This window comes from Flavobacterium ardleyense, from assembly GCF_042686085.1.
In the GTDB taxonomy this organism is placed as follows: Bacteria; Bacteroidota; Bacteroidia; order Flavobacteriales; family Flavobacteriaceae; genus Flavobacterium; species Flavobacterium ardleyense.
Map to the genome: position 1 here is coordinate 115343 of NZ_JBHUOL010000012.1, position 57671 is coordinate 173013.

Genomic DNA, 57671 nt, shown 5'->3' on the forward strand with positions numbered 1-57671 from the left:
CTTCTAAATTGCCAATTGGCGTAGGAACAATATATAATTTACCCATTTACTACATTAATTTAGGAACGAATTTTTAAAACATATAAGTCAGATAAGTTGTTTCTGAGGGAAATACTAAAATTTAAAGTACATAAAAAACAACTAAGTTTTGTATGAATTTTATTAAAATTATTTACCTCAAAACAGTCTAAACATCCAGCTTATGAAAATTTCTTCTCTACAATTTCCATGAAACGCGTTTCGTATTCTTCTTTTCCTTCCCAATTGTTATAATCGGGTTTAACGAAATCTTGCACAAATGACTGCGCTTCTTCAAAACTATCAAACGTATTTAATTGCGAAATAACACGATTAAAATCATCCGAACTTCCACCAAATAATTTCTTCTCGAAACCGATTCGGTCATTTAAACCAAAAGAAATAGATTTATTCAAGCGATCATTCAGCGAACTAACTTTTGATTCTTGCACTTTTTCGAAGGTTTTCTTCACTTCTTGCTCCAATACTTGTGGTGATTCATAAACCACCGGTGCTTCTGTTACAATTTCGGGCGCTGACACTACTTCTTCTTGAACAACAGGTTCAAAAACAGCTTCATTCGCTAATTCAACTTTAACAGGAATATCTTCTACTTTCACAAAATCCATATCAGCATAATCATGCATTAATAAATCTTCAAAAGAAATTTGTTTCGCTTGTGTTCCTACTACTGAAGATACTGGTTCTGCCGGAGCTTCAACAATTTCTTCGACAGTGATTTCTTCTACTATAATTTCATCCGCAACGATTTCTGTTGCAACAATCTCCTCTTTAACAGATTCAATTGGCGCTAATTCTGCTACATATTCTGGTTCAATTGCGCTCTGAAATTCTTCTTCTTTCTCCTCTTCTTCATCGTCATCTTCCACAATCAATTCGCCAACAACGACTTTTTCTTCCGCAACCGATGTGTCAAAAACAGGAGTTGGCATAAACTCCACTTCATCTTCTTTTCTATCTTCGATTACCTCCGTTGCAGCTTGCGCGATGGCAATTGGTTTTGATTCTAATTTTTCTTCTAAAACAACCTGTGGAATTTCATTTTTTACCAACTCAAAATTCTCTTCATAAAAGCGTAAAATCGTTAATTGATCGTACAAATTCTTAGCTTCTAATTGCAATTGAATCGTATCTGCATGATTTTTTAACTTTAAAATTCGGTGTGCAATGCTAATTAATTCAGCTGAGACTCTTTTCTTCATAACTTTGGTGCGTATCTTTAAATATATCGTTGGTTTTTTACTATTTTTGTTTTGCCTACAAATGTAGCAGAAAATAATTTTTTAACGTACGAAAGATACAAAATGTTTCTCGAAAATACCGTAAATCATCAAGAACAGTTTGGTTGGATTGAAGTAATATGTGGTTCGATGTTTTCGGGTAAAACCGAAGAACTGATTCGCCGCTTAAAAAGATCTCAATTTGCCAAACAGAAAGTCGAAATTTTCAAACCCGCTGTAGACACGCGCTACGACGAGGAAATGGTGGTTTCTCACAATCAAAATGCAATTCGTTCTACTCCTGTTCCTGCAGCAGAAAATATCCGAATTTTAGCACAAGGTTGTGATGTGGTCGGCATTGACGAAGCGCAGTTTTTCGACGATGAAATTGTAGCTGTTTGTAACGATTTAGCCAATTCAGGAATCCGAGTAATTGTGGCCGGATTGGATATGGATTTTAAAGGAAACCCTTTTGGTCCGATGCCTGCTTTGATGGCAACAGCGGAATATGTAACGAAAGTGCATGCGGTTTGCACCCGAACTGGAAATTTAGCTCATTATAGTTTCAGAAAATCAGACGATAAAAAAATTGTAATGTTAGGCGAAACCGAAGAATACGAACCTTTAAGTCGTGCTGCGTATTACAATGCAATTCGTGCACCAAAAGAAGAAAAAGAATAAATTGAATTTCAATATCACCCATATTATTTCAAACTGCAAAGGCGTTTTCCACGGAAATTCGACGGATTTCGACGCAAGTCACATTTCAATCGACAGCCGTTCGTTGCAAAACGGAAATAACACTTTGTTTTTTGCCATAAAAGGGCAAAATCACGATGCTCATTTATATCTAGAAGAGTTGATTGCAAAAGGCGTTCGCTATTTTGTAGTCGAATATATTCCGGAACATTTATACGATAAAGCGAATTTCATTATTGTTGAAAATACGCTGGTTGCTTTACATAAAGTGGCGATTGCTTATCGAAACAAATTTGATTTTCCATTTGTGGGAATTACCGGAAGCAACGGAAAAACAATCGTAAAAGAATGGTTGAATTTCCTACTAAGTCCAAATCATTTGATTGTTAGAAATCCGAAAAGTTATAATTCACAAGTTGGTGTGCCACTTTCTATTTTAGGAATTGAAGGCAATTACGATTTAGGAATTTTCGAAGCCGGAATTTCGCTTCCAAACGAGATGCTTCAACTGGAACAAATAATTCAACCCACATACGGGATTTTAACCAATATCGGTTTATCACACGACGAAGGTTTTGCTAATCGCGAAGCCAAAATCAAAGAAAAAATAAGATTGTTCGAGAATTGTTCGGATGTGTTTTTAGAGCAAAATCAAGCCATTGAAAATTTACTTCCCAAAGAAATTAAAAAACATACTTGGAGTTTTACCGATGAGAATGCGATGTTATTCGTCACTCAAAAATACACCAACGGAAGTACCGAATTATCATTTAAAACGAAAGAAACTATATTTAGTATTTTGAGTCCGTTTTCGGAGACAAACGCTATTGAAAACATAATCACTTGTGTAAATTTTATGCTGTTTTTGGGCGAAGATATTTCGTTTATTCAAAAACGTGTCACGGAATTATATCCCGTAGAATTAAGACTTCAGGCTAAAAAAGGAATTAATAATTGTTTGATTGTGGATGATAGTTATTCGTTGGATTATCAATCCTTAAAAATTGCCTTAGATTTCTTAGAACAACAGAAATTACACGATAAAAAAACGATTATTCTATCCGATATTTTTTCAGGAGGCATTCCAACGGCACAATTATATAGCGACATCAAATCGATTTTATCGAAACATAAAATCAACCGAATTATAACAATTGGCGAAACCATCGGAAAGCAATTAACCGATTTACCAAATGTAATTCCGTTTGCTACAACACAAGAATTTCTACAACAATTCAACACACAATCGTTTCAAAACGAGACAATTTTAGTAAAAGGTGCGAGAGGTTTCAATTTTCACGAAATCGTAGTGGTTTTGGAAGAAAAAAATCACGAAACCATCTTGGAAATTAATCTCGATGCGATTAGTCACAACTTACATTTCTACAAATCGAAACTAAAACCAGAAACCAAAATGATGGTAATGGTAAAAGCATTTGGCTACGGAAATGGCGGTTATGAAATTGCAAAAGTCTTAGAACATCAAAAAGTAGCGTATTTAGGAGTAGCTTTTGCCGATGAAGGAATCGAATTGCGAAAAGCGGGAATTACCACACCAATTATGGTTTTAAATCCTGAAAACAGTAGTTTTAGAGCGATGATTGCTTACAATTTAGAACCCGAAATTTATTCGATTACTGGTTTACAAGCTTTTTTAAAAATCACGCAGCAACAAAATATTTCAAACTATCCTATTCATCTTAAATTAGATACCGGAATGCATCGTTTGGGATTTGAACCGCATCAGATTTCGGAATTATGTGTTTTATTGAAAAATAATAATTTCGTCAAGGTAAAAAGTGTTTTTTCGCATTTAGCGGGAAGTGACGACAAGAATTTAGATGCTTTTACCCAATTGCAATTTCAGCGTTATGACGCGATGCTTCTCGAATTAGAAAAAGTGATTTCGCCAAAACCAATTCGCCATATTTTGAATACTTCGGGAATTTTCAATTATCCTGAAAAACAGATGGAAATGGTTCGTTTGGGAATTGGATTATATGGTATTGGCAATTCCGAACAAGAATTACAAGCTTTAGAAAATGTAAGCACTTTAAAAACGATAATTTCCCAAATTAGAACCGTTGCACCAGAAGAAAGCATTGGCTACAGCCGAAAATTCAAAGTGACACACAAAATGCAAGTCGCGACAATTCCGATAGGTTATGCCGATGGAATTCGAAGAGCTTGGGGCAATGAAAAAGGATATGTTTTAATTCAAAATCAGAAAGCAACTATATTAGGTTCGGTTTGTATGGACATGATGATGGTTGATGTTACTGAAATAAATTGCCATCCGGGAGATGAAGTTATCGTCTTTGGTAAAAACCTAAAAGTAACCGAAATAGCAACTGCTATTGACACCATTCCTTATGAGATTCTAACCGGAATTTCGCAACGCGTAAAAAGAATTTTTTATAAAAATTAACATTTTATTGAATTTTTTGTAAATTCGTGATAATAGAACTAAAACTAACTCTTTAAAATTAAAAATTATGGGATTCTTTTCAGACTTTAAAGCCTCTTTATTAAAAGGCGATGTACTAAGTTTAGCAACTGCTGTTGTGATTGGTGCTGCTTTTGGTAAAATAGTAGGTTCAGCCGTAGACGATATAATTATGCCAATAGTTAGTTTATTAACTGGAGGACTAGACTTTACGCAAAAATTTATTGCTTTAAACGGAGAGAGCTACGCCACGCTTGAGGCAGCAAAAGTAGCAGAAGCAGCTGTTATAACTTATGGTAACTTTTTACAAGCAATTATTAATTTTGTAATTATTGCATTCTTTATTTTTGTGGTTTTAAGAGCGGCTGAAAAAGCTAAGAAAAAAGAAGTTGTTGTTGCTGCAGCACCAGCTGGACCATCTCAAGAAGAGTTACTTACTCAAATTAGAGATTTATTAAAAAACAAATAGTTTACCGCTACATTATGTATTCTTAACTAAACCCTGAACATGCCTCAGGGTTTTTCTTTTTTATAAAACTAGACAGAAATAACTCTTTTGTTATAATTTTAATAATGTTTGCGAAGTCATTTGTATATTCAATACTTTTGTACAACTAAATAAAAAACACATAATGAGAGTAGCTGTAGTTGGCGCTACCGGAATGGTAGGCGAAATAATGCTTCAAGTATTAGCAGAACGTAATTTTCCTATAACCGAATTAATTCCTGTTGCATCTGAAAGATCAGTAGGAAAAGAAATTGAATGGCAAGGAAAAACATATAAAGTAGTAAATTTAAAAACTGCGGTAGAAATGCAACCCGAAATTGCTTTTTTCTCAGCTGGTGGTGAAACTTCACTAGAATGGGCTCCAAAATTTGCTGCAGCCGGAACAACAGTAATCGATAATTCATCCGCTTGGCGCATGGACGAAACTAAAAAATTAATCGTTCCTGAAATTAATGCTTCAACTTTAACAAAAGAAGATAAAATCATAGCCAATCCAAATTGTTCTACAATTCAATTGGTATTGACTTTAGCACCATTACATGCTAAATATGACATCAAAAGAATCGTGGTTTCTACCTATCAATCCATTACTGGAACAGGTGTAAAAGCAATGCAACAGTTAGAAAACGAATACGCTGGTGAAAAAGGCGAAATGGCTTATAAATATCCAATTCACAGAAATGCAATTCCACAATGTGACGTTTTTGAAGACAACGATTACACCAAAGAGGAGATGAAACTAGTGCGTGAAACGCAGAAAATATTAGACGACAGAACAATTGCGGTTACTGCAACTGCTGTTAGAATTCCAGTCGTTGGTGGTCATAGCGAAGCCGTTAATGTTGAATTTGAAAATGATTTTGAAGTTACTGAAGTGCGTAAGATTTTGCACAACACGCCAGGCATTAAAGTGCAAGATAATACAGACACATTTACGTATCCAATGCCAATTTATGCACAAGGAAAAGACGAGGTTTTCGTAGGAAGAATCAGAAGAGACGAAAGTCAACCTAACACCATAAACATGTGGATTGTTGCTGATAACTTAAGAAAAGGAGCCGCCACCAATACGATCCAAATTGCTGAATATTTAATAGCAAACAATTTAATATAGTAGCATTTATTATAATTAAAAGCATCCCAAATTAACGAAATAGATTTACTTCATTAAATTTAAATATTCGCTAATTTGGGGTTTTTTTTATATGTACTACTAAAAACCATATCTTTGCTAAAGTGAAAAAGAAATTACTATATATGAATATTGGCTTAATGCTAACAGTTTTATTTGCTGTTAGCTACCAATCTATTCATACTTTTTCGCACAAACACCATCTTAAAACAGAACATTGCGATCATTCGCACAGTCTGAGTTTTAAGAGTGTTGAAAAAACTTTCTCCCAAAGCGAAGACTGTCCGATATGTGATTTCAAATTCGTGGCTTTCTTAGCTCCGGAAGTTTTTCATTTTGATTTTATTCCTTCATTTTACGAAATTCCGTACCAGTTTAACAGTAATGAATCTTCTATTACTTACAGCGGAACTTCAATTTATTTACGCGGACCACCAATATTTATAGTTTAATTAATCCGACTTTATTAATCGAAATAAGGTCAAACTTGTTGTACCTCATTTTGAAATACAGCAACAAACGTATTATTTAACTATAAAAAACTTACAATGAAATACTTATTAAGTGTAATGGCATTTTTATTTGCTGTTGCCGGATTTTCGCAATCCAAAATCAGTGGTTATATCACCAATTCTAACAACGAAAAATTAGCAGGCGTTCTAGTTCACATCGAAGAAAACAATGCTGAAACCACTACAGATGCCAATGGTTTTTACCAATTTACAACCTTGCCAAAAGGAACCAATAAACTAATATTCTTTTTATCAGGTTATGAAATTCTGAATAAAACGGTTACTCATTTGGAAGCTGATGCAGTTGTTAATGTGACTTTAAACGAAAAAGAACAGCATTTAGAAGAAGTGATCGTTTCTACTTTTTTCAACAAAATACAAGCTCAAAATGTAATGAAAGTCGAACACGCTAAAGTAAGTGAGCTGAAAGAAAACGGTGCGACTTCCTTAATCGATGGACTTACAACAATAGCAGGAGTTTCTCAAATTTCAACAGGAACTTCGATTGGAAAACCTGTAATCCGTGGTTTAAGTGGTAATCGTGTTTTGGTGTATTCGCAAGGAATTCGTGTGGAAAATCAGCAATTTGGCGAAGAACACGGTTTAGGTGTAAACAGTGCTGGAGTTGAAAGTGTCGAAGTTATAAAAGGTCCGGCTTCGTTACTTTATGGTTCGGATGCTTTGGGCGGTGTCATTTATTTGAATCCCGAAAAATATGCTTCGTACCAAGAAAAAGAAACTTCTTTTGAGCAACAATATTTCAGTAATACACAAGGAACGGCAACTACTTTCGGGTTTAAAGCTTCGCCTTCGAACTTCAAATTTTTAATTCGAGGCAATTATACTTCGCATGCGGATTACAAAGTGCCTTCTGGCGAAAGAATTATCAATACGCGTTTCATTGAGAACGATTTAAAGATGGGAATTGGTTATGCCAATACAAAAATGGCAACTGATTTTCGATACAATTTCAACCAATTAGATTTGGGTTTACCCGAAGAAGATTTAGAAAATTCAGGTTTTAGAAATCCGATGTTTCCGAAACAAGATGTTGCGAATCACGCTTTGAGTTTGAATCAAAAAGTATATTTTAAAAATTCAAAAATTGAAGGAGATTTTGGTTACACCTTGAACAATCGCAAAGAATTAGAAGAAGCGGATGAAATCGCGTTATCAATGAAATTGCAAACCGCTAGTTATAATGTAAAGTATTTTCTTCCGAAATTCATTCGTTTAGAAGCTATTGTTGGAATTCAAGGAATTGATCAAACCAACACTAATTTTGGCGAAGAATTATTAATTCCGGATGCGAATGTGAAAGATTTCGGAACTTTCTTAACTACAAATTACGCTTGGAATTCGAATGTTTTACAAGCGGGAATTCGTTACGATAATAGAAAAATCAGCACTCAAACGCACGGAATTGAAGGCGAAGAAGGTTATTTTGAAGCTATCGACAAACAATTCGATAGTTTTAATGCTTCGGTCGGATACAAAACAGATCTATCTGAATCTATCAATTCGCGTCTTAATATTGCTTCGGGTTTTAGAGCTCCAAATCTATCGGAACTGACTTCAAACGGTGTTCATGAAGGAAGTAATCGCTACGAAATTGGCGATTCGAGCTTAAAAAACGAGCAGAATTTTCAAGTCGATTTGAATTTGGAATATAAAAGCCAACATTTTGAAATCTTCGTGAACGGATTTTATAATCACATCAACAATTACATTTACATTACGCCAACGGGAGCTGAAATTGACGGCAATGACGTTTATAATTACATTCAAAATAATGCTTCTCTATTTGGTGGTGAAGCCGGAATTCACTTTCATCCGCATCCTTTTGACTGGTTGCATTTTACGAGTAGTTTTGAAAACGTAACTGGAAAACAAGGCGATAATAATTTACCGTTAATTCCTGCAAACCAATGGAAAAACAACATTAGAACTGAATTCACACTGAAAGATTGGCTTCAAAAAGGGTATGCTTCGGTTTTCTTTAATTACACTTTTGCCCAAAATAATTTCAGCACATTTGAAACAAAAACAAACGACTACTTATTAGTGAATTTAGCAATTGGCGGAAAAATTAAAATCGGTAAAAACTATTTAAATGCTTCTGTAAACGGAAATAACTTATTGAACAAAACCTATGTGAATCACTTGTCACGTTTAAAAACAGATGGCATTTATAACATCGGTAGAAATATTATTGGAACCATAAGTTTCGACTTATAATTAACATTTCTTTCACTTCTAAACAATATCTTTGTTGATTACACCTATTTAATTATGAAAAAAACAATAACACTTTCGGCTATTGTTTGTACTTTGTCTATGAATGCACAAACAAAAATCAATTATCCCCAAACTAAAAAAATCGATCACGTTGACACGTATTTTGGCGAACAAATTAACGATGTTTATCGTTGGTTAGAAGACGACAGAAGTGCGGCGACAGAAGCTTGGGTGAAAGCGCAAAATGTAGTTACTTATAACTATTTAGAGCAAATTCCGTACAGAGACCAGCTGAAAAAGAGAATGGAACAATTGTGGAATTACGAGAAAATTTCGGCTCCTTTTAAAGAAGGCGATTTCACGTATTACTTCAAAAATAACGGTCTTCAAAATCAATCGGTTTTATATAGAAAAGACAAAAACGGGAAAGAAGAAATCTTTTTAGACCCGAATACTTTTTCGAAAGATGGAACAACATCTTTAGGTGGACTAAATTTTAGTAAAGACGGAAGTTTGATCGCTTACTCCATTTCAGAAGGCGGTAGTGACTGGAGAAAAGTAATAATTTTAGACGCAAAATCGAATAAAATTATTGGCGATACTATTATTGATGTGAAATTTAGTGGTGTTTCTTGGTACAAAAATGAAGGTTTTTACTATTCAAGTTATGACAAACCTGAAGGGAGCGAATTATCGGCAAAAACAGACCAACACAAATTATATTATCACAAATTAAATACGCCTCAAAAATTGGACAAATTGATTTTTGGCGATGATATTAAGAGAAGATATGTGGGCGGTGGCGTTTCTGAAGATGGCAACTATTTATTCATTACAGCTGCAAATTCTACATCAGGAAACGAATTATACTACAAAGATTTATCAAAGCCAGACAGCAAAATTGTTACTTTGATCGATAACTATGAAAACGACAACAACGTTTTAGACAATAAAGGTTCTAAAATTTATTTGGTTACCGATTTCAAAGCACCTAATAAACGCATTGTAACTTTTGATTTAGCGAATTCTTCTAAAGAAAACTGGAAAGATTGCATCGCGGAAACTGAAAATGTACTTTCACCAAATACAGGTGGTGGTTATATTTTTGCAAGTTATATGAAAGATGCTGTTTCGTTCATTAAACAGTATGATTATAATGGAAAATTAGTCCGTGATATTAAATTACCAGGTATTGGAACTGCTGGAGGTTTTGGTGGAAAAGAAAAAGAAAACACGTTGTATTTTGCGTTTACGAATTATGTAACTCCAGGAACAACTTATTCTTTTGATGCAAAAACCGGAAAATCGAAAGTGTACGAAAAACCAAAAGTAGATTTCAAATCAGAAGAGTATGAGTCGAAACAAGTTTTTTATACGTCTAAAGATGGCACAAAAGTTCCGATGATCATTACTTATAAAAAAGGAACTGTTTTAAACGGACAAAACCCTACAATTTTATACGCTTACGGTGGTTTTAATATCAGTTTAACGCCTGCTTTTAGTATTGCAAATGCAGTTTGGTTAGAAAATGGAGGGATTTACGCTGTCGCGAATTTACGCGGTGGTGGCGAATATGGTAAGAAATGGCATGAAGCTGGAACAAAATTGAACAAGCAAAATGTCTTTGACGACTTCATTGCTGCAGCTGATTATTTAATAAAAGAAAAATATACTTCGTCTGATTATTTAGCGATAAAAGGAGGTTCAAACGGAGGATTATTAGTTGGTGCTGTGATGACACAACGTCCTGATTTAATAAAAGTAGCTTTACCAGCTGTGGGTGTTTTAGACATGTTACGTTATCACACTTTTACTGCAGGAGCAGGTTGGGGTTACGATTATGGAACGGCGGATGAAACCAAAGAAATGTTTACTTACTTAAAAGGTTATTCACCAGTTCACAATGTAAAAGCAGGAACAAAATATCCGGCAACTATGGTAACAACAGGTGATCATGACGACCGCGTAGTACCAGCACACAGTTTCAAATTTGCAGCAGAATTGCAAGCAAAACAAGCTGGACCTAATCCGGTTTTAATCCGAATTGATGTAAATGCAGGACACGGCGCTGGAAAATCAGTAGCGGCTACGATCCAAGAAAATGTAGATATGCAGGTTTTTACCCTTTACAATATGGGTATTAAAACCATAAAATAGAACGTTAAAAATTTCAAAAAAGAGTCTTCGGACTCTTTTTTTACACAATAAAACCAGCCTTTAGGGGTTTAAATAGTATGAAAAAGATATTTATTATAGCCACGATGGCACTGATGATTGGATTACAGAGTTGTAAATCCACAGAAAAAACCGCAGAAACAGTAGAAACCGTAGAACGTGATGATTTTAGAAGTGCTTCAAAAGCAGAAACTGCTAGAATTTTAAAAGAAGTGAATGCGAAAAATGCTAATAAGAGCGTTTTAATTTTGACACAAATGTACAAAGGCGAGAAAATCCAAGCTACACAAGCCGGAAAAGTAGTATTCTCTGATTATCCAATTACCAATTTAAACACCCGAATTGCAAATTATTTCAGCATTAGCAATCAAGCTGATGCCGTTATAAAAGACATCAATACAGGGCAAGAAGTTGTGATTCCAACTGCAAAAGCTGTAAAATACAAGTTTATCTATATTATGAAAAAAGTATCTGAAGGAAAGTTTAAATACGTGGTTACTTACAGTAATACGTTGCGACCTTTGGGTTAATTGCTAGTTTAAACAAGCTAATAAACTTATAAGAATAATAAATAAAATAACACTTTAGTAAGTATGAACTAAAGTGTTATTTATTTTTGCGGTTTACAAATACTATAAAGAAAACTGCGGCTATTAAAAGCAATTTAACGGAAGTGGATTACGTTATAATTTGAAAAACGTTCCTCTCCTTAACTGCTCCATTTTTTTTAAATTTCTCCTAGTAGGTTTTTTCTGCTTAGTTCAATATTCTTTGGCGTTCCATTATGATTGATTTGGACAGTAACTTGATCCATATTTTGAATTTTATTTGCTTCTATTTCCCAATACGCACAAAGTTCCGCTCTATCAAAATTAGAAACATCTACGTTGTTAATCTTGATTATTTTAGTACCCAATGTTAATTCCGGAATACTAGCCTCCCAAATCTTCCCAACCTCAAGCGATACGTCCTCATAATTTGCTCTGAAACTAATTTCAAATTGATTGACAACAGGATTTGCTTTTTTACTTGGATCATCTAAATAAATCATCCCACTATCGTAATCTATTGTTAACAGGTAATCATCAAGAAATGCTGTACCAAATTTAGCTTTCTGATCTACAAATTGAACAATCTCATTTTTAAAACCCACTCCATCTATTTGGAAACTAGGCATTATCGTATAATAAGCCTTATTAATTTTAGTACCAAAAGCACCTGTACTAAAGCTTTCTGTTTGTAATTCTTTTAGCTCTTCTTTGGCATTAATTTTATCTTTTGCAGCAAGAGATCCTTGAATACCACCATTACTTGCGGAGTCTAATAAGTACACTTCTGAAACTCCATTAAGCATTAACTCAAAATTCATAAACACCTGCTTTTTATCAACAACATTCAAGCTAATTGCTTTTTCGCCAACACTCAATTTACTTAAATCATCTGAAAATCGAATTTTTTTATTTTTAAAATCGATTTGCCACTTTGATTTTTTAATAAAATTCATGCCGAGAATTCCATCAATTTGTCTACAACCTAAAACAACTGAAAGCGCAGACAAATCTGTAACTTGTGCTCCAAAATTATCGAATTCAACTTTGCCTAATTGCATGTTTTTCATAGAGATATATTGCGTTGCTCTTTTATCATTGTTCACATCAGTAGTTTTTCCATAGACCTCATTATCCTTGCTCATCAGTTCAGAATAAACATCATCATCTAAAACAGTTAGTGAGTTTCCTGTGTCAAAAACAAAGCTGTAGTTTTTTTTGTCAATTTCAACAGTTAGAAAAATGATACTATGATAATAATCAAATGCAATTTCTTCGGTGTAATTTTTTTGAACTACTTGTCCTTGCGTAAATGTTGCGACCTGTGCTTTTCTTACTGGGTGACAGCTAATAATAAAAAATGAAAATAAGAGAATTGTTAGTTTTGTGCGCATAATAATTTAGTTTTTATATTCGTTTGTGGTTAGCGTATATAATAATAGACGAGTTACTTATGCAAATGGTTGTATCAGATTTAATTAAATTTATTTAAAAGGCTGTAGATGAGCGAATAGAAACTATTTCTAATATTAATCTTTTACAATCTTTAATCTAAAACATAAAGACGGAAAAGTACTTTTCTCCGGATTTCCAATTAAAAATTTAAATTTCCTAATTGCGAGCTATTTCACTATTAGCAACCGAAGTGATGCTGTGATCAAAGACATCAATACAGAGCAAGAAGTTTTGATTACGACTGCAAAAGCGGTGAAATATAACTATGTTATAATTATGAGGGAATTAAGTTATCGTAAATTTAAATTATGGTGACTTATAGTAATGAATTGAGACTTTCCCGGGTAGATCTTATCAGCAAGCCTTGTTGCAATCACACTTAAGGCGAGAAAAGCTAACACATAAACCTCTCAAATGTTATTGATAACTTTAAGACGCTTTCCTTACAAATCGCTTTTGGGCATAGTTTAATTTGGAAATATATCATTCTCAGCTAAGGAATACCAATCTATTGGCAGTTTTTTTGAATAAACTATGTGATAAGCTCTTTCGAACAATTCATCATAGGTTATTACGTCAATATTTCTATTATTTCTCCGAAATCTTTCTAAGCTATCGTTTTTTATAAAGTTTATATCGTTTAAATCTTTAATTGGAAATTCTTTTTTTTTATTCCCAATTATTAAAAATGCTCTCGGATCAATTGTATGAATTCCTATTTTATTTAATCTGCTCAAATCCTCTTTTATAAAAACTTTAGATTCGTATGATTTTTCTAGTTCATTTTTTTGCCCTAAACATTGACTAATAGCTTCGATAAAGTCAGCTGTAAAATCCCAAGTGTTTGCTCGTCCTTTACTTTTAGTTTTTTTGAAAATTTCAGTATTGCTATGCTTTAATTCTACAAGTACGGTAAAATCAGAAATTCCTAATAAATCTGTTTGAGGATTTCCACTTCCTTTGGAATTTGGGTTTCCAATTTTCTGTTCGTCTAAAAAATCCGTTACGAACCTTATGTCAGTATTCAAACCTAATATCCAATCGTGGCTTCGCAAAAAGTGGTGCCAAATGTGTTCTTCACCACCTTGAATGCTATATTTTGCAGAGTATTTTTTTAAACTGTCTTCAGTGTTATTAATTATTACATTTTTTAGTAGAAAGTAAAAAGCTCGTAGATTTTGCTTTCTTGACTCAAATGTTATTGATTTAATGGCTGAAGTTGATAAGTCTGAAATTTTGAACAAATCTTTTAAATCTTCGATTCTTTCTTTTTCAGTTTTGTTTTTAAACTCTATGACATAAGAATCTTTTGGTAAAACTTTGTATGATTTTTCAAATTCATGACCATCTACTAATTCCTTGTAAGAAAACAAGAATCCGATAAGTTTCCAAAATGTTATGGCTTCTTCTGAGCTGTCAAGTTTAATTATAATTTTATCGCCAGCTTTAGTACTTTTTATATCGCCATTTAAAGCAATTTTTTTAAAAACTGGTCGAGGCAAATATTTATGAGTTTCACTGGATTTAAATAACGCAACCTCACAGATTGTCTTTGTTTGAGAGTTTTTACCAATTAAGAAACTAGAATAGGCAATTTCGCTGTTATTAGAATCCCAAATAACACATTTATCTTTTGAGTTTGTTTCTTTAAGAATAAGCTCATCAAGACTACGTGATGTTAAATCGAATTCGTTATCAAATGTTGTCATATGCTATAGTTTTTTTAAAATGGTGCTCCACTTATAAACACACGAGCCTCTAATTCCAAGATCCGCATATTTTATTTGACAAACTTAAATAATTCCCTACACCAACAGGAAGTTTGCAATTGTTAATCGATTAAGTGTCTAAAATAATCTATTAACACCTTAAAAATTACAAATTTCTGTGCTAACAAAATAAAAAAATCCCGATATAAGTCGGGATTTTTATATAATTATTAGTCTGCTAACTAAATATTTACAATCAGATTACACTAATTCACTTTAGGAATATATCAATCTAATTTTGGATTAAACAATTGTTTCCCTCTGTATTGCATTATTAAAAATACGCCAATAAACACAGAAGCAATTCCTTCAAAAAACAAGGCTGCTGCATAAGCAATAACGCCTAAATCTTTACCAAAATATAACGAACTTGATAATTGTTTCAAGAAGATTTCGCCACCTTTAAATTGTACAAAAATTACTAATCCTATCATACTTAAGAGCACGCCTAAAGCCCCAGTTTTCAGTGCCGCAAAAAACGTATCAAAATAACCAGTGGAACCGTTCTCTATTTTATAAGAAATTGTTCTATTGATAAAATACAAAATAAGCACCGCATTAAAGGTTCTTAAAATAGCATTGTTAGCAAATCCGAGCGCATCCATCAATAGAAAGTAAACTCCTAATGCAATAAACAGTAAAAAACCGTTCTTAATTTCGATAGCATTTTTCATAATTTTATGGTTTTAGAATCCTAAATTACAATTATAAAAGCTAATCGACTGATAATCAATATATAAAATATTGTTAAATTAAAATCTGTTGTCGCCACCTAACGCTCTTCCTAAACCACCTAACAAACTTCCTTCATCTCTACTGCTTCCGCCCGCTTTCGGTGCTGAGGCAATAATTCTATCCGCTAATCTGCTAAAAGGCAAAGATTGAATGTAAGCAACTCCAGGTCCGCGAAGTGTAGCGAAGAAAACACCTTCACCTCCAAATATTGTGTTTTTGATTCCGCCAACAAATTCAATATCATAATCAATATCTTTTGTAAATCCCACGATACAACCGGTGTCCACTTTTAAAACTTCGCCTGCTTGTAATTCTCTTCGGGCTAGTGTTCCACCTGCGTGAATGAAAGCCATTCCGTCGCCTTCTAATTTCTGCATAATAAATCCCTCGCCACCAAAAAGACCACGACCTAGTTTTTTAGAAAACTCAATCCCCACTGCAACACCTTTCGCCGCGCATAAGAATGCATCTTTTTGACAAATAAATTTTCCGCCGTACTTATTCAAATCTATAGGGACAATTTTACCTGGATATGGTGCGGCAAAAGACACTTTTCGTTTGCCTTGATCTACGTTTAAATAAGCGGTCATAAACAAACTTTCTCCCGTTAAAACACGTTTCCCAGCTGATAAAATTTTTCCCAAAATACCGTCTTCTTTTTCGCTTCCGTCGCCAAAAATAGTTTGCATTTTAATGCCGTTATCCATCATCATAAAACTTCCTGCTTCGGCAACTACAACTTCTTGTGGATCTAATTCAATTTCCACATATTGCATTTCTTCGCCAAAAATCTGATAATCTATTTCGTGTGCTTTCATATCCTATTGTTTTGCTAATTAGTAGAGTATAAAACAAAAATGTTACTATTAAAACAAAAAAACCGAAAACAAAATGCTTTCGGTTGGCAATTATAATGGTAAAAATTTATTTCATTAGATCTGATAATTTCAGTGTTTTGCCACACATATCATCAGTAATTTTAAAGATTAAATCGCCATTTTTTCCAGAATCCGCCCAGCGCACTTCTTTTCCTGCAGCATAACTGATGCTTGTTTTTGCACCTTTGTTCAAAGAAACAAAACCTGTTCCGGTGTGAATTGAAAGTTTATCTTTGTTATCATTAATAAGATAGAAACTATTGCTTACTACTATTTTAAATACTGTTTTATTAGCGCTTTATAAAATTAGTAAATCTAAAAACACAAAATAATACCAGTTTACCAAACCCTATTTTGATTTAACGATAACAGCTTTTTAATAATCCAATTTTACAAAACCAATTTCCCGACTTATTTTCGCTTTTCTTTGATTGATATAACTTGACGAATTCGATGCTTTGAACTTTCTCGGATTTGGTAATATTGCGGCAATTCCGGCGGCTTCATATCGCGTTAAGCTTTTCGCATCTTTTCGAAACCAATGTTTTGAGGCAGCTTTTGCACCATAAACACCATCGCCCATTTCAATACTGTTCAAATAAACTTCCATGATGCGTTTCTTTCCCCAAATTAATTCGATTAAAACGGTATAATAAGCTTCGAGACCTTTCCGCAAATAGCTTCTTCCCTGCCATAAAAATACGTTTTTAGCGGTTTGTTGCGAAATCGTACTTCCACCTTTTAGTTTTTTTCCTTTTTGATTGCTTTTATAGGCTTTGTGCAAGGCTTCAAAATCAAATCCGGAATGTTCCAAGAAATGACCATCTTCACTGGCAATTACCGCTTTTTGAAGGTTTAAAGAAATTTGTTCAATAGGAATCCAATCGTGATTACATCTCATATCTTTTCCTTCATCATTATGTTCTAAAGCTCTTGCCATCATTAACGGTGTAAAAGGAACCGGAACAAATTTATATAACAAAACCAAAGAAAAACTAATGATATTAAACCACATAAAAGCCAATAAAAAGAAGCGCAGTATCTTTTGTAAAACGGATCTTTTCTTTACTGGTTTCTTTTTTGCGGTTGTGTTTTTTGCTGCAGGTTTTTTCTTTGCAACTGGAGTAACTTTTTTTGCCATATTATACTAAATCTGCTAATTCTTGTCCGACTATACTTCCTATTGCCACGCCCATTCCGCCTAATCTCACGCCGCAATAGACGTGATTAGAAAGTTGTTCTATAATGGGGTTTTTATGATTTCCTACGCCCATTGTGCCACTCCATCGGTGTTCAATTTCAAAATCTTGGTTTGGCAAAATTACAGTTTTTAATAATTCTTCCAATCGGTTTTGAATTAATGTTGACGTATCGTGTGAAGTAGTAGTTTCAGCTTCAAAATCTAAATTTCGAGCACCGCCTAAAAGAATACGATCGTTAATATTTCGGAAATAGTAATAGCCTTGATCTAAGTGAAAAGTTCCTTTAATATCTAGATTCGGAATTGGTTTTGTAAGCAGCACTTGCGCTCTTGCCGGTTGCACTTGATTATTAGTTAATTTCGAAGCAAAACCATTGGTAGTAAATAAAAGTTTGTTGGTTTTAAAAGTAATTCCATTAGCAATCACCTCAACATTTGTACTTCCTTCCTGATAGCTCGTAACGGTTTGACTGTTTAAAATTAAAATATCGTTTTCGTGCGCTTTTTTCAACAACGCTTGCATCATATTTCCGGTATCGATTTGGGCTTCAAACGGATTGAAAATAAGATATTCGAAAATATTTCCAAAGTTAAAACGATCTACTTCTTTCGAAAAGACATCCGTTTTAAAAAGCGGCTTGATGATTTCGTTAATGAATGGGATTTTCTGAAGACATTTTTCATAAAGCGCTTCGTCTTCTTTTAGAAATAATTCGTAACCACCGAAGGGCTTAAAATCTAACACCTGATCTCCTACATTTTTTCGAAGCAATTGCAAACCTGCGTAGCGTTTTTGAATTAGCTGTAGAACTTCTTCTTCGGTATGGTTTTTTAAATCATCTACTATTTCTGAAATGCTACCAAAACAAGCAAATCCAGCGTTTTTTGTGCTGGCTCCTTGGGGCAAAATCCCTTTCTCGAGAATTAGAATTTTAGCTTTTGGAAAACGTTCGCGAAGCGCCAAAGCGGTATGTAACCCAACTATTCCACTTCCTACAATAGTGAAGTCTACATTCGTAAACCAATTTTTTAACTCCCAATAACTAAGTTGCATTGCTCTTCTTTTTTAACCGAGTAAAAGTAATAATTTGTTTTATATATTGCTCCTCACAAAGTATTTTAAAATGAATTTTCGTAATAAATTTATACTGCAAAATATTATATTATATTTGCGGGATTAGAAAGCAAAAGCGAACTTTAAAACGCTTAATTTCTAGTATTAAACTAGTTAAAACCTTATTACTAAACATCAGTTAGACGACTTCATAGTGTATAAACTATTGTGTTGTCAATTGCTTTTTATTACAAAAACTTCTGATATGAAGAAAATTACTCTTTTAATTCTATCGTTTTTATCATTTCATTTTATGAATGGTCAAACGCCAACTGTAACTATTACAGATCATAATAACAATATAGAAAATGCGCTGATTGATTGTACATACGATTTTGTTCCGCCGCAAAAAATTCAATTAACCGCTACTTTTCCTATTTTAGAAACGACAACTGACTACACTTCGTCTGCTGTTGCGTACAATATTACCGGAAATTTAGCTGATGGAAATCCAATTGCAATAAACGCAGATGATGTTTGGAGCGCTACGGTTCCTGTAGGTTTCGTGTTCTGTTTTTACGGAAATTCATACAGTACATTTAATGTTTCTGACAACGGAATTGTTCGTTTTGGTTACAATCTAGCAACTCCAGAAGGTTCATTTTCTTCTATTGGAAATACAACTCCAAGTCCTTCCCTTATTAGAAATGCGATTTTTGGTGGTTTTCACGATTATATCGTTGCTCCTGTAGGTTTTGGTTGTACAACAGATTGTGGAACAATTACGTCTTACACAATAGGAACTGCTCCTTTTAGAAAAACCATAATTAATTTTAATGGTGTAAACTACTTTAACTGTACAGGACTAGATGCTCAAAAAGCATATTTTCAAATAATTTTATCGGAAACAACGAACGAAATTGAAGTTAATGTTCAAGAAAAACCTTTGCCTTGCTTGGGTAATATTAGTGCCAATGGAAATGGAAATTCATTAATTGGATTAAATAATGCAACTGGAACTTTAGGAGTGGCTCCAGCCGGAAGAAATACGTCTGAATTTGCGGTTACTAATGAATCTTATAAATTCACTCCTTCGGGTGCTTCTGCAACAACTATCGTTTGGACGGATCAATTTGGAGTTTCATTAGGAAGCAGTAATCCCATTGAGGTTATTCCGCCACAAGCGAATACGTTTTATACAGCTACAGTAACTTATAACACTTGTGTGTCGAAAAAAATTGCAGGTGTTTTCAATGTAACTTACGATTCGAGTTTTCCATTATCACTAAATATAATTGATAATGTTTGTGATGTTGCAGCTCCGTTTCCCAATCAAATTCATGATGTTACTGCTTTAGTTGCTCCAATTGTGGGTGAAACAATTACTTTTCACAATTCACAATTAGAAGCCTACAACAATGTCAATGCGCTTCCAAACATGGATGTTTATAATTTGACCGCTGCAACTACCGTTTTTTATTATAGACGAACGCTAGGAACGTGCTATTCTACAGCAAAAGTTACTATTAATTTATACCAAACGCCAGATTTAAATGACGTTACCATTAATTATTGCGATGCAGGAAATGACGGTGTAGAAAATAACATCAATTTAAGTTCATTAACCAGTCAGATTACGGGTTTTAATAGTGCTTGGATGACGGCGACTTATTTTCAAAATGCAGCTAATGCTGTTGCAAATGTGAATCCGGTAACGTCAATAAATTTAACGGATACTCCTGGCTTTTACGATGTTTATGTGCGAATTCGTAATACTGCAAGTGCGCAGTGTTTTGATATTATTAAAGTGCGACTTCAATTGTTGCAAAATTTAGTTTTAAATCCACCAACGGCTAGTTGTATTGTTGATACGAATTTTGATTTTCAAGAATTATTCGACTTAACTTCTATTGCTGTGACGGCTTCAACAGGTCCAGCAAATCCTTCCGACTTAACGCTAAGTTATTACACGTCATTAGCGAATGCTACAAATCAGACTAATCCAATTTTAAATCCTAATTTTCACAATGTGATTATTCCTTCGGGACAACCGGATATTACAGTCTATATTGTTGCTAATGCAAATGGCTATTGCCGAGGAATTATACCTGTTGTCTTAACTTTTTGCGTGGCAGAAGGTGGAGATGGCGGAGGCGGTGGTGGCGGAGGCGGTGGTTTTGGCGGCCTTGGCGCATGTTTAGAAGTCGGAGATGTTATTCCTACTTTTGATTTGAATATTGTGTACGCCAATGTAATGAATGCAATTCCGGTTGCTCCAGTTCCTACTCCTGTTGGATTTTATACCACTTTATTAGGTGCGCAAACGCAAGATGTTTTAGTCGAACTATCGTTGGCTGAAATAAGCGCATTTACACCGGTTGCTCCGTTTTCTGAAATTTGGGTTAGCTTTACCGATGTGAATGGAATTGTGGGAATTAAAAGAATAATTGTTCCTTTAAAATTCAAAAAACATGAAATTAAAGCTATTGAAATTTGTGATGTTTATAATGACAATATAGAATTTATAGATTTACAAAACAGTCCAGTTCCCGTTTCATACTTACAACAAATACGAAATGAAAATCCAGGAGAATTAGTGACTGCTTACGCTTCAATGCCAGATTATTTATCGAACAGCAACCCTATTACCACAATTACAGTTACTGGAACAACGACTGTTTATGTAAAAGTATCTTCTTATGGTTGCGATAGTGATTACACTTTAAATTTTAGCTTGAAATCATTTGACATAAAAACACCGATTGTTACTAAAGTTTGTGATATCGATTCTGATGGAACAGAAATTTTCGACCTAAACATTTTACTACCAACAGTAGATGTTACAGGTTATACAACTCCTATTTTATCTATACACAATACACTTAATGACGCTTACACAGGCTTAAATCCAATCTCCAATCCGAATTTATTTACAGTAAATGCTGCTTCGATTGTTTTTGTAAGAATAGTAGAGTCAGCAGTTTTACCTCCAAATACACCAATTGTTTGTCCTGCAATTCAGGAATTTCAGTTTGGCTTTTACGATTCTGTAAATGTAAATAACATTGGACTTCAAGAATACTGCGATTTAGACAATGACAATCAAGTAGTTTTAGGGAATTTGAATGCATTAGTAACTTCCATTGTAATCGAAGATCCGCTTCAACCTATTGTTAAAAAACTATATTCTACTCTTTTAGCGGCTCAGAATAGTGATGCCGTTTTTGAAATACTTCCAGACTGGGATTTATTCACTTACGACACAACTATCTTTGGAACAACTGGTTTTATCTACCTGCAATTAACCAATACCGTTACAAATTGCACCCGAATTGTACCTATTGAGATTGAAATTAAGAGCTTGCCTTTAACAGTAAATACTACGGTAAATTATTGTGACTTTGAAAACGACAACAATGAAACAGTTGCTGATTTTCAAGTTTTCAATTCCCAAATAATTACCCTTAATTCTGTTTTATATAACTTCCAGTATTTCGGTTCAATGGCAGACGCAACTGCAGGAACACCACAATTACCAGCAGGATATAATATTCAGGATGGAACAATTATTTATGTTAGTATTCAAAGTGGTTTAGTAGCGGGTTGTTCTAGCGTTTATCCTATTGAAATTAATTTTAATGATGCGCCTGTTATTACTAACATTGCTCCTATTGTTTGCGATAATTTAGGAAATGGGTCCGAAACTATAAATTTATTTAGTTACCAAAGTCAATTAGTCGGTTCAATAACTGGATTAACTTTCCAGTATTATAATAATCTTACCGATTTACAGAATGGCTTAAACATGCTATCAAATGCTAATGTAAGCAATTACAATGCTGTTTTTGATGATTCAAACAACGCGCCGGTAGTTTATGTAAAAGTAATTAACAATGCAACCCAATGTTTTTCTATCGCGACGATTTCACTTCAAAGAAATGTGGTGATTGATGCTTTCGATACCACACAATTTAGTTGTGATATTTCTACAACCAATCAACTTCAAGCTGTTTTTGATTTAGAATCTTCTATTCTTCGAGTTGGCACAAATGGGATGATCGCGAATCCTGCTGCTTATATAATTTCATTCCATATTTCGAATGCAAATGCCATTAGTAATACTTCACCAATAGTAAACACTACGAATTATGCCGTTGTGGCAAATCAAACAACAAACATCTACGTTCGCTTTCAGGATCTAATTACTGGTTGTTACACCGTGAAAATTCTTGAACTACAAATCTATAATTTACCTAAATTTGTTAACAGCGTTTTTGATATTTGTGACGAGAATTTAGACGGAATTTATATTTTAGATTTAACCGTTTTAAATGGAACTGTTGTGGAAAACACCGCACCTTTTACCTTTGAATATTTTAATTCGGAAGCAGATGGTTTAGCCGGAATTAATGCGATTGTTGATTTTGCAAATTACACTATTCCATTAGCTGATTTTCCTAAAACTATTTATGTAAAAGGAACGAATGCTAATAATTGTAGTAAGGTAAAAGGTGTAATTATAAGAATTAAACCTTCAATTCCACTATTAGTTTCTAGTGTAGATTTAATTGAATGCGATGCTGATAATAACGGTTTAGAATTCTTCAATTTAACTCAAGCGAATGCTCAGTTAACCAATGCAACTGGTGTTAGTTTCTCTTATTTTGAAACGTTGGAAAATATGCAAAACAATGTTAGTCCAATTACGACAGCATCAAATTATCAAAACAACACTACTAATTTAATCTATGTTCGTTTAACGAAAGATTCTAATTACTGCGATACTTATGGAACAATTAATCTAATTCCTTTTTATGAAGATTATGTTTTTCCAACACTTACTAACTTTTGCGACAACAACGCAAACGGCACTGAAACAATTGATTTAGAGGAAACGGTTTATACGATATTAAACACGTATGCACCAACTTCAATAAGTTTGGAGTTTTACAACTCAAATGCCGATGCAATTGCTGGAATAAATACTATTTCTCCATTATACAACTTTACAAATTTTACAATTCCAATTTTTGTAAAAATTACGAACAACGCGACTAGCTGTTCTATTATAAAACAATTAAATTATAATTTTTATAGTCCGATTGTTCTAACTTCTTATGCTGCGAAAATTTGCGATTTAGACAGAAATGATACAGAAGTAATAGATTTGTCTTCTTACTTTAATGCATTGAATTCAAACTTTTCTACTTATACAATTACTTCTTATTTGTCTGAAAATGGTGCTGAAAACGAAATAGCGTCGGAACTAATTTCAAACACTAATTATACTCAATTAGTAGCGAATCAAACGTATTGGATTCGCTTTCAAGATGCAGCAGGATGTTATTCTGTGACTTCAATTGCCATCGAAATTGTTGCTTATCCAGATCCATTGACCAATCCAACAAAAATTGAATTATGTGATGTAAATGGAGCAAACGATTTAAGTGAAATTTTCGATATTACATTAAACGAGAACTACATTAGAAACGGAAATACATCTTGGACCATCACTTATCACAGTACAGAAAGTGAAGCTTTAAATGGCAATAACCTAATTGCTAATGCAACAGCTTTTAATTCACCATCAACAAGTGTCTGGATACGAGTTGTGGCAACACCTGTAAGTTCTCTGACAAGTTGTGCTGTTGTAATTGAACAAGAATTAGAGGTAATTCCTTTACCAATACCAAATTTGACACCGCAGAAAATAGTTTTGTGCGATGACAATTTAACTGGCGACTTACAAGAAGAATTTGATATTTCTCAAAACATCACTTACATTAGAAATGGTGATAACGCTGCAATTGTGTCTTATCATACAACTCAAAATGATGCACAAAACGGAACAAATCCAATAGTAAATACCACTTCTTATTTAACTGGAACAACTAGCGTTTGGATTCGTGTACAATCAAATACTTCAACGACTTTAACTACATGCGCAGTTGTTGTAGAGCAACAATTAGAAGTAGTGCCAAAACCATATAATTTGGTTCTTACTTTACCAACATTGATAAAATGTGACGATGTAAATTCAGGGAATTTAACCGAGAATTTTGATTTGAGTACCAATTCCAATTTGCTTTTAAATGGAAATACTACTTATCAATTAACTTATCATGCAACTCCTGAAAATGCAGCGTCCGGACTACAGCCTATTTTGAATTTTACTGCTTATGAAACGGCAAGTGCTACAATTTACATTAGAGTAATTGCTTTGCCTGCAAATGCTTTAACGTCTTGTGCGGTTGTAGTGGAACAAAAAATTATTGTAAATCCTTTACCTAACACAAGCCCAGTTGCATCTTATTTAAGTTGTATTATTAATGCCACTGGCCAAGCTTCTTTTGATTTATCAACCAAAACAGCAGAAGTATTAAACGGTCAAAATCCAAGTTTTTTTACCGTAAATTATCATCTTACGGAAGTAGATGCCAAACAAGTATCGAATGCTATTGCTTCGCCTTATTTAAGTACTAATACCACGATTTGGGCTAGCATTAAAAACAATCAAACTAATTGTGTTGCTACCGTATCGTTTTTATTAGTCACCGAAAATACTCCGTTTGCAAATCAACCAAATCCATTGGTTCTATGTGATGAAGACGGAATAAATGACGGTTACAATTCGTTTGATTTAAGTTTATTGATTCCTGAAATTTTAGGTGTTCAAAATGGAAATTCAAACATTTCAATAGCGTTTTACGAATCTTATGATTTATTACTTGTTGATGAACCAATTGCAACTATTTCAAATTATGAAAATTTAACTAGTCCACAAACGCTGTATGTAAAAGTGATCGATGAATCGACACAAAACAAATGTATGGTTACTACTAGCTTTGAAATAAGAGTTGATTTATTACCCGAACCAACGCCTCAAGATGGTTTTATTTGTACTGATCCCGTAACTAATGAATTGCTTTCAACCTTTATTATTGATTCTGGATTAAGCAGTACATCATATTCATTTGAATGGTATAATAACACCACATTGCTCCCAAATGAAACCGGAAGCACGCTTGAAGTTTCGCAAGGAGGCGACTATTTTGTTGTTGCAACAGATCTCTTAACAAATTGCGTTTCAGAGCCAAAAGCAAGTACAGTAATTGTTTCACAACCCGCTTTAGCAACGGTTAGAGTTGAATATTCTTTTCAAAACAACATAAAAATAATTGTAAATACTTTCGGAAACGGATCTTATGTTTACCAATTAGATAATGGCGAAATACAAAGCACTAACGTATTTCAAAATGTTGCACCAGGAATTCACGAAATCACTGTTTATGACTTAAATGGATGTGATTCTGTTAAATTAGAAGCAGTTGTTTTCGATTATGACAAATACTTTACACCTAATGGAGATGGTTATAACGACACTTGGCATATTAGAGGAATTGAAGGACAACCAGAAGCGAAAGTGTACATCTATGACCGTTATGGAAAACTATTAAAACAATTGATTTCTGGCGGTGCTGGATGGGATGGAAAATACAACAGCCGAGACTTACCGTCAACTGATTATTGGTTTACCGTTTTTTATAAAGAAAATGGCGAAAACAAAGAATTTAAATCTCATTTTAGTTTAAAACGATAATATAACTCAATTAGCAACATGATTGCAAAGTATGTATTCTTATTTCTGTTCTTGACGATTAGTATTTTTGGTCAGAAGAATTCTGAAACCATCACTTTAATTTTTAAAAAGAGTAATTATCTTTTTGAGGAAACTAATGGTCCGAAACTAATGAATCCGTCGATAAGTTATACTGAATTTAACAGTTATGAAACTGTATATCTTTCTCCAGCTAACAAAAAGGAGAACGACACTATTCATATTGAATTAAAATCGAATAAAATTTTCTTAATTCATAATTGGTCAGCACTTAATAAAAGTTCGCGATTAATTTTAGAAAAAGGTGATATTGTTGAAATTGATTATGAAAAAGAATTCCCGTTTTTTAAAATCAATAATAGAATTACCAAAAGATTAGATGTGAATTTAGAAAGTGATTTAAACTTGTCTTTTCCGATCGCGGATTTTCTATTTTATCTAAACAATAAAAGAAGTCGTACTTCAAAAGAGGAAAAAGAATATAAAACAGTTCTGAAAAATTATGCTAATGATTTCGCTAATAAATTGAACCCTTTGGTAGAAAAAGATGAGATTTCTAAAGAAACATTTGACAATCAAGCGAGTTATGTAAAGTATTATTTTTTAAACACCGATAAAGAAACCGATTTTAGTAAGTATAAAAATGACTTAAAAAATGAAGATTTAATTTGGTTAAAATCGTACCGTTATTTCTTAGAGTTATACGTGAAAAATGAATTTAAGAGCAATAAAACTAGAACTGGAGATGTTGAGCTGGAGCCGCATGACGATGAAAATACCTTTTTAAAAATCGAAAAATCTGATTTGTTTTCTGCTCGCGCTAAAGAATATCTGTTGTATATTTATTTGAATAAACTTTCAACTTCTCAAAAGCTAACGCATTATATTTCAATTTTTAAAAAACACAGTACAAATAATAAAATGATTGAAGGTTTTGAAAGTTCATTTTTAGCGGCTCACGAACTATTAAAAAAAGTCGCCGAAGAAGTTGTTTTATTTGACGAAAACAAACAACAAACTACATTATCAGAACTATTAAAAGCCAATAAAGGAAAAGTAATCTATATCGATTTTTGGGCGAGTTGGTGCGCTCCGTGTCGTGCTTCATTTCCTGATTCCAAAAAATTAAAAAAAGAATTCGACGAGGTTATCTTTTTATACTTATCAATAGATACTAATTTTGAATCCTGGAAAGCAACACATAAAAAGGAGGAATTATCTGCAAATAGTTACTTCATACTAAATACCAAAACCGCAGATTATTTAAAGAAATTAGCTATCGATTCAATTCCGAGATATTTGTTGCTTGACCAAAATGGGACAATTGTAAATCAAAATGCATCTGGACCTTCTTCTGACAAAACAGCGATTGTATTAAAGAAATTACTCAAAAGCAATTAACTAATTTCAAAAATATTTCTTTTCTAAAAATAGTTAGCTATTCAGACTAAAATATCGTCAAGCAAAATAAATCACTAGTTTTTGAGTTTGACTACTATAACACTTTCAAATGAAACACTTCTTACTATCTACTTTCTTTCTTTTTATAAACTGTCAAAATAATGATGGCTTCAAGTTGTTCTCGGATACTTCAGAAGTTGAAGTAAAAGCTAAAAACTACATTGCAACCCATCAAGAAGCTTTAAACTTTTGCGAAAAAGAAGGCTTTAATAGCGACTATTATTTTTTAGTAGATCTAAGCGTGCATTCTGGTAAAAACCGTTTTTTCATCTATGATTTTAATTCTAAAAAGATTACAGATAAAAAACTTGTTACCCATGGAAGTTGCGATAAATTTGAAGACAATGATACTAAATGGGAAAAAGTGAAATTTAGCAACAAAAATGATAGTCACTGTTCATCAAAAGGGAAATACAAAATTGGCAAAAGAGATTATAGCAGCTGGGGAATAAATGTAAAATATTGGATGCACGGTTTAGAACCTTCAAACAAAAGTGCCGTTGACCGCGTTGTTGTACTTCATTCGTGGACAGCTGTTAAAGACAAAGAAATTTATCCTAAATACTCGCCTTTAAGTTGGGGTTGCCCAGCCGTTTCTGATGAATTCATGAAGGTTTTGGATGAAAAACTACAAGCAACTGAAAAACCAGTATTGCTTTGGATTATAGAGTAACCAGTTTCTTCGCTAAGATTATTCTTCCGTTTCTTCCACTTTTGCGGTTTTCTTTCTAGATTTAATAGCTTTCATCACTAAAGGAAAAGAGGTAATTAAAATTAAAATTATAATGATTTTCTCGATGTGTTTCTTTAAATCAATATCAAATTCAGATAAGAAAAAGCCGTACAAATAATGGCCTGCAAAAACTAAAAGGAACGACCAAAGTATTGAACTTAATACGTTATAGAACATAAACTTCCCTTTTGGCATGTGAACAATCCCTGCAATAATCGGAACGAATGTTCTAACGATTGGTAAGAATCTTGCGAAGATGATTGCGATTCCTCCGTGTTTTTCGAAGAACGCTTGAGATTCGTATAAATACTTCTTTTTAAACCAGAAACTATCTTGTTTATCGTATAAAAACTGACCACTCTTCGAACCAAACCAATAACCGAAAATATTCCCTAACGTTGCTGCTGCAGCTATTAACAAGGCTAAAACAGTAACATTTGATAAATCACTTGGTATAATGAAAAAAGTTTCTACTAATTCCCTGCTGTAGATTCCTGAAAGAAATAACAAACTATCACCTGGTAAAAAGAAACCTGCAAACAGTCCTGTTTCTGCAAAAACGATGAATAACACCATATAAATTCCAATAGGCACACCGCCCACTTCCATAGTAATATAGAATTCAGGATTGAAGAGTTTGGTCCAATGGAAATCGTTCATATTATGCTAATTTATTTACTGATTTTGCTACAACCATTGAAACGGCAGCGTCTCCGGTAACATTGACAGTAGTTCTACACATATCTAAAGGTCTATCGATGGCAAAAATTAATGCTAATCCTGCTTCTGGAATTCCCGCTTGTGCTAATACAATTACTAACATTACCATTCCGGCTCCAGGAACGGCTGCACTTCCGATTGAAGCTAAAGTTGCCGTAACTATAATTCCTAATTGAACGCCTAACGATAAATCCATACCAAAAGCCTGTGCAATAAAGACAGCAGCTACTGCTTGATATAAACTCGTTCCATCCATATTTATTGTAGCACCAATGGGTAAAACAAAACTCGCAACCTCATCATCAACACCTAAATTATCAACAACTCGTTCCATTGTAACAGGTAAAGTTGCTGCACTTGAACTTGTTGAAAAAGCTAACAATTGAGCTGGTGAAATACCTTTAAGAAAAAACGAAGCACTTTTTCTTGCTAACACTTTTACTAACAATAAATAAAAGCCAATCATTATGGCAAGTCCTAATAGAACTGTTAGCCCATACATTCCAAGCGCTTTGAATAAATCTAAACTTGGCGATTCGGCAACGATGGCAGCTAATAACGCAAATACTCCAAACGGAGAAAAAAGCATTATCAAATCGATCATTTTTAATATAATTTCATTAAAACTATCAAAAAAGTCTTTCACAGGTTTTGATTGCGCTTCCGGAAGTAAAATCATCGCAATTCCGAAAATAATCGCAAAGAAAATCACTTGCAACATATTTCCATTATCACTTGCTGCTTTGAAAATATTATCTGGAACAATATCTACTAAGGATTGAAGTGGCCCAACTTGTCTTTGAACTGCGGCCGCTTTAATTTTTGAATTGGCATCCGACGTATAATTGGAGACTAATTCAGTTCTGGTTTGTTCCGAAATATAACTTCCAGGTTTGATTATATTCACAATTGCTAATCCAATCGAAACTGCTAAAATGGTGGTCATAACATATAATCCGATAGTTCTTCCTCCCATTTGCGATAATTTCGAAATATCTTTAAGGTCAGAAATTCCTTTAATTAGCGAACCTAAAATCAGTGGAACTGCAATTAACTTTAATAGATTAATAAAAATGGTTCCAAATGGTTTTACCCAATCAACGATAACGTCTTTTCCCCATGCAAATTGAATTAATATAAAAGCAAATAAGACTCCGGTTACCATTCCAAGTAATATTTGCCAGTGTAATGCGAGTTTTTTCATTGTTTCATTTTCATTTAAGATTGTGAAAATAGGCATATTTTTTTTAAATAGTCTTATATTTAGCCACGATTTAAAAATATTAACTATGAAAAAATTTATTTTATTCATTTTCAGCATCTTAAGTATGAGCACATTAGCGCAGCAAAATCTTACGCCGGAAATGCTTTGGCAATTAGGAAGGGTTTCTCCTTTGGGAATTTCAAAAGACGGAAAGCTTTTGATCTACAAAGTTGGTACGCCAGATATGGCCGAAAACAAAATAAAATCCAAGTTTTACACCATTCCTGTGCAAGGTGGAACGGCTTCTGAAATTGAAGATTATGCTTCGCTTTTAGCAGATAAGAACGTTTCGTCGAATGGAAAATTAAAATTAATATCGCAGGAAGTAAAAGTGGAAAAAATATTAGGAACTGATATTTATCCGGAATTAGACAAAACAACTGCTCAAGTTTATAATGGCTTAGATTATCGCCATTGGGATACTTGGAATGAAGGTTCGCACAATCATGTTTTTATAGAAACTATTGGTGCTCCGAATATGAAAGTTATCGCTCCTTATGATATTATGCCAAACGAACCTTATGATTCGCCACAAAAACCTTTTGGTGGTGATGAAGATTATATTTGGTCGCCTGATGGTTCAAAAGTCATTTATGTAAGTAAGAAAAAAGCAGGAACTGCTTATGCTACTTCAACAAATACAGATTTATATGAATATGATGTAGCTGCAAAAACAACTAAAAACCTTACCGAAGGAAATTTAGGATACGATTTAGCACCACAATTTTCGCCAAGCGGTGATTTGACTTGGTTGCAAATGAAGCGTGATGGTTATGAAGCTGATAAAAATGATATTATCGTTCGTCATAAAGGTGTTGACCTTAATTTAACGGCGAATTGGGATGGAACAGTTGATGCTTTCACTTGGTCAGCAGATGGCAAAAAAGTTTATTTTGTAGCACCAATTAAAGGTACGAAACAACTTTTTGAAGTAAATTTCCCTGGTTTGACAAGAATCGCAGTTCGTGTTACGCAATTAACAGATGGTGATTTCGACGTGAATTCAATCGTTGGATTTGTGGGAACTAGTGTTTTACTCACTAGAAATGACCACAATCATGCACCAGAAGTATATTCGTATGATTTAAAGAAGAAATCATGGAAACAAATTACGAAAGTAAATGACGCGATGTATAGTAATATCGCTATGACTAAATCAGAAAAACGTTGGGTTACTACAACAGACGGAAAACAAATGTTGGTTTGGGTAGTTTTACCTCCAAATTTTGATAAAACCAAGAAATATCCAACACTTTTATATTGCCAAGGTGGACCACAAAGTGCTTTAACCCAATTTTATTCTTTCCGATGGAATTTACAATTAATGGCTTCTCAAGGTTATATTATTGTAGCACCAAACAGAAGAGGAATGCCAGGACATGGTGTGGAATGGAATGAAAAAATTAGTGGTGACTGGGGCGGACAGGTTATGGATGATTATTTATCAGCTATTGATGATGTTGCTAAAGAATCTTATGTTGACAAAACTCGTTTAGGTGCAATTGGCGCAAGTTATGGTGGTTATTCCGTATTTTATTTAGCGGGAATTCACCAAAATCGTTTCAAAACATTTATTTCGCACTGTGGTGTTTTCAATACCCAAAGTATGTACGGAACAACTGAAGAAGTCTTCTTTTCGAATTGGGATTCAGGTGGAGCATATTGGGAAAAAGACAATGCAATTGCACAAAAAACATACAATGAATTCAATCCAATTAATAATGTAAACAATTGGAACACTCCGATTTTAATTATTCAAGGTGGTAAAGATTTCCGTGTGCCAATTGGACAAGGACAAGAAGCTTTTCAAGCTGCGCAATTAAAAGGAATTAAAAGTAAATTCGTATTGTTTCCAGACGAAAATCACTGGGTTTTAAAACCGCATAATGCAATGGCTTGGCAAAAAGAATTTTTTGGTTGGTTGAAAGAAACGCTTTAGCAACAACAATTGTAATTTCAAAAATCAATGGTGTTGCTGGAAAAAAGAATCTGAAATACAAAAGGGGAAAAAATTTAATTTCTTAATAAGTATAAAATATACCTAAAAGAACCACTTCTTAATGAAGTGGTTCTTTGTTTATAAATGAGAAAAGAGTTGAGAAATAATTTAAATTAGACATGAAATTTTTCTGAGAACTAAAACGACGAATAATTGAACATCTAAAGAGCTCATTGCCATCTTGTTTTACTTTTACGCACACATAATTACGCTTTCTCGTATTATTTTTTTAGTTGAGACTAAAAAAATATTTATTAATCATCTTTTTTTTATAACTTCGCACTAAATGATTAGACTTATGAAACAATTGATCTTACTTGCGCTTCTTAGCGTTTCGTTATTAAGTTGCAAAGACACTAGACCAAAAGATGGTAAATTCCATATTATTACCACAACTTCTATGATTACAGATCTTGTCGAAAATATTGGCGGTGACAAAGTAGAAGTGCAAGGTTTGATGGGTGCTGGAGTTGATCCACATCTTTACAAAGCTAGCGAAGGCGATGTTTCAAAACTATCAAACGCCAACATGATTTTATACAGCGGTCTTCATTTAGAAGGGAAACTGGTTGAAGTTTTTGAAAAAATGAAACGTCAAAATATTAATACAGTTGCTATTTCTGATGCTTTGGACAAAAAAGATTTAATTGGTTCTACGCTTTTTGAATCGAATTATGATCCACATATTTGGTTTGATGTTAAGAATTGGGAATTAATCACTGTTTTTGTTGAAAAGCAACTTTCAGAGGCGCTTCCAGAACATAAAGAGTATTTTAAAGCAAATGCAGTTACTTATTTAGAGAAATTAAAAGTGCTGAAAGAAGAAATAGAAGCTGAAATCGCCACACTTCCTGAAGACAAACGCCGATTAGTTACCGCTCATGATGCTTTTAATTATTTTGGCAAAGCATATAAATTTGATGTCGTTGGTTTGCAAGGCTTATCAACCGCAACAGAAGCGGGCGTCCAAGATGTGCAGAAAACTGCCGCTTATATTATTGATCACAAAGTTAAAGCAGTATTCATAGAAAGTTCAGTTCCTAGAAGAACGGTAGAAGCTTTAAAAGCCGCTGTAAATTCAAAAAAACATGAAGTTGTTATTGGAGGCACTTTATTTTCCGATGCTTTGGGAAATCCAGGAACACCAGAAGGAACTTATATTGGAATGTTTAAATTTAATGTTCACACCATAGTTAGTGCGCTGAAATAATGGAAAAAATAGCAGTAAAAGTAGATGACTTAACGGTAGCTTACAACTACAAACCGGTTCTTTGGGATATCGACTTACAGATTCCTGAAGGTGTTTTGATGGCAATTGTAGGTCCAAATGGTGCCGGAAAATCAACCTTAATCAAAGCGATTTTAGGAATTTTGAAACCCATTGCTGGAAGTGTAACCATATTTGACAAACCTTATAATACCCAACGCAAAAAAGTTGCTTATGTTCCACAAAAAGGAAGTGTAGATTGGGATTTCCCAACAACGGCGCTTGATGTAGTGATGATGGGAACTTACGGAAGTTTAGGCTGGATCAAAAGACCAGGTGCCAACGAGAAAAAAAGAGCTTTGGAAGCACTTGAAAAAGTGGGAATGCTTTCTTTTAAAAGCAGACAAATCAGTCAACTTTCTGGTGGCCAACAGCAGCGTATCTTTTTAGCAAGAGCTTTAGTTCAAGATGCAGAAATTTACTTTATGGACGAACCTTTTCAAGGTGTTGATGCCACTACAGAAGTAGCAATTATCAATATTTTAAAAGAACTTCGAAAAGCAAAAAAAACAGTTGTTGTAGTACATCACGATTTGCAAACCGTTCCAGAATATTTTGATTGGGTAACCTTTTTGAACGTAAAGAAAATTGCAACAGGTCCAGTTAAAGATATCTTTAATGATGACAATTTGACGAAGACTTACGGCATCAATTACAAAGTTAGTATTCAGAAATAATATGGATATAATTGACTATATAAAACTTGCTTCAAGCGATTATACACTACGAACAATCACGTTAGGAACTGCCGTTTTAGGTGGCGTCACGGGAATGTTGGGTAGTTTTGCAGTGCTTCGAAAACAGAGTTTATTGGGTGATGCTATTTCTCACGCTGCTTTGCCTGGAATTGCATTGGCTTTTCTGATTACAGGTTCAAAAGACACCAATGTATTATTAGTTGGTGCTTTAATCAGTGGACTTCTCGGCACTTTATGGATTAGAGGTATTACAACAAAAACACATCTAAAATCGGACACTGCCTTAGGACTTATTTTATCGGTATTCTTCGGATTTGGAATGCTGTTGCTGACGTTTATTCAGAAGCAACCAAATGCGAATCAGGCTGGGTTAGACAAATACCTTTTTGGACAAGCGGCAACATTAGTAGAAAGTGATGTTTGGTTGATGAGTATCGTCACGGGTTTATGCTTGATCGTGCTTTTACTCTTTTGGAAAGAATTTAAAATTTTACTTTTTGATAAAGATTATGCACAAACTTTAGGCTTCAATACCAAATTTATAGATATATTAATCACGACTTTTATTGTACTTGCTATCGTTTTAGGTTTACAAACGGTTGGTGTAGTTTTGATGAGTGCAATGTTATTAGCTCCAGCTGCTGCAGCAAGACAATGGACAAATAGTTTAGGTTTAATGGTTTTTCTAGCAGCTATTTTAGGAGCTAGTGCCGGTGTTTTTGGAACTGCAATTAGCTCGACTCAAAATAACTTATCTACCGGACCTGTGATTGTTTTAGTGGCTTCGACTTTTGTATTACTATCGTTTATATTTTCGCCAAAAAGAGGATTGCTTTTTAGACAAATACGATTGATTCAAAACCGAAATGCTTTGGAACTTCAGAAAACTTTGACTTTTATGTATCATATTGTGGAAGATCATGAAGATGTTTCGCATCCGCACGCCATTAAAATTTTAAATAATTTTCAAGGATATAGTCGAAAAGGACTTCGCCATTTGGTAAATAAAAATTACGTGACGCTAAAGGGTGAAATGTGGAGTCTAACTCCTGAAGGCGTAAAAGCAGCCACAACAATGTACAATCAAAATCTAAAAGATGACTAACGCCCAATTTGAAATTCAGCTTATCGCGAGTTTAGTTGCTATTGCCTGCGCTATTCCCGGAACCTTTTTGGTCCTTCGAAAAATGGCAATGATTAGCGATGCGATTAGCCATTCTATTTTACCTGGAATCGTGGTTGGTTTTTTTATTACCCAAGATTTAAATTCGCCCTTACTAATTTTATTAGCCGCAATAACTGGAGTTTTGACTGTAGTAATGGTTGAGAAAATTCAGCAAACGAAATTGGTAAAAGAAGATACGGCGATTGGATTAGTTTTTCCTGCGCTTTTTAGCATTGGTGTCATTATGATTGCAAAATACGCAAATGATGTCCATCTCGATATTGATGCCGTACTTTTAGGTGAATTAGCCTTTACTCCTTTCGATCGTTTGTATTATAATGATATGGACTTAGGTCCGAAGTCACTTTGGGTAATTGGAATTATTTTGACTTTTACACTTGGACTTTTATTTGCATTTTACAAAGAATTAAAGATGAGCACTTTTGATGCTGGCCTTGCCACTTCCTTAGGTTTCTCGCCAGCAATATTGCATTATGGATTAATGAGCGTTGCTTCGGTTACTACAGTTGGTGCGTTTGATGCTGTTGGTGCAATTTTAGTCGTGGCTTTAATGATTGCTCCAGCAGCTACCGCTTATCTACTGACTACAAACTTGAAGAAAATGATTGCGTTAGCTTGTTTGTTTGGTGTATTTAGTGCTATTTCTGGTTATTGGGCTGCAAACTATTTAGACGCTTCGATTGCTGGTAGTATTGCAACAATGTTAGGTTTGGTTTTTTTAGTAGTGTATTTATTCGCGCCAAGCAAAGGATTATTCGCCGTTTTATATCGCGAAAAACAACAACGACTAGAAGTATCATTAATAACATTTATTCTACATCTTACCAATCATACTGAAGTGGAAGAGCGACATGTAAATCATTTGAATGAACACATCAATTGGCATAAAGTGCGAAGTAAAGCAGTGCTAAATTTGGCAGTAAAAAACAATTTGGTCACAATTAAAAATGATGTGGTTTCGCTGACCGAGAAAGGAAATGAATTCACAACTAGAGCAATTAACTACATTATCACCAATGAAGATGCACTTATTGAGGATATGAAAGATGATTTCTTTTTATTCAGAGGTTAGCGATTGTATAACTTTTTCAATTATTAAAAAAGTTATATTGAAAAATTGTATCTACGACTTTTAAAGATTTATGAAATTCATAATGTTTTAATATACGATAATCCATCCGAAACTAAAACTCCAGTTATTTTAAAATATTACTCCCAAAAAATATCAATAAAAAAGTTAATAAAAAATTTGGGTTAAACCCGATGGATTAGTTTTAACCAAAAGTCTTTCTTAGTTTTGATTCTCCAAAATATATTGCCTTGAAAATTCACCCCTTACTTCTTATTTTTTGGCTCTTTATTTCTACCCTTAGCTTCTCACAGGTCAAGATTATGTCTTGGAATATAGAAAACTTGGGTAAATCTAAATCTGATCAAACCATATCTTATATAGCTTCTATTCTAAAAGATTATGATGTTATAGCTTTGCAAGAAGTTGTTGCTGGATATGGAGGCTCGCAAGCTGTAGCGAAGTTGGCAGACGAACTGAACCGCAAAGGTTCCAAATGGGATTATGCGATAAGCGACCCAACAATTAGCAGTGCTTACAAAACAGAGCGCTACGCTTATTTGTGGAAAACGAGTAAAGTTAAAAGAGTTGGAAGGCCTTGGTTGGAAAAAAACTATGCTTTAGAAATTGACCGCGAGCCTTATTATTGTACTTTTGATTACAACGGACATGAATTTACAATGGTTAATTTTCACGCTATTACTAAAAAAATGCAACCCGAAACTGAAATTAAATATTTCAAATTTCTACCCGCACTTTATCCGACATTAAATTTGATTTTTGTGGGTGATTTTAATTGTCCACAATCGCATACCGTTTTTAATCCTTTGAAGAAAATGGGTTATAAAAGCGCTTTCGTAAATCAGAAAACATCCTTAAAGAAAGCTTGCAAGGAAGGTGAATGTTTGGCCTCTGAATTTGACAATATTTGGTATAATTCAAATAAAGTAAGTTTAAAAAACTCAAAAGCACTCCATTTTTATACTGCTTTTGAAACACTGCAGCAAGCTCGAAGAATTTCGGATCATATCCCAATAACAACTGAAATTTGGTTTGAAGACATGACAGTAATTAATTCTAATTAAAGAAAGCAGCTATGAAAAAACTAGTTGCATTATTAACGATTGTTCTATTAACATCTTTTAATTCGATTCAAAGTGATGTTTATATTTGTGTTTCTAAAGGTGCAAAAAAGTATCATTTATCAAAATCTTGCAGAGGCCTTAGTAATTGCAAGCACCAAATAAAGGCAGTAACTAAAAAAGAAGCGCAAAATTTAGGGCTTTCACTTTGTGCGTGGGAAGATTAATCTTAAAGAATAAATCAATATTATACTATTAAACCTACTATTTAAAAATTCAACTCGACTTTTAAAATCGAAATTGAACTTCATTTATTACATTTGCACCTGAAACACTTTTGAGGTGTTTAATGTTGCGAAAAAATCAAAAAAATGGTTAAAAAGGAAATCACAGTTGGTAGTTTATATGCGGGTGTGGGTGGTATTTGTTTAGGTTTCAAGAATTCAGGTTTTAAACTAGAATGGGCGAACGAAATAGACAAAAACGCTTGCATTACTTATAGAGCTAATTTTGAGCACAATTTACACGAGGCGGATATTTGGGCGTTAGACCCGAATGAATTGCCAAAAGTGGATGTGTTAACTGCTGGTTTTCCGTGCCAACCTTTTTCTGTGGCGGGATATCGAAAAGGCTTCACGGATGAACGCGGGAACCATTTCTTTCGAATTGTTGACTATATTAATGCATTGGGCAAACCGAAAGTAGTTTTTTTAGAAAATGTCAAGAATTTAAAAGGTCATGATAAAGGCAAAACCTTCCGAATAATTGAAGAAGCTATGAATGCAAATGGATACTCTTTTCAGGCTGCGGTTTTGAACACCAAAGATTTTGGAAATGTACCACAAAACAGGGAGCGAATCTATATGGTTTGTTTTAGAGATGAAGAAGACGGCACGAATTTATACAAAGACCATTTCAACTTTCCCGAACCAATAAAGCTAAAAAAAGAAATATCGGACATCTTGAGTAGTGATAAAATTGATGAGAAATTTTATTATCGCGAAGACAAATATATGTTTCCAAAATTACAAGAAGAAATGGTGAATAAAAACACTATTTATCAATGGAGAAGACAATATACGCGTGAAAATAAAAGTAATGTTTGTCCTACTTTAACAGCTAACATGGGAACTGGCGGTCATAATGTGCCTTTAGTATTAACCAATACCGGTATTAGAAAATTGATTCCTAAGGAATGCTTCTTATTTCAAGGATATCCAGAAAATTTCGTTTTACCTTCAACTGTTTCTAATGCGCAACTGTACAAACAAGCTGGGAATTCAGTGACTGTTCCCGTAATTGAACGAATAGCAGCAAGCATTATGAATGCAATCAATTTGGGCGAAAGTGAAGAGTAATATCATCTTAATATTTGGGATTAGCAAAATTTTAAAACTTCGTACTACTTCATTTTAAAAGCTTCAGGACGCAATAAATCACTGGAACAGGTATAATAATTATCAACGATCATTGGAATTCCAATGATCAAACCTTTTTTAATGAGCTGGTTCTGATGGATTAACTTTTTAAAACAATCGTTTGTAATATAACCTGTTACTTCTACACTTATATTTTCATAAGGTGCTAAATATTCGGCTGGATTATCTTTTTCAACTCCCTTCACTCGAATCATAAAAATATAATGGTGTTTTATGGGTTGGGACTTTTCCACAGCTTCAAGATATTCGCCATTTTCGTTGTATCTGTCTTTCTCTAACAGTAGTAAATTTCCAAAATGCTTCGTGCTTTTAATTGAAACATTGATTGCACCGTTCTTAAATGTGAAATCACAATCTTCCCATTTTCCTTTTCCCCAAACGCCAAAATCAGGAATAGCATCGGGTTTAAATCCTGCTTTTGCCATGTAATTATAAAATGCCAATTCTGCTATTTTACCTTGAAGCGTATTTTTGAATATCTCTTTTTCCTTTCGACAGTTTGTATTTGCTCCAAATGAATTTGGATTATGAAACCCTTCGCCATAAGCCATGATTCCAGCAAACTCAACACACTTCGCAATGCTTTCTGGCTTTAGCGAGATATTTGGATTAAAAACTATCTTTCCGTTACTAGGTACATTGCCTTTATTATTTTCGTCAACGGTTATTTTTATCATAAGCACTCAAATTACCATTCCTTCTGACCGTATTTTATAAAACAAAGAAATACAGTCAGTTGAAGTGGCTAAATTTAAATTATTGCTGTTTTAAAAACAAATTTATTATTTGTTTTTAAAAAAATGTTTGTGGAGATTTGAGAATTGTGAATAGTGGAGAAAGCAAAAGCCTTTTCAAGAAGTTCTTGAAAAGGCTGGTTAAGTACCCGGAGCGGGAATCGAACCCGCACACTTTCGTACACGAGTTTGAGTCGTGCGCGTCTACCAATTCCGCCATCCGGGCAATGGAAATGATGTTTGTATCATTAAGTGAGTGCAAATGTAAAAAATATTTTCGCAATTCATCAAAAAATAGTTAAAAATATCCTTTCAGAGTCCGATTTTATTTCTAAATTTGCACCTCGTTAAAACGACACAACACTAACTAACTACTAAACAATAAATTAACATGCTGTATCAAGAACCAGAAGCTAAAATTTTTGCCTGTTCTCAAAGTGTGTATCTAGCCGAACAAATTGCTGAAAAGTACAATGTTCCTCTAGGTAAGGTTACGTTCTCAATCTATAGTGATGGCGAGTTTCAGCCTTCTTTTGAAGAATCAATAAGAGGATTACGCGTATTTCTAGTTTGTTCTACATTTCCAAGTGCAGATAACTTAATGGAATTGTTATTAATGATAGACGCAGCTAAAAGAGCTTCTGCCAGACACATAACAGCAGTTATCCCTTACTTTGGTTGGGCAAGACAAGACAGAAAAGACAAGCCAAGAGTACCGATCGGAGCAAAACTAGTAGCAAAATTACTAGAAACTGCAGGAGCTACTCGAATCATGACTATGGATTTACATGCTGACCAAATTCAAGGTTTCTTTGAAAAACCAGTAGATCATTTATTCGCATCTACCATCTTTTTACCTTATGTGAGAAGTTTAAATTTAGAAAATTTAACGATCGCATCTCCAGATATGGGAGGTTCGAAAAGAGCTTATGCTTATTCTAAATTTTTAGAATCTGACGTAGTGGTTTGTTATAAACAACGCAAAAAAGCGAATGTTATTGACTCTATGGAACTTATAGGAGAAGTTAAAGGTAGAAATGTAATCTTAGTGGATGACATGATCGATACTGGTGGGACTTTAGCGAAAGCAGCCGATGTAATGATGGAAAAAGGAGCTTTGAGTGTTAGAGCAATTTGCACACATGCTATTTTATCTGGCGATGCGTATGAGAAAATTGAAAATTCTCAATTATTAGAGTTAATTGTTACTGATTCTATTCCGTTAAAGAAAGAATCAAAGAAAATAAAAGTTGTAAGTTGCGCACCATTATTTGCCGAAGTAATGCAAATGGTACAAAACAACAACTCAATAAGCGGTAAGTTCTTGATGTAAAAATCAACAATAACCATCAATAAAAGTTTTAAAATAAAATTTTGGGATTTTTATTGAAAATGAATAAGTATTTTTTATTAATTATATATATTTTACAATGAAATCAATTACGATTAAAGGATCAGAAAGAGAAAACGTAGGTAAAAAGGCAACTAAAGCCGTACGTGATGCTGGAATGGTTCCTTGCGTTATATACGGAGGAAATCAACCAGTTCACTTTATTGCAGACGAAAGAGCATTTAAAGGATTAGTTTACACTCCAAACGCACATACAGTTGTAGTTGAGTTAAATGGTGGATCTTATAATGTAATTATGCAAGACATTCAGTTTCACCCAGTGAATGACAGAATTCTTCACATTGACTTCTTCCAATTAAGTGACGACAAAGAAATCGTTATGGAAGTACCAGTTAAAGTTACAGGAACTTCTCCAGGTGTATTATTAGGAGGTGTTTTACGTTTAAACCAACGTCGTTTAAAAGTAAAAGCATTACCTAAAGATTTACCTGACTTTATTGAAGCTAATATCTCTAAATTAGAAATGGGTAACAAATTATACGTTACGCAATTAGAATCTAAAGATTACAAATTTATGCATGTTGACAATACTGTAGTTTGTCAAGTAAGAATCTCTCGTGCAGCGATGAAAGCAGCTCAAGAAGCAGCAAAAGCTGAAAAAGGTGGAGCAGCAAAAAAGAAAAAATAATTTTCTTTCAACCTATATTACAAAAGCACCAGTTTTTACTGGTGCTTTTTTTATGTTTAAAATTGCGGAACTTTATATTACTTTTACAAGATGAATTGGATTTTAAAAATTTTTAGCAAAAACAAACCAGAAGAACAAATTCCGATGAAGAAATTTTTAATTGTTGGGCTAGGAAATATCGGCTCAGAATATGTCAACACACGACATAATATTGGTTTTAAAATACTAGACTATATTGCAAATCAGGAAGGTATTTCTTTTCAAACATCTAAGTTAGGAGAAATTGCTCAACTTAAAATTAAGGGAAGAACACTTATTTTTCTGAAACCTAACACTTATATGAATTTAAGCGGGAAGGCAGTAAAATATTGGCTTGAAAAAGAGAACATCGAAAAGAATAACATGTTAGTGATCACCGATGATCTAAATTTGGCATTTGGCACGATTAGAATCAAGACGAAAGGTAGTGATGGTGGTCATAATGGTCTAAAAAACATTCAACTCTTACTCAACTCAACTGAATATCCACGTTTTAGATTTGGAATCAGTGATGCCTTTAAAAAAGGACAACAAGTTAATTACGTTTTAGGCGAATGGGACGAAGAAGAAAAGGAACACTTAAAAGGACGATTACTCCTAAGTTCTGAAATAGTCAAATCGTTTGCACTAGCAGGATTAAACGAAACAATGAACGTTTACAACGGAAAATAATAACATTTCAAACTGCAAGATAATGATTAAACAGGTAATTTTACTATTGAGTGCTTTAACTATAAGTTGCACTTGCATAAAGAAGAGTAGCATCGAATCAAATATTGAACAAAAGTCAGCTGCTGATTGTCCTACTGACGGTGATTGCACAACAGTTTTGTTCGAAAACAAAAGTTTATCTATAAAAACAGATGATATTGGTTCGATTTATTATACACTAAATGACAATCTAGAAACTTCTGTAATCAAATTCGAATACAATAAAAAAATTGACACTACTTTACAAGATAATAGCTACAGAGAAGAAGTTCTATTTGAAATACCTAATTCATTTAACATTACGACCGATTTACAAAATAATGAGCTCCAGTCCGTTAAAATGATTTATGGAAAACATTGTTTCTGCAGAGGACAAGCTGGTATTTACAAAGTAAATCAAGGAAAATTAAACATCATTAAAGACAAAAACCAAATTTATTTCGAAACCGATTTTGAAATTCCAAATATCGATCAAAAAATAAAAAAGATTAAAAGCACTGTCAATTACTAATGTTTAGTAAAGCTTTATAAAAATAAAAAAGGGCGGAAGTATTAAATACTTCCGCCCTTTTTACGTGTTAAAAAAATTACTGAACAACAATTTTCTTAACTTCTTTTCTAGAACCATCTTGGATAGTTACAATGTAAACACCCGCCTGAGCGTTGCTTAGCTGTAACGTTTCATTAAACAATCCCATATTATCATAAGATCTATTAAAAATAGCTCTACCGCTCATATCGTGAACATTAACTTTAATTTCATTTCCTGAGTTTGAATTAAACTGAATATTGAAATTTCCGTTATTTGGATTAGGATACAATGAAAAATCTTCTAAGCCATATGATTCTGAAGCCAGAACAATTGTCTGCGAACAAATTTCTATACTCCAGTTTCTTATGGAACCCGTACTACCACTTTTCGTATCACCAAATAACAATGTCCAAACTCCAGTACTATTTTTACCATTAAAACCACTTAACAAACCTGTAGGTCTCCAAGAGCCTGACACTGCTGTACAACCAGTAGCTGGAACAGCAAAATCAGCAGAATCATCAAAAATATATTCGAAGTCTTTAGGTGTGTTCTGGCAATTTTTATTCCAAAGGTATACCTGTGAATCATCTGGGTGATTCAGCGCAATCACAACATCTCTAGGATAAGAATGATTAAGTCCAACTGTAACGTTTACATCAGTAATTACAGATCCAGGCGCAGGTATTGTTATAGTCTTAACAGCAACCTGGCCCATCGCATTTGCACCTACTCCATCTGGAATAGCTACTACTGCATTATTAGTATAAGTATTACATGTTGTAGTGATAACATATCCAATAGAGAAATTAGAAGAGACAGCGTAGAAAATATTTCCAACAGCTTCCACTATGATTCTACATTTAACTGCAGGAACAGAAGGCATAGTTACAGCTTGAGAACCATCATTTGGCGTGTTAGCTAGTAAAGTTGTAAAGGTAGCGCCGTCATCAGTAGAAAGTAAAATATTAACATTTACAGTATTTATTCCATTCCCAGTTGTTCCAGCTACATCCCATGTAATAGTCTGTGTACTATTCATATCTAAAGAAGCACCAACCAATGGACTAGTTACTTTAAAAGGACCAACAGCTGCAGTTGTAACTGTCATATTACCACGGTTAGACATACCTCCGCCTAAGCGATTATCTCTAACAGTTAAAGCAAAGTTCATCGTTCTGGCAACATTAGGAATTACTTCCCAAGTTGGCGTTAAAGAGCCAGCTAAAACATCTTGAAATTGCGGGAAAAATCGAGTTGGAGATGAACTCGGCATGCGAGAACGAAAATTCGGACCTCCAACAGCAGAAGCTGAAGGTGGTTGCACACTTACTTCATTATTATATTGCTCCCAACAATAAGTCAATGCATCACCATTTGAATCTGTAGCGGAGCCTGTTAATTTAAAAGCTGTCCCGTTTGGGATTGTATAACTTAGTCCAGCATTAACTACCGGCGCAACATTTGAAGTAGCAAAAAGTGTTCTACAATTAGCACTATTAGTGACAAAATTTGTCATCTGCTGAATACTTCTTGCATGAAAGTAAGCATCTGAACCTGTTTGCACGTTAGGAGCGCATATTCCAGCGTAACCTAATATAGTGCTAGCGCTTCCAGGCTCAAAAGCAGAATCATCTGATCTATTACAAGGATTGTTTTGCGTATGAAGAGCTCCAAATTGATGCCCCATTTCATGCGCTACATAATCGATATCAAAAGGATCTCCCACAGGATTTAACTGCCCTGTAATACCTCTAGCTTTACCGCTACTACAAACTGATGAAACTTGAGCAACCCCTGAATCAGTTGTACAAAAGCCATGACCCATATCATAGTTATTGACTCCAATCTCAGCATTTACAATATCTTGAATTTCATTAAGCATAGCTGGTGAATTAGTAAACTGATCAGAATCAATAAAAATAACCTTATCATTATTACCGACCAAGTTCATTCTTACAGCCATTTCTCTCTCATAAACACCATTCAGCCTAGTTAAAGAAACAACCATAGCAGACAGAACCACTGCTTTTTTTACTGCTAAAGATGATGAAACTGGAGTTCCTGCAGCATTTAAGTGAAAGGCCGCGTACTCAACTGTACAAGCAATTGCTAATCTGTACTGTCTTAAATTACCATCATTGACTCTTTGTTCTAAAACTTCATTTTGTAATTGTGGTTCATCTTCATCTTCTACAAAACATCCAAAAGAACGGACTTTTTGAACGTCGCTTCTGTTATAGACAATATAATTATTTAAGTCTTTCGTATAAGTATCAATATAATACATACCGTCCTCACCAGACAATGACATAACGTGCAGTCCAAAATCTGTTATACTAAATCTTAATGTTATTGATGGATCTTCCATTCCCTGCGCAGCATAAGAACGAATTGAAGGAAACTTGTCCGATAACTCCTTTTCCATAACTGGCGCTTCAAAAACTTTAAAGTTAACCAAATCACCTTTTGAAGTAGGAAACTGAATAATTAAATCCGAAGATAACGTCGGATTCTCCATTGGAGCACGCATCAATAATCGTTTTAAATTATCGAGATCTAATTGATATAAATGATATTTTGAAGGAAAAACACCTCTTTCCATCTTATCAAGTTTATTTAATTTCTCTTCAGAAACCTTAGACCATAATTTATTTTGCCCAAAAGAAAAACTAGTAAGCAGAATAAATATTAATAAATAGTGTATTTTTTTTTTCATTTGTATAAAAGAAATGGTTAATAATTAGCAAATATATCAAAAAAAACCAAAAAAAATACAATTTTCATTATTTATCAAAAAAAGAGATTCTAAATATAACAGTAATATATAAAAGAAAATAATTTTCATACAAACCACTTGCCTTACAGCACCGCGTTGCTTTCTACTCAATTAAAAGGCAACAAATTTCAAAATTTATCAGAGCATAAAATACGTTAAAAAGCTCTTACCACTCTAACTATATTAGATATTAAGTGAGAAATCGAAATATTGAGGACTATTTATGGTTTATGGGAATAAAAAATTCATATTCCGACTTTAAGACTTTATCTTTGTGTTTAATTTTTTATTAAAATTGAAAACCTACAATTCCATTTTTAGCTATTCTTCCAAAAAGAAAACGATTTTCACCCTCGGAACTTTCGACGGTGTTCACATCGGGCATCAATCTATTTTGGGTAAATTAAAAAAGGCTACAGCCGATGGATTGTATGAATCTGTTGTGCTTACTTTTTTTCCACATCCTCGAATGGTCTTAAACCAAGATGTGAACATAAAACTGCTTAACACAATCGATGAAAAAGCAACATTATTAGATAATTTCGGCATTGACTCTTTAATTGTTCATCCATTTGACGAAACCTTCTCCAAACTAACTGCCGAAGATTTTGTTAAAAACGTATTAGTAAAGCAATTAAACATTCACAAAATAATTATTGGATACGATCATCGCTTTGGCATTAATAGAAGTGCTAATATTGATGATTTGATAAGCTTCGGGAAGAAATATAATTTTGAAGTAGAACAAATTTCAGCCAAAGAAATTGATGCTATTTCGGTGAGTTCCACAAAAATTAGAAAGGCACTTTTAGACGGAAATGTAAAAATTTCAAATGATTATTTAGGAATTCCGTACTCTTTCTCGGGCCAAGTGGTTGAAGGTAAAAAAAACGGAAGAATCATTGGCTATCGAACTGCAAATATTCAAATCAAAGAAAACTACAAATTAATCCCTAAAACTGGCGTTTACATTGTTTCGTGTGAAATTAAAAATAAGCTACTTTACGGAATGATGAACATCGGTAAAAACCCAACAATTGGAGACAACGAACAAACAATTGAGGTTCACTTTTTTAATTTTAATGAAGACATTTACGGTAAAAACCTGACGATTTCTGTATTAGAACATATACGATCTGAAAAGAAATTTGAATCATTAGCCGAACTACAAAGTCAGCTCGATAAAGACAAGCAATTTTCATTGGATTTTATAAGCCAGCATGAAACAACACTTCTTTAAAAGCATAGACAATGCACCGTTAATCGTTTTTCGAATATTCTTCGGGTTTTTGATTGCATGTGAAAGTTTTGGTGCAATCATAACCGGTTGGGTAAAAAATGTTTTGATTACACCAGAATTTACATTTTCCTTCATTGGCTTAGAATGGCTGCAACCTTTACCAGGTTATGGAATGTACTTTTATTTCGTACTCATGGGAATTTTAGGCTTGTTTATAATGCTTGGATATCGCTACAAATTTGCAATAATTAGCTATACTATTCTGTGGGCGGGCGTTTACTTTATGCAAAAATCATCATACAATAATCATTACTATTTACTACTGATTATTAGCTTCTTTATGGTTTTTTTACCAGCAAATCGCTATGCCTCTCTAGATGTAAAACAAAATAGATTTAAAGAAGAACGTGCAATGCCTTATTGGGTAAGTTTGTTATTTATTGTCCAAGTTACGATCGTTTACACGTATGCTGCTTTAGCAAAATTTTATCCCGATTGGCTCGATGGCTCTTTTACGAAATTATTACTAGAAGGAACAACATCTAACAAACATTTACTTCAGGTTTTTACCCATAAATATTTCTATATTTTCATTGCTTACACCGGAATTCTTTTCGACTTATTAATAGTGCCACTGTTATTATTTAAGAAAACGAGAACCATTGCGCTTTTAGCGTCCTTAACTTTTCATCTATTTAATGCGATTTTTTTACAAATCGGAATTTTTCCTTTTTTCGCGTTAACGTTCAGTTTGTTCTTTTATCCTCCGGGAAAAATCCGACAGCTATTTTTTAAAAAGAAACCCGAAATTGATTCAATTCAAGAATATAATTACTTCGGAAAGAAAACATTTTTATATTTTTTTATTCCCTTTTTATTCATTCAACTGCTGTTACCATTGAGACATCATTTGATTGAAGGCGATGTGCTTTGGACCGAAGAAGGCCATCGCTTAAGTTGGCGTATGATGTTGCGACAAAGAGATGGATTTATTTCAATTAAAATAAAAAACAACGCCACGCAAGAAACTACTTCATACGACTACAATAAAAATCTTTCCTCAAAACAAGCCAGATCTTTAGCAACTAAACCCGATTTTATTTGGCAGTATTGCCAGCACATTAAAGAAGAATATAAAGGGCAAGATGTTAGTATTTATATCGATTGCAAAAACAACATCAACAATGGGGAATACAAAACATTAATTAACCCAGAGCAAGACTTTGTGATTGCCAAATGGGATTATTTTTGGCATAACGATTGGATTTTACTAGAATAAAAAAAGCCACTCTCTCGAATGGCTTACTTTGTATTATTTGTTCATTTCTACAAAATACTTGTAAAACAATGGAATCGTCTCGATACCTTTTAGGTAATTGAAAATACCAAAATGTTCGTTTGGCGAGTGAATTGCATCACTATCTAATCCAAATCCCATTAAAATAGTTTTACTTTTCAATTCTTTCTCAAACAACGCTACAATTGGAATACTACCGCCTGAACGAACAGGAATCGCTGGAACTCCAAATGTTTCTGTATAAGCTTTGTTAGCCGCTCTGTAGCCAACGCTGTCAATTGGTGTCACATAACCTTGACCACCATGATGCGGTGTAACTTTTACTTTTACCGATTTTGGTGCAATGCTTTCAAAATGAGTTTTAAATAATTGTGTGATTTCTTCCCAATCTTGATTTGGTACTAAACGCATAGAAATCTTAGCGAAAGCTTTACTTGCGATAACCGTTTTTGCCCCTTCACCCGTATAACCACCCCAAATTCCATTTACATCCAAAGTAGGACGGATTGAGTTTCTTTCATTCGTTACATAACCTGCTTCACCTTCAACCTCATCAATATCTAATGCCTTTTTATAATTATCTAATGAAAACGGTGCTTTTGCCATTTCAGCTCTTTCAACAGTCGAAAGTTCTTCTACTTTATCGTAAAAACCGGGAACGGTAATGTGATTATTCTCATCGTGAAGCGAAGCAATCATCTTCGTCAACACATTAATTGGATTAGCAACTGCTCCTCCATATAAACCTGAGTGTAAATCTCTATTTGGACCAGTAACTTCAACCTCAACGTAACTTAAACCACGAAGACCAGTTGTAATTGACGGTTGTGTGTTAGAAATCATTCCAGTATCAGAAATTAATATAACGTCGTTCGCTAATTTTTCTTGGTTGCGTTCTACAAACCAGCTTAAACTTTTCGAACCTACTTCCTCTTCTCCTTCAATCATGAATTTCACGTTACAAGGCAAGCAATCATTTTGAATCATATATTCGAATGCTTTCACATGCATATACATTTGTCCTTTATCATCACAAGCACCACGAGCAAAAATAGCTCCTTCAGGATGAATTTCTGTCTTTTTGATTACGGGTTCAAAAGGTGGCGAAGTCCATAATTCTACTGGATCTGCTGGTTGCACATCATAATGTCCGTACACTAAAACAGTCGGAAGATTTTTGTCAATCATCTTTTCACCATAAACTATCGGGTAGCCTGGAGTTTCACATAATTCAACAAAATCACAACCTGCTTTTTCAAGACTTTCTTTAACCGCTTCAGCAGTTAAAATAACATCATGCGCATAAGCACTGTCTGCACTTACTGACGGAATCTTTAATAATTCGATTAATTCTGATATAAAACGGTCTTTATTTTCCTGTACGTATTGCTTAATATTTTCCATAATGTGTATTGAGTAAATTCAAAATTACGAAAAATGTTTAGATTTAATCCTATAAAAAAGGTTAATCAGAAGTTAATTGGATTTTAAATTACAACTTTAGCATCTAAATAACAGCTTTTATAATCGTTGTTTTATAAAAATGCTGTGAGATTTATACTATGATAATTAAGCTTTTCGCGATTAAATCAGTGGTAACCGAAAATAAAACAACGATTATCGTCTTGGCGCTACAAGAGGTTTGGGATTAGGAATGCGTAATCTTTCGGATTTGCCAAATTATCCAAGTACAAAACCATCTTTAAATTCAGCCTAATGCCCAAATCTCGTGTAACGGCTATTTACGTTAAATACCATTTTGTTTTTTGCATACAATTTTCAAGTTTCTGTTTTTAGAATCCAATTTGTTAGCACAAATTTTTATTTAAAGAACTTCTTATTAATTCGTTTTCCCCAACCATCATTTTCTGAAAACTTTGTAAAATTAAATTTATTCAAATCTGGTAATACATTGAGTTCTTTTTTACAAAACTTGTACACTTCCATAGTTGATTTTAATGTGTTTTCACTATACTTTCCTGTTGCTCCATATAAGTCAGTTGTGCCAATGTCAATCACTAAGTTTATTAAAAAAATTAGTTTATCGTCAACTTTCAAATAAAAATCTTTTAGGCTATTAAATTCAGATTCACTTAGAGATTTATAATCTTCGGCAATATTTTCCGGGTGAGTATCCAAAATACATTCAGGTGTTAAATCTGAAATTTTGGTTTCCCATTCAGGAAGATTATGGCTTGATGTGAATTCCCATAAAGTATTTATTAATCTTTCAGTCCAAATGTTTTTTATATTATTCTCAATCAAATATGTTTCTAAACATTTAACACCAAAAGCCATTCTCCCATTAATTGAAATTTTTTTAAAATGTGTTTCTATATTATTTCCAAACAGATTCATAAAATATTTTTTTACTTTCAGTTTTCTATTTTTTTTCAACCTAAAACATTTAAAATATTGTATTTACGTCTGGTTTTCTCATAGCTGTCACATAACTAGAGGATAGCAATGAAAAGAGGGACGTATTAGGGGAATACGAAAAATAAAAAACCTCTAACTGACTGGCAATTAGAGGTTTTTATATTATTCTGTGCGGGTAAAAGGACTCGAACCTTCACGCCTTGCGGCACCAGATCCTAAGTCTGGCATGTCTACCAATTTCACCATACCCGCGGTAATTGGAGTGCAAATATATGTATTCGTAATAAAACAATCAAACAAATAACTATTTTTTATTTTTATTTTTTTCGAAGGCTCTTTTTAAGCAAATTAACAAGCTACAAATGAGGCTTAGTTATTACTAAATTATGTTCTTTTTCAACTCCATAACCAACCAAAACTTATTAGTTCAAATTATCTTTTTAGTGAAAAATGCGCTTTAAAAAGTTGTCTGCTCTGAGAATTCTGCGATAAATACTCAACTGTAAACCAATAATCAGTTGAAAGTAACTTCTGACCATTATGAGTTCCGTCCCAACCAGCACCGGACGGAGAGAGTTGTTTAATAAACTTACCATATCGATCAAAAATTGATATTACAGCTTCCGATTGTTGATCCAAATCCCAAACATTCCAATAGTCATTTATCCCATCACCATTTGGCGTGAAATATTTTGGATAATTAATGATGTAAATTGGTCCCAATCGTTCAGGCGAACAATCACCTAAAATATCATAAATATTTACAAAATATTCTCCTGTAGCTAAATTTGAAAATACGTCACTAGACTGTAAACTACTCAAATTACCATCTGGATAAACCAATTGATACTGATAATCTCCAAACCCACCAGCGATATTTACAGTAATTTGCGGATTGTTCTCAAAGGCATCACTTACCGTAAAATCCGCGATCGCAGGACCTGCTTTTAAAACAGCAACTGTTGTGTTGTTATAGTTACAATTCGCTCCTACATCAGGCGTTAATTTAATAAATTCAACATCGTAAATCCCTGCCTGATCCGCCGTATAAGACGAACCTGAACCCATAAGCGTTCCATTCAAATACCAATTGACCGTAAAAAGAGTGGGATCTAATCCAGTTTGTATTGTCGCCGTTCGATAGACAGTTCCTGTTACTGCATCGACACATATAATGCCATCTTGCAAAGTAATATCTAACAAAGGATAAACTGTAAAAATAAAAGAAATCTCGTCCGCACAAAATAAATTATCACCAGCTTTAGCATTCAGATAATAAGTATAGGTTCCTGGCGTTGAAACAGTAAGATCTGAGATTAAATCAGAAACATTTCCACCAGGCTGCGTGTAATAATTAATAGCATAAGGAGTTATTGGTAGTGCTGGTAAAATATAATTTCCACATGATTCTGTACCAAACACTAAATTTAAACTTGCTAGATTCGGCAATGCTAAAACTTCAACTTCAAAACTATCTTCTTGCTTACATATAATTCGATCGCCATTTACAGCACGAACATAAATTGTAGTACTTGTATTTGGTGTATTAAAAACAATTCCATTAGGTACTGGATTAATTCCTCCCGCATCATAAAAATAACCAATAGTGTAATTTAAAGGCGTAGGCGCGCTATGCGTTAAGGTTGGCAATTGATAATTCTCAGTTTCACAAACCGCTATACTTTGGTAATCTGGTAAATTTATTCCGTTATACTTTATTGTGAAGGGCTTATTAATTTCACAACCTGTTACATTATCAATATTATATAAATAAAAAGTTTTAGTGTCATTAAACACATCCGATGAAGAAACCACAACTCCGGTACCAGCAGGCCCACCAATTTCCGTATATACGATTCCATTAATTGGCGTTGCAATAGAATAAGGAGAGCATTCAAATCGGTCTAAAACACCATCTGTTGGCGGAAATGGATTTATAGAAATCGTAAAACTAGATTCGTTATCGCAGTTATTACTATCTGGTCCACTATAAATATAATATGTTCCTGGTGCTACGTTGGAATTAGACAAATCAATTCTATTACCAGCATTTAGTTGCTGTTGGCCAATAACTGAAGGTCCGCCTGATAACTTGTAATAAGTTCCATTCGTTAAAGCTGGTAAGATAAATTCGCCACAATAAGAACCAGTAGGAAGCTCATCAACTTGTGGTCTTGGATTAATTGTTATAATATAATTTAAATTATCTGTACAATTAGGCAAAATAGTTGTGTTTGTATAATAATATACGGTTTGCGAAGTCGTAATATTTAAATCCGTAATTTGAGTCCCAGCACCCATCGGTTCCGTGAAGTATCCTCCAAATGCAACCGCAGGTAAATTGAAATTCCCACAGCCGAAAACCGACACAAACTGTGTTGTATTGACCAAGTTAATTTGAAAACTGTTTTCTAACGAACAGTTTCCGGCGGACCCAACACTATTGATATGTGGTGCTTCATTATAAACATAGTACGTTCCTGGGAAATTAGGTCCATCAACGCTCACGACATCTCCAGCGAATAATGGTGTACCTGATCCATTTGCACCAGAAAAATAATTACCATTTAAAAGCGCAGGTAAAACATAACTATCACAAGTAACTACAGTTGCAGGACTATCAACTAAAGGCAGCGGATGAATGTGTATTAAAAAAGCATCATCTCTACATAAAATCCCATCCACTTCGGCATAATAATAAATTGTAGTTGTTATCGTACTTGCTGTAGTATTAGGAAACTGAGTACCCGTTTGTAACAATGATCCCGATCCGGAAGGACCTCCGGGAGCGGTATAAAATGCACCAATATCATAAGGAGGTCTCGGCACTGTAAATAACCCACAATGATCAAGTACGGCAACATATTCATCAATAAAATAAAGATTGAAAGATGTCTCATTCGTACAACCATTCACATCTGGACCAACATAAACAAAGTAAGTTCCTCCCATATCTATAATATCTCCAGCAAAATATGGAATTCCAGTTCCATTCGGCCCACCGAAATAATTCCCATTGACTAAAACAGGCAAGGTGTACTCATGACATTCTATTTGATTTGGGATCGTGTCAACTAAAGGCATCGGATTAATAACGAAAGTAACAGAAGTAACATCAAAACAGTTTGCATTGGCATTATCCTGCATTCTAATTCCAACAACAACAGAAGAAATTCCATTCGGAATAGCAATTGAAGAAATTGCCCCAGAATTCAAAGTTGCTTCTTCAATCGAGCTATAAAAAGTTACCGTATAAGCAGTAGGAGCTTGCCCATTTAATACTTCGGTAATTAATTGATTTAGAAATGTATAATTTGTCGTCCCCGCAGTTTCACACAAATTAATAGCCACAGGCTGACTAGCGGTTACAACATCGGAAACAATTAAATTAAAAGAATAAACAGCATCGCAAAAATTATCTGAAATTGTATTGAATAATTTTAAATAAATAGTTTGACCTCCAGCGCTAGAATAACTTGTTATATTTTCGTTTGGAATCGGATTATTGGCTGCAATATCTGTTGCTCCTTCATAATAAAAGACGCTATAAATCGCATTATCTACTCCTAGTGCAATTTCATTATTTCTAGATAAATCAAAATTATAGAAAGCATCACCAGTATCACAAGTTAATAAATCCTGCGGTGCATTTACAAACAAATCAGTAAAAATGACTGTATCAGTTATTACACAAGATCCTTTAGTTGCTTCTACTTTGTAGGTTCCTGAATTCAAAACAACATAAGATGCATTCGTTGCACCGGGAATGGCAATACCATTCTCAAACCAAGTAAATGCAAATGAATTATCTAAATTCGAATTCAATTCAAATTCATCTCCAGTACAAATAATTTGGTCAGGCCCTAAGTCTAGTGCAGTTGTAAAACTTCCGGCAGCCAAGAACACAGCAGAATCATATCCAGAATCATTATAATCCCCGATAACTAATCGAATTTTATAAGGCGTATTAGGAATTACTACAGAAGCAGCATTCATAACTACTGTATGACCACGCATATTTAAAGTAGAACTAGCAGGATTATCCACGTTATACACATCAAAAAATCTTGCATAAGAACTAGTACAATTTTCATCAGGAAAATTATAAAGTGAGTTTCTAATGTCTTTAACAGTTACCGGAATATTTGTCCCTGGAATCACCGCTAAGTTAGTCTCAATACCACTATTTAAATCAGTCAGGACAAAAGCGAAAACATCACTGAAACCACATTGATATTCACCATACTCATTGGAAGCAAACAAAAAATCAAAACTAAATGTGTTCGATAAGGGAATAAAGTCAAATTCCAAGAAAGCAACATCAGTTATAGCGCCTGTTTGACCACTTGCTATACTTAAATTTTGCAAATACGAATCACTATTCGTATTGATTTGCGTACTTAAATTAACGCCATTATAAACTCCTTGCGTATTTATTGCTCTCCCGTTTCTAATAATCACACCTTCATTTATAGGAAATGCCGATGCGTTTTTATTAAAATAAGCGACCGATTCGGACGAGGACATTGAGATATTTGAAACTTCAACACAAGAATTACCAAGCAATAAATCAACAAGTTGTGCTGCAGAATTACTTGTATCATCAACTGTAATAGTTTGAGAAAACAAACTTAATGTTGATAAGAACAGGAATATGTAGGTTATTTTTTTCATGATAATTGGGGTTAAAATCATTAATAAATATAAAAATAGCTATTCCACATAAATCGAAAAAAAGTTTAAATAACAAATATTACTTAAACTTTTAAATTCTAATCATATAAAACGCTTTAATCGTTCAATTTCAGAACGGCCATAAATGCTTCTTGTGGAATTTCCACATTTCCTATTTGACGCATACGCTTTTTACCTTTTTTCTGTTTTTCTAATAACTTACGTTTACGAGAAATATCTCCTCCATAACATTTTGCTGTTACGTCTTTTCTTAAGGCTTTAATAGTTTCACGAGCAATTACCTTCGCGCCAACTGCTGCTTGAATTGGAATATCAAATTGTTGTCTTGGAATTAACTCTTTTAATTTTTCACACATTTTCTTACCAATATAAAACGCATTTGCTTCGTGAATTAAAGCAGAAAGCGCATCAACTGGTTGTGCATTCAACAAAACATCTAAACGAACTAATTTCGACTCACGCATTCCTATCGGATGATAATCAAAAGAAGCATATCCTTTAGAAACTGTTTTTAATCGGTCGTAAAAATCAAATACGATTTCAGCTAACGGCATATCAAAATTTAATTCAACACGCTCAGTAGTTAAATAGGTTTGATTAGTAACAATTCCACGCTTTTCAATACACAAACTCATTACGTTTCCAACATAGTCAGATTTTGTAATAATAGTTGCTTTGATATATGGTTCTTCTACTCTGTCTAATTTTGAAGGCTCTGGTAAGTCAGATGGATTATTTACAATTAGAATAGTATCAGGCTCTTTTTTAGTGTAAGCATGATACGAAACGTTTGGAACTGTTGTAATAACAGTCATATCAAACTCACGCTCTAAACGCTCTTGGATAATTTCCATATGCAACATTCCTAAGAATCCACAACGGAAACCAAATCCTAAAGCTGCAGAACTCTCAGCAACGAACACTAAAGAAGCGTCATTCAACTGCAATTTCTCCATAGAAGCACGTAAATCTTCATAATCTTCTGTATCAACTGGGTAAATTCCGGCAAAAACCATTGGCTTTACATCTTCAAAACCCTTAATCATATTTACAGTTGGATCCTTCGCATCCGTAACCGTATCTCCGACTTTTACTTCTTTCGCTTCTTTAATTCCTGAAATTAAATAACCCACGTCTCCTGTAGAAATAATATTCTTAGGCACTTGGTTTAATTTCAAAGTTCCGATTTCATCAGCATAATACTCTTTGCCTGTAGCCATGAACTTAATCTTCTGACCTTTTTTTATTTCTCCATTAATAATACGGAAAATAACTTCAATACCACGGAATGGATTGTAGTGTGAATCAAAAATCAGGGCTTGTAACGGTTCATCTTTATTCCCACTTGGAGGTGGAATTTTCTCAATGATAGCCGCTAATATATTTTCAACACCTAAACCAGTTTTACCTGAAGCATGAATAATATCTTCTAATTTACAACCTAGTAAATCAATAATATCATCACTTACTTCTTCTGGACTAGCACTTGGTAAATCCACTTTATTTAAAATTGGAATAATCTCCAAATCGTTTTCTAAAGCTAAATATAAATTTGAAATTGTTTGCGCCTGAATACTTTGCGCTGCATCAACGATCAACAAAGCACCTTCACAAGCAGCAATAGAACGAGAAACTTCGTAAGAAAAATCCACGTGACCAGGAGTGTCAATTAAATTTAGAATATATTCTTCTCCTTTGTAAGTGTATTCCATTTGAATGGCGTGACTCTTTATGGTAATACCACGTTCACGCTCCAAGTCCATACTGTCTAGCAATTGGGCTTTTTCTTCGCGTGCAGTAACCGTCTGAGTAGCTCCTAAAAGCCTGTCTGCCAACGTACTCTTACCATGGTCAATGTGCGCAATAATGCAAAAATTTCTAATTTTCTTCATCTTCTGATTCTATCAAATTTCTGGAAAATACCAATGTATCTAATCTGCAAATATAATGTAAAGTTTTGGATTTAAATTAAATTAGAAACCCTTTCTTCAATTCCTATACCTTAAGAACTTAAGCTAGAATATTTTTAGATACAACGGAATTACCACACTAACATCCACTCTTAAGCCTTTTGGAACATA

The 57671-nt window shown here is 33.8% G+C and carries 43 protein-coding genes and 2 tRNA genes (2 of these 45 running past the window's edge); 25 read left to right on the forward strand and 20 right to left on the reverse strand.

The genetic code is table 11. The features are described from left to right. Positions 1–46, reverse strand: the 5' portion of a protein-coding gene (gene rsmI / locus ACFSX9_RS06255; protein ID WP_379805763.1) for a 16S rRNA (cytidine(1402)-2'-O)-methyltransferase. Its footprint begins 626 nt before the window's first position; only the first 46 of its 672 coding nucleotides appear in the window; its start codon is at positions 44–46; its stop codon lies off the left edge, out of view. Between the two features lie 154 nt (positions 47–200). Further along, positions 201–1241 carry a hypothetical protein gene (locus tag ACFSX9_RS06260; RefSeq protein WP_379805765.1) on the reverse strand — a complete coding sequence of 347 codons (1041 nt, stop codon included), beginning with the start codon at positions 1239–1241 and terminating at the stop codon, positions 201–203. Positions 1242–1343: 102 nt separating this feature from the next. Between ACFSX9_RS06260 and ACFSX9_RS06265 the strand changes: the two genes are divergently transcribed. From ACFSX9_RS06265 to ACFSX9_RS06300, 8 genes are all read left to right on the forward strand, one after another. Next, positions 1344–1940, forward strand: coding sequence for a thymidine kinase (locus ACFSX9_RS06265; protein ID WP_379805767.1), 597 nt, complete (start codon positions 1344–1346; stop codon positions 1938–1940). A gap of 1 nt (position 1941) precedes the next feature. Further along, positions 1942–4386, forward strand: coding sequence for a bifunctional UDP-N-acetylmuramoyl-tripeptide:D-alanyl-D-alanine ligase/alanine racemase (locus ACFSX9_RS06270; protein WP_379805769.1), 2445 nt, complete (start codon positions 1942–1944; stop codon positions 4384–4386). A 67-nt stretch (positions 4387–4453) separates the two neighbouring features. Next, positions 4454–4873 (forward strand): large conductance mechanosensitive channel protein MscL, encoded by a 420-nt coding sequence (mscL, locus tag ACFSX9_RS06275; protein WP_379805771.1) that lies wholly within the window; start codon positions 4454–4456, stop codon positions 4871–4873. A gap of 163 nt (positions 4874–5036) precedes the next feature. Next, positions 5037–6026: an aspartate-semialdehyde dehydrogenase gene (locus tag ACFSX9_RS06280; RefSeq protein ID WP_379805773.1), complete on the forward strand. Its 990-nt coding sequence runs from the start codon at positions 5037–5039 to the stop codon at positions 6024–6026. Between the two features lie 143 nt (positions 6027–6169). After that, positions 6170–6496, forward strand: a complete 327-nt coding sequence (locus ACFSX9_RS06285) for a hypothetical protein (protein ID WP_379805775.1) — start codon at positions 6170–6172, stop codon at positions 6494–6496. Between the two features lie 96 nt (positions 6497–6592). Next, the gene (locus ACFSX9_RS06290) at positions 6593–8794 is read left to right on the forward strand and encodes a TonB-dependent receptor (protein ID WP_379805777.1); all 2202 of its coding nucleotides are present in this window, start codon (positions 6593–6595) and stop codon (positions 8792–8794) included. Positions 8795–8893: 99 nt separating this feature from the next. Continuing rightward, positions 8894–10951, forward strand: a complete 2058-nt coding sequence (locus ACFSX9_RS06295) for a prolyl oligopeptidase family serine peptidase (RefSeq protein WP_379807043.1) — start codon at positions 8894–8896, stop codon at positions 10949–10951. A 77-nt stretch (positions 10952–11028) separates the two neighbouring features. Next, positions 11029–11499 (forward strand): hypothetical protein, encoded by a 471-nt coding sequence (locus ACFSX9_RS06300; protein ID WP_379805779.1) that lies wholly within the window; start codon positions 11029–11031, stop codon positions 11497–11499. 197 nt (positions 11500–11696) lie between these two features. Here the strand turns inward: ACFSX9_RS06300 and ACFSX9_RS06305 are convergent, their stop codons facing one another. The 7 genes from ACFSX9_RS06305 to ACFSX9_RS06335 form a co-directional block, all read right to left on the reverse strand. Beyond that, on the reverse strand, positions 11697–12911 hold the full coding sequence (locus ACFSX9_RS06305; protein WP_379805781.1) for a retropepsin-like aspartic protease: 1215 nt from the start codon (positions 12909–12911) through the stop codon (positions 11697–11699). Between the two features lie 528 nt (positions 12912–13439). Then, complete coding sequence (locus ACFSX9_RS06310) at positions 13440–14681, reverse strand: Shedu anti-phage system protein SduA domain-containing protein (protein WP_379805783.1); 1242 nt, start codon at positions 14679–14681, stop codon at positions 13440–13442. 287 nt (positions 14682–14968) lie between these two features. Continuing rightward, entirely contained in the window at positions 14969–15415 is a 447-nt protein-coding gene (locus ACFSX9_RS06315; protein WP_379805785.1) for a hypothetical protein, read from the reverse strand. 78 nt (positions 15416–15493) lie between these two features. After that, positions 15494–16294, reverse strand: a complete 801-nt coding sequence (locus tag ACFSX9_RS06320; protein WP_379805787.1) for a TIGR00266 family protein — start codon at positions 16292–16294, stop codon at positions 15494–15496. 106 nt (positions 16295–16400) lie between these two features. After that, entirely contained in the window at positions 16401–16547 is a 147-nt protein-coding gene (locus ACFSX9_RS06325) for a hypothetical protein (protein ID WP_379805789.1), read from the reverse strand. Between the two features lie 183 nt (positions 16548–16730). Then, a complete protein-coding gene (mtgA, locus tag ACFSX9_RS06330) occupies positions 16731–17495 on the reverse strand; it encodes a monofunctional biosynthetic peptidoglycan transglycosylase (protein ID WP_379805791.1) in 765 nt (254 codons plus the stop codon). 1 nt (position 17496) lies between these two features. Then, positions 17497–18609, reverse strand: coding sequence for an NAD(P)/FAD-dependent oxidoreductase (locus ACFSX9_RS06335; RefSeq protein WP_379805793.1), 1113 nt, complete (start codon positions 18607–18609; stop codon positions 17497–17499). Between the two features lie 265 nt (positions 18610–18874). On the opposite strand from ACFSX9_RS06335, the gene ACFSX9_RS06340 reads away from it, so the two are divergent. From ACFSX9_RS06340 to ACFSX9_RS06350, 3 genes are all read left to right on the forward strand, one after another. Next, a complete protein-coding gene (locus ACFSX9_RS06340; protein ID WP_379805795.1) occupies positions 18875–26209 on the forward strand; it encodes a T9SS type B sorting domain-containing protein in 7335 nt (2444 codons plus the stop codon). A gap of 18 nt (positions 26210–26227) precedes the next feature. Beyond that, positions 26228–27628 (forward strand): TlpA family protein disulfide reductase, encoded by a 1401-nt coding sequence (locus tag ACFSX9_RS06345; protein ID WP_379805797.1) that lies wholly within the window; start codon positions 26228–26230, stop codon positions 27626–27628. A gap of 109 nt (positions 27629–27737) precedes the next feature. Continuing rightward, positions 27738–28361, forward strand: coding sequence for a murein L,D-transpeptidase catalytic domain-containing protein (locus ACFSX9_RS06350; RefSeq protein ID WP_379805799.1), 624 nt, complete (start codon positions 27738–27740; stop codon positions 28359–28361). 18 nt (positions 28362–28379) lie between these two features. On the opposite strand, the gene ACFSX9_RS06355 is transcribed toward ACFSX9_RS06350, so the two are convergent. Both ACFSX9_RS06355 and ACFSX9_RS06360 read right to left on the reverse strand, forming a co-directional pair. Next, positions 28380–29081: a DedA family protein gene (locus ACFSX9_RS06355; protein ID WP_379805801.1), complete on the reverse strand. Its 702-nt coding sequence runs from the start codon at positions 29079–29081 to the stop codon at positions 28380–28382. A 1-nt stretch (position 29082) separates the two neighbouring features. Beyond that, on the reverse strand, positions 29083–30345 hold the full coding sequence (locus ACFSX9_RS06360) for a dicarboxylate/amino acid:cation symporter (RefSeq protein WP_379805803.1): 1263 nt from the start codon (positions 30343–30345) through the stop codon (positions 29083–29085). Between the two features lie 85 nt (positions 30346–30430). Between ACFSX9_RS06360 and ACFSX9_RS06365 the strand changes: the two genes are divergently transcribed. From ACFSX9_RS06365 to dcm, 8 genes are all read left to right on the forward strand, one after another. Continuing rightward, a complete protein-coding gene (locus ACFSX9_RS06365; protein WP_379805805.1) occupies positions 30431–32344 on the forward strand; it encodes a S9 family peptidase in 1914 nt (637 codons plus the stop codon). Positions 32345–32702: 358 nt separating this feature from the next. Beyond that, positions 32703–33614, forward strand: a complete 912-nt coding sequence (locus ACFSX9_RS06370; RefSeq protein ID WP_379805807.1) for a metal ABC transporter solute-binding protein, Zn/Mn family — start codon at positions 32703–32705, stop codon at positions 33612–33614. After that, positions 33614–34348, forward strand: coding sequence for a metal ABC transporter ATP-binding protein (locus ACFSX9_RS06375; protein ID WP_379805809.1), 735 nt, complete (start codon positions 33614–33616; stop codon positions 34346–34348). Before ACFSX9_RS06370 ends, ACFSX9_RS06375 begins: the two co-directional genes overlap by 1 nt. Before the next feature lies 1 nt (position 34349). After that, a complete protein-coding gene (locus ACFSX9_RS06380; protein WP_379805811.1) occupies positions 34350–35474 on the forward strand; it encodes a metal ABC transporter permease in 1125 nt (374 codons plus the stop codon). Beyond that, positions 35467–36627, forward strand: a complete 1161-nt coding sequence (locus tag ACFSX9_RS06385; RefSeq protein WP_379805813.1) for a metal ABC transporter permease — start codon at positions 35467–35469, stop codon at positions 36625–36627. Before ACFSX9_RS06380 ends, ACFSX9_RS06385 begins: the two co-directional genes overlap by 8 nt. A 320-nt stretch (positions 36628–36947) precedes the next feature. Further along, entirely contained in the window at positions 36948–37709 is a 762-nt protein-coding gene (locus ACFSX9_RS06390; protein WP_379805815.1) for an endonuclease/exonuclease/phosphatase family protein, read from the forward strand. 11 nt (positions 37710–37720) lie between these two features. Beyond that, positions 37721–37933 (forward strand): hypothetical protein, encoded by a 213-nt coding sequence (locus tag ACFSX9_RS06395; RefSeq protein ID WP_379805817.1) that lies wholly within the window; start codon positions 37721–37723, stop codon positions 37931–37933. Between the two features lie 144 nt (positions 37934–38077). Next, complete coding sequence (gene dcm / locus ACFSX9_RS06400) at positions 38078–39064, forward strand: DNA cytosine methyltransferase (protein ID WP_379805819.1); 987 nt, start codon at positions 38078–38080, stop codon at positions 39062–39064. Between the two features lie 44 nt (positions 39065–39108). Here the strand turns inward: dcm and ACFSX9_RS06405 are convergent, their stop codons facing one another. Both ACFSX9_RS06405 and ACFSX9_RS06410 read right to left on the reverse strand, forming a co-directional pair. Continuing rightward, positions 39109–39822, reverse strand: coding sequence for a hypothetical protein (locus ACFSX9_RS06405; protein WP_379805821.1), 714 nt, complete (start codon positions 39820–39822; stop codon positions 39109–39111). A 203-nt stretch (positions 39823–40025) separates the two neighbouring features. Further along, positions 40026–40105: transfer RNA gene (locus ACFSX9_RS06410), tRNA-Leu, on the reverse strand. 165 nt (positions 40106–40270) lie between these two features. On the opposite strand from ACFSX9_RS06410, the gene ACFSX9_RS06415 reads away from it, so the two are divergent. The 4 genes from ACFSX9_RS06415 to ACFSX9_RS06430 all read left to right on the forward strand — a co-directional run bounded on the left by ACFSX9_RS06415 (position 40271) and on the right by ACFSX9_RS06430 (position 43179). Next, complete coding sequence (locus tag ACFSX9_RS06415; RefSeq protein ID WP_379805823.1) at positions 40271–41212, forward strand: ribose-phosphate pyrophosphokinase; 942 nt, start codon at positions 40271–40273, stop codon at positions 41210–41212. A gap of 97 nt (positions 41213–41309) precedes the next feature. Beyond that, positions 41310–41918 (forward strand): 50S ribosomal protein L25/general stress protein Ctc, encoded by a 609-nt coding sequence (locus tag ACFSX9_RS06420; protein ID WP_379805825.1) that lies wholly within the window; start codon positions 41310–41312, stop codon positions 41916–41918. A gap of 144 nt (positions 41919–42062) precedes the next feature. Continuing rightward, a complete protein-coding gene (pth, locus tag ACFSX9_RS06425; protein ID WP_379807045.1) occupies positions 42063–42629 on the forward strand; it encodes an aminoacyl-tRNA hydrolase in 567 nt (188 codons plus the stop codon). A gap of 22 nt (positions 42630–42651) precedes the next feature. Beyond that, positions 42652–43179 (forward strand): hypothetical protein, encoded by a 528-nt coding sequence (locus ACFSX9_RS06430; protein WP_379805827.1) that lies wholly within the window; start codon positions 42652–42654, stop codon positions 43177–43179. Between the two features lie 76 nt (positions 43180–43255). Here ACFSX9_RS06430 and ACFSX9_RS06435 read toward each other — a convergent pair whose 3' ends face one another. Next, positions 43256–45919 (reverse strand): reprolysin-like metallopeptidase, encoded by a 2664-nt coding sequence (locus ACFSX9_RS06435; RefSeq protein ID WP_379805829.1) that lies wholly within the window; start codon positions 45917–45919, stop codon positions 43256–43258. Positions 45920–46274: 355 nt separating this feature from the next. On the opposite strand from ACFSX9_RS06435, the gene ACFSX9_RS06440 reads away from it, so the two are divergent. After that, positions 46275–47219, forward strand: a complete 945-nt coding sequence (locus tag ACFSX9_RS06440) for a bifunctional riboflavin kinase/FAD synthetase (protein ID WP_379805831.1) — start codon at positions 46275–46277, stop codon at positions 47217–47219. Next, positions 47200–48498 (forward strand): HTTM domain-containing protein, encoded by a 1299-nt coding sequence (locus ACFSX9_RS06445; RefSeq protein ID WP_379805833.1) that lies wholly within the window; start codon positions 47200–47202, stop codon positions 48496–48498. Before ACFSX9_RS06440 ends, ACFSX9_RS06445 begins: the two co-directional genes overlap by 20 nt. A 33-nt stretch (positions 48499–48531) precedes the next feature. Here the strand turns inward: ACFSX9_RS06445 and ACFSX9_RS06450 are convergent, their stop codons facing one another. From ACFSX9_RS06450 to ACFSX9_RS06475, 6 genes are all read right to left on the reverse strand, one after another. Further along, on the reverse strand, positions 48532–49920 hold the full coding sequence (locus ACFSX9_RS06450) for a dipeptidase (protein ID WP_379805835.1): 1389 nt from the start codon (positions 49918–49920) through the stop codon (positions 48532–48534). Positions 49921–50337: 417 nt separating this feature from the next. Continuing rightward, positions 50338–50913 (reverse strand): hypothetical protein, encoded by a 576-nt coding sequence (locus ACFSX9_RS06455; protein ID WP_379805837.1) that lies wholly within the window; start codon positions 50911–50913, stop codon positions 50338–50340. Positions 50914–51065: 152 nt separating this feature from the next. After that, positions 51066–51147, reverse strand: a tRNA-Leu gene (locus ACFSX9_RS06460). Between the two features lie 180 nt (positions 51148–51327). Beyond that, complete coding sequence (locus tag ACFSX9_RS06465) at positions 51328–55569, reverse strand: choice-of-anchor L domain-containing protein (RefSeq protein ID WP_379805839.1); 4242 nt, start codon at positions 55567–55569, stop codon at positions 51328–51330. Positions 55570–55685: 116 nt separating this feature from the next. Continuing rightward, positions 55686–57482, reverse strand: coding sequence for a translation elongation factor 4 (gene lepA / locus ACFSX9_RS06470; RefSeq protein ID WP_379805841.1), 1797 nt, complete (start codon positions 57480–57482; stop codon positions 55686–55688). A 123-nt stretch (positions 57483–57605) separates the two neighbouring features. After that, positions 57606–57671 carry the 3' portion of a hypothetical protein gene (locus ACFSX9_RS06475; protein ID WP_379805843.1) on the reverse strand. Its footprint extends 348 nt past the window's final position, so only the last 66 of its 414 coding nucleotides appear in the window; its start codon lies beyond the right edge, outside the window; its stop codon occupies positions 57606–57608.

Excerpts from the sequence above, each read along its gene's own strand:
- ACFSX9_RS06415 (WP_379805823.1), top strand. The coding sequence starts at position 40,271 with ATGCTGTATCAAGAACCAGAAGCTAAAATTTTTGCCTGTTCTCAAAGT.
- ACFSX9_RS06295 (WP_379807043.1), top strand. The coding sequence starts at position 8,894 with ATGAATGCACAAACAAAAATCAATTATCCCCAAACTAAAAAAATCGAT.
- ACFSX9_RS06350 (WP_379805799.1), top strand. The coding sequence starts at position 27,738 with ATGAAACACTTCTTACTATCTACTTTCTTTCTTTTTATAAACTGTCAA.
- ACFSX9_RS06355 (WP_379805801.1), bottom strand. The coding sequence starts at position 29,081 with ATGAACGATTTCCATTGGACCAAACTCTTCAATCCTGAATTCTATATT.
- ACFSX9_RS06465 (WP_379805839.1), bottom strand. The coding sequence starts at position 55,569 with ATGAAAAAAATAACCTACATATTCCTGTTCTTATCAACATTAAGTTTG.
- ACFSX9_RS06290 (WP_379805777.1), top strand. The coding sequence starts at position 6,593 with ATGAAATACTTATTAAGTGTAATGGCATTTTTATTTGCTGTTGCCGGA.
- ACFSX9_RS06340 (WP_379805795.1), top strand. The coding sequence starts at position 18,875 with ATGAAGAAAATTACTCTTTTAATTCTATCGTTTTTATCATTTCATTTT.
- pth (WP_379807045.1), top strand. The coding sequence starts at position 42,063 with ATGAAGAAATTTTTAATTGTTGGGCTAGGAAATATCGGCTCAGAATAT.
- ACFSX9_RS06320 (WP_379805787.1), bottom strand. The coding sequence starts at position 16,294 with ATGAAAGCACACGAAATAGATTATCAGATTTTTGGCGAAGAAATGCAA.
- ACFSX9_RS06335 (WP_379805793.1), bottom strand. The coding sequence starts at position 18,609 with ATGCAACTTAGTTATTGGGAGTTAAAAAATTGGTTTACGAATGTAGAC.
- ACFSX9_RS06315 (WP_379805785.1), bottom strand. The coding sequence starts at position 15,415 with ATGAAAAATGCTATCGAAATTAAGAACGGTTTTTTACTGTTTATTGCA.
- ACFSX9_RS06345 (WP_379805797.1), top strand. The coding sequence starts at position 26,228 with ATGATTGCAAAGTATGTATTCTTATTTCTGTTCTTGACGATTAGTATT.
- ACFSX9_RS06445 (WP_379805833.1), top strand. The coding sequence starts at position 47,200 with ATGAAACAACACTTCTTTAAAAGCATAGACAATGCACCGTTAATCGTT.
- mtgA (WP_379805791.1), bottom strand. The coding sequence starts at position 17,495 with ATGGCAAAAAAAGTTACTCCAGTTGCAAAGAAAAAACCTGCAGCAAAA.
- ACFSX9_RS06370 (WP_379805807.1), top strand. The coding sequence starts at position 32,703 with ATGAAACAATTGATCTTACTTGCGCTTCTTAGCGTTTCGTTATTAAGT.
- ACFSX9_RS06365 (WP_379805805.1), top strand. The coding sequence starts at position 30,431 with ATGAAAAAATTTATTTTATTCATTTTCAGCATCTTAAGTATGAGCACA.
- ACFSX9_RS06265 (WP_379805767.1), top strand. The coding sequence starts at position 1,344 with ATGTTTCTCGAAAATACCGTAAATCATCAAGAACAGTTTGGTTGGATT.
- ACFSX9_RS06385 (WP_379805813.1), top strand. The coding sequence starts at position 35,467 with ATGACTAACGCCCAATTTGAAATTCAGCTTATCGCGAGTTTAGTTGCT.
- ACFSX9_RS06360 (WP_379805803.1), bottom strand. The coding sequence starts at position 30,345 with ATGAAAAAACTCGCATTACACTGGCAAATATTACTTGGAATGGTAACC.
- ACFSX9_RS06395 (WP_379805817.1), top strand. The coding sequence starts at position 37,721 with ATGAAAAAACTAGTTGCATTATTAACGATTGTTCTATTAACATCTTTT.
- ACFSX9_RS06450 (WP_379805835.1), bottom strand. The coding sequence starts at position 49,920 with ATGGAAAATATTAAGCAATACGTACAGGAAAATAAAGACCGTTTTATA.
- lepA (WP_379805841.1), bottom strand. The coding sequence starts at position 57,482 with ATGAAGAAAATTAGAAATTTTTGCATTATTGCGCACATTGACCATGGT.
- ACFSX9_RS06310 (WP_379805783.1), bottom strand. The coding sequence starts at position 14,681 with ATGACAACATTTGATAACGAATTCGATTTAACATCACGTAGTCTTGAT.
- ACFSX9_RS06305 (WP_379805781.1), bottom strand. The coding sequence starts at position 12,911 with ATGCGCACAAAACTAACAATTCTCTTATTTTCATTTTTTATTATTAGC.
- ACFSX9_RS06420 (WP_379805825.1), top strand. The coding sequence starts at position 41,310 with ATGAAATCAATTACGATTAAAGGATCAGAAAGAGAAAACGTAGGTAAA.
- ACFSX9_RS06435 (WP_379805829.1), bottom strand. The coding sequence starts at position 45,919 with ATGAAAAAAAAAATACACTATTTATTAATATTTATTCTGCTTACTAGT.
- ACFSX9_RS06285 (WP_379805775.1), top strand. The coding sequence starts at position 6,170 with ATGAATATTGGCTTAATGCTAACAGTTTTATTTGCTGTTAGCTACCAA.
- ACFSX9_RS06430 (WP_379805827.1), top strand. The coding sequence starts at position 42,652 with ATGATTAAACAGGTAATTTTACTATTGAGTGCTTTAACTATAAGTTGC.
- ACFSX9_RS06380 (WP_379805811.1), top strand. The coding sequence starts at position 34,350 with ATGGATATAATTGACTATATAAAACTTGCTTCAAGCGATTATACACTA.
- ACFSX9_RS06390 (WP_379805815.1), top strand. The coding sequence starts at position 36,948 with ATGTCTTGGAATATAGAAAACTTGGGTAAATCTAAATCTGATCAAACC.
- ACFSX9_RS06375 (WP_379805809.1), top strand. The coding sequence starts at position 33,614 with ATGGAAAAAATAGCAGTAAAAGTAGATGACTTAACGGTAGCTTACAAC.
- ACFSX9_RS06280 (WP_379805773.1), top strand. The coding sequence starts at position 5,037 with ATGAGAGTAGCTGTAGTTGGCGCTACCGGAATGGTAGGCGAAATAATG.
- ACFSX9_RS06300 (WP_379805779.1), top strand. The coding sequence starts at position 11,029 with ATGAAAAAGATATTTATTATAGCCACGATGGCACTGATGATTGGATTA.
- ACFSX9_RS06260 (WP_379805765.1), bottom strand. The coding sequence starts at position 1,241 with ATGAAGAAAAGAGTCTCAGCTGAATTAATTAGCATTGCACACCGAATT.
- dcm (WP_379805819.1), top strand. The coding sequence starts at position 38,078 with ATGGTTAAAAAGGAAATCACAGTTGGTAGTTTATATGCGGGTGTGGGT.
- ACFSX9_RS06405 (WP_379805821.1), bottom strand. The coding sequence starts at position 39,822 with ATGATAAAAATAACCGTTGACGAAAATAATAAAGGCAATGTACCTAGT.
- mscL (WP_379805771.1), top strand. The coding sequence starts at position 4,454 with ATGGGATTCTTTTCAGACTTTAAAGCCTCTTTATTAAAAGGCGATGTA.